This window comes from Sphaerospermopsis torques-reginae ITEP-024 (genome assembly GCF_019598945.1).
Lineage (GTDB): Bacteria > Cyanobacteriota > Cyanobacteriia > Cyanobacteriales > Nostocaceae > Sphaerospermopsis.
Genome location: NZ_CP080598.1, coordinates 1,672,078 through 1,729,748, shown reverse-complemented (window position 1 = coordinate 1,729,748; position 57,671 = coordinate 1,672,078). Strand labels below are relative to the sequence as shown.

62 protein-coding genes (2 of these 62 only partly in view) are annotated in these 57,671 nt (G+C 38.1%); 33 read left to right on the top strand and 29 right to left on the bottom strand.

The genetic code is table 11. From position 1 onward, the window contains the following. Both rfbA and rfbB read right to left on the bottom strand, forming a co-directional pair. Window positions 1-315: the beginning of a glucose-1-phosphate thymidylyltransferase RfbA gene (rfbA, locus tag K2F26_RS07960; protein ID WP_220611027.1), read on the bottom strand. 567 nt of this gene lie to the left of the window's left edge; only the first 315 of its 882 coding nucleotides appear in the window; it begins with the start codon at window positions 313-315; its stop codon lies beyond the left edge, outside the window. A gap of 101 nt (window positions 316-416) precedes the next feature. Then, window positions 417-1,505 (bottom strand): dTDP-glucose 4,6-dehydratase, encoded by a 1,089-nt coding sequence (rfbB, locus tag K2F26_RS07955; RefSeq protein WP_220611026.1) that lies wholly within the window; start codon window positions 1,503-1,505, stop codon window positions 417-419. Window positions 1,506-2,044: 539 nt separating this feature from the next. Here rfbB and K2F26_RS07950 point away from each other — a divergent pair. The 6 genes from K2F26_RS07950 (at window position 2,045) to K2F26_RS07925 (ending at window position 10,649) form a co-directional block, all read left to right on the top strand. Further along, a complete protein-coding gene (locus K2F26_RS07950; RefSeq protein WP_220611025.1) occupies window positions 2,045-3,475 on the top strand; it encodes a hypothetical protein in 1,431 nt (476 codons plus the stop codon). Between the two features lie 207 nt (window positions 3,476-3,682). Then, entirely contained in the window at window positions 3,683-4,144 is a 462-nt protein-coding gene (gene rimP / locus K2F26_RS07945; RefSeq protein ID WP_194051507.1) for a ribosome maturation factor RimP, read from the top strand. Between the two features lie 130 nt (window positions 4,145-4,274). After that, complete coding sequence (gene nusA, locus K2F26_RS07940; protein ID WP_220611024.1) at window positions 4,275-5,564, top strand: transcription termination factor NusA; 1,290 nt, start codon at window positions 4,275-4,277, stop codon at window positions 5,562-5,564. 145 nt (window positions 5,565-5,709) lie between these two features. Continuing rightward, a complete protein-coding gene (locus tag K2F26_RS07935) occupies window positions 5,710-5,979 on the top strand; it encodes a YlxR family protein (protein WP_220611023.1) in 270 nt (89 codons plus the stop codon). Window positions 5,980-6,815: 836 nt separating this feature from the next. Continuing rightward, window positions 6,816-9,941, top strand: a complete 3,126-nt coding sequence (infB, locus tag K2F26_RS07930) for a translation initiation factor IF-2 (protein WP_220611022.1) — start codon at window positions 6,816-6,818, stop codon at window positions 9,939-9,941. A 510-nt stretch (window positions 9,942-10,451) separates the two neighbouring features. Further along, window positions 10,452-10,649, top strand: a complete 198-nt coding sequence (locus K2F26_RS07925) for a hypothetical protein (RefSeq protein ID WP_220611021.1) — start codon at window positions 10,452-10,454, stop codon at window positions 10,647-10,649. A gap of 204 nt (window positions 10,650-10,853) precedes the next feature. Here K2F26_RS07925 and K2F26_RS07920 read toward each other — a convergent pair whose 3' ends face one another. The 4 genes from K2F26_RS07920 to cysS form a co-directional block, all read right to left on the bottom strand. Next, entirely contained in the window at window positions 10,854-12,200 is a 1,347-nt protein-coding gene (locus K2F26_RS07920; protein ID WP_220611020.1) for a TldD/PmbA family protein, read from the bottom strand. Between the two features lie 22 nt (window positions 12,201-12,222). Continuing rightward, a complete protein-coding gene (locus K2F26_RS07915) occupies window positions 12,223-12,966 on the bottom strand; it encodes a Uma2 family endonuclease (RefSeq protein WP_220611019.1) in 744 nt (247 codons plus the stop codon). Window positions 12,967-13,135: 169 nt separating this feature from the next. Next, window positions 13,136-14,572: a TldD/PmbA family protein gene (locus tag K2F26_RS07910; protein WP_220611018.1), complete on the bottom strand. Its 1,437-nt coding sequence runs from the start codon at window positions 14,570-14,572 to the stop codon at window positions 13,136-13,138. Between the two features lie 281 nt (window positions 14,573-14,853). Further along, entirely contained in the window at window positions 14,854-16,311 is a 1,458-nt protein-coding gene (cysS, locus tag K2F26_RS07905) for a cysteine--tRNA ligase (RefSeq protein ID WP_220611017.1), read from the bottom strand. A 424-nt stretch (window positions 16,312-16,735) separates the two neighbouring features. Here cysS and K2F26_RS07900 point away from each other — a divergent pair, with 424 nt between their 5' ends. From K2F26_RS07900 to K2F26_RS07875, 6 genes are all read left to right on the top strand, one after another. Then, window positions 16,736-16,885, top strand: a complete 150-nt coding sequence (locus tag K2F26_RS07900) for a hypothetical protein (protein ID WP_220611016.1) — start codon at window positions 16,736-16,738, stop codon at window positions 16,883-16,885. A 122-nt stretch (window positions 16,886-17,007) separates the two neighbouring features. Further along, a complete protein-coding gene (locus K2F26_RS07895; RefSeq protein WP_220611015.1) occupies window positions 17,008-18,123 on the top strand; it encodes a CobW family GTP-binding protein in 1,116 nt (371 codons plus the stop codon). A 141-nt stretch (window positions 18,124-18,264) separates the two neighbouring features. Further along, the gene (gene dtd, locus K2F26_RS07890; RefSeq protein ID WP_194051519.1) at window positions 18,265-18,717 is read left to right on the top strand and encodes a D-aminoacyl-tRNA deacylase; all 453 of its coding nucleotides are present in this window, start codon (window positions 18,265-18,267) and stop codon (window positions 18,715-18,717) included. A 603-nt stretch (window positions 18,718-19,320) separates the two neighbouring features. Further along, a complete protein-coding gene (gene psb28 / locus K2F26_RS07885; RefSeq protein WP_194051521.1) occupies window positions 19,321-19,656 on the top strand; it encodes a photosystem II reaction center protein Psb28 in 336 nt (111 codons plus the stop codon). A gap of 158 nt (window positions 19,657-19,814) precedes the next feature. Next, window positions 19,815-20,384, top strand: coding sequence for a Uma2 family endonuclease (locus K2F26_RS07880; protein ID WP_220611014.1), 570 nt, complete (start codon window positions 19,815-19,817; stop codon window positions 20,382-20,384). Between the two features lie 215 nt (window positions 20,385-20,599). Next, window positions 20,600-21,106 (top strand): MogA/MoaB family molybdenum cofactor biosynthesis protein, encoded by a 507-nt coding sequence (locus K2F26_RS07875; protein WP_220611820.1) that lies wholly within the window; start codon window positions 20,600-20,602, stop codon window positions 21,104-21,106. 71 nt (window positions 21,107-21,177) lie between these two features. Here the strand turns inward: K2F26_RS07875 and mraY are convergent, their stop codons facing one another. Together mraY and K2F26_RS07865 are read right to left on the bottom strand one after the other, a co-directional pair. Next, window positions 21,178-22,281 (bottom strand): phospho-N-acetylmuramoyl-pentapeptide-transferase, encoded by a 1,104-nt coding sequence (gene mraY, locus K2F26_RS07870; RefSeq protein ID WP_246605550.1) that lies wholly within the window; start codon window positions 22,279-22,281, stop codon window positions 21,178-21,180. 87 nt (window positions 22,282-22,368) lie between these two features. After that, window positions 22,369-22,608 carry a DUF3134 domain-containing protein gene (locus K2F26_RS07865; RefSeq protein ID WP_194051527.1) on the bottom strand — a complete coding sequence of 80 codons (240 nt, stop codon included), beginning with the start codon at window positions 22,606-22,608 and terminating at the stop codon, window positions 22,369-22,371. A 237-nt stretch (window positions 22,609-22,845) separates the two neighbouring features. Between K2F26_RS07865 and K2F26_RS07860 the strand changes: the two genes are divergently transcribed. From K2F26_RS07860 to K2F26_RS07845, 4 genes are all read left to right on the top strand, one after another. Beyond that, the gene (locus tag K2F26_RS07860) at window positions 22,846-23,430 is read left to right on the top strand and encodes a PAP/fibrillin family protein (protein ID WP_220611012.1); all 585 of its coding nucleotides are present in this window, start codon (window positions 22,846-22,848) and stop codon (window positions 23,428-23,430) included. Window positions 23,431-23,748: 318 nt separating this feature from the next. Continuing rightward, window positions 23,749-23,967 (top strand): photosystem I reaction center subunit IV, encoded by a 219-nt coding sequence (locus K2F26_RS07855; protein ID WP_220611011.1) that lies wholly within the window; start codon window positions 23,749-23,751, stop codon window positions 23,965-23,967. Between the two features lie 146 nt (window positions 23,968-24,113). Next, complete coding sequence (locus K2F26_RS07850; protein ID WP_220611819.1) at window positions 24,114-24,947, top strand: DNA-formamidopyrimidine glycosylase; 834 nt, start codon at window positions 24,114-24,116, stop codon at window positions 24,945-24,947. Between the two features lie 250 nt (window positions 24,948-25,197). After that, window positions 25,198-26,784: an NAD(P)H-quinone oxidoreductase subunit 4 gene (locus K2F26_RS07845; protein ID WP_220611010.1), complete on the top strand. Its 1,587-nt coding sequence runs from the start codon at window positions 25,198-25,200 to the stop codon at window positions 26,782-26,784. A 295-nt stretch (window positions 26,785-27,079) separates the two neighbouring features. Here the strand turns inward: K2F26_RS07845 and K2F26_RS07840 are convergent, their stop codons facing one another. From K2F26_RS07840 to K2F26_RS07830, 3 genes are all read right to left on the bottom strand, one after another. Then, window positions 27,080-27,685 (bottom strand): hypothetical protein, encoded by a 606-nt coding sequence (locus K2F26_RS07840; protein ID WP_220611009.1) that lies wholly within the window; start codon window positions 27,683-27,685, stop codon window positions 27,080-27,082. A 71-nt stretch (window positions 27,686-27,756) separates the two neighbouring features. Further along, window positions 27,757-28,308 (bottom strand): hypothetical protein, encoded by a 552-nt coding sequence (locus K2F26_RS07835; protein WP_220611008.1) that lies wholly within the window; start codon window positions 28,306-28,308, stop codon window positions 27,757-27,759. Continuing rightward, window positions 28,305-28,856, bottom strand: coding sequence for a restriction endonuclease (locus K2F26_RS07830; RefSeq protein ID WP_220611007.1), 552 nt, complete (start codon window positions 28,854-28,856; stop codon window positions 28,305-28,307). The genes K2F26_RS07835 and K2F26_RS07830 overlap by 4 nt, the downstream gene beginning before the upstream one ends. Window positions 28,857-29,230: 374 nt before the next feature. Between K2F26_RS07830 and K2F26_RS07825 the strand changes: the two genes are divergently transcribed. After that, window positions 29,231-29,554 carry a hypothetical protein gene (locus K2F26_RS07825; RefSeq protein WP_220611006.1) on the top strand — a complete coding sequence of 108 codons (324 nt, stop codon included), beginning with the start codon at window positions 29,231-29,233 and terminating at the stop codon, window positions 29,552-29,554. A gap of 6 nt (window positions 29,555-29,560) precedes the next feature. Here the strand turns inward: K2F26_RS07825 and K2F26_RS07820 are convergent, their stop codons facing one another. Beyond that, window positions 29,561-30,490, bottom strand: coding sequence for a protein rep (locus K2F26_RS07820; RefSeq protein WP_220611005.1), 930 nt, complete (start codon window positions 30,488-30,490; stop codon window positions 29,561-29,563). Window positions 30,491-30,623: 133 nt separating this feature from the next. On the opposite strand from K2F26_RS07820, the gene K2F26_RS07815 reads away from it, so the two are divergent. Further along, on the top strand, window positions 30,624-31,133 hold the full coding sequence (locus K2F26_RS07815; RefSeq protein ID WP_220611004.1) for a hypothetical protein: 510 nt from the start codon (window positions 30,624-30,626) through the stop codon (window positions 31,131-31,133). Window positions 31,134-31,150: 17 nt separating this feature from the next. On the opposite strand, the gene K2F26_RS07810 is transcribed toward K2F26_RS07815, so the two are convergent. The 5 genes from K2F26_RS07810 to ispG all read right to left on the bottom strand — a co-directional run bounded on the left by K2F26_RS07810 (window position 31,151) and on the right by ispG (window position 35,976). Further along, complete coding sequence (locus K2F26_RS07810; RefSeq protein ID WP_220611003.1) at window positions 31,151-31,495, bottom strand: hypothetical protein; 345 nt, start codon at window positions 31,493-31,495, stop codon at window positions 31,151-31,153. Window positions 31,496-31,554: 59 nt separating this feature from the next. Further along, window positions 31,555-32,475, bottom strand: coding sequence for a hypothetical protein (locus K2F26_RS07805; RefSeq protein WP_220611002.1), 921 nt, complete (start codon window positions 32,473-32,475; stop codon window positions 31,555-31,557). A 50-nt stretch (window positions 32,476-32,525) separates the two neighbouring features. Then, the gene (locus K2F26_RS25300; RefSeq protein ID WP_367890327.1) at window positions 32,526-32,618 is read right to left on the bottom strand and encodes a 4-Cys prefix domain-containing protein; all 93 of its coding nucleotides are present in this window, start codon (window positions 32,616-32,618) and stop codon (window positions 32,526-32,528) included. Window positions 32,619-33,219: 601 nt separating this feature from the next. Next, window positions 33,220-34,503, bottom strand: a complete 1,284-nt coding sequence (ctpC, locus tag K2F26_RS07800; protein WP_220611001.1) for a carboxyl-terminal processing protease CtpC — start codon at window positions 34,501-34,503, stop codon at window positions 33,220-33,222. 246 nt (window positions 34,504-34,749) lie between these two features. After that, on the bottom strand, window positions 34,750-35,976 hold the full coding sequence (gene ispG, locus K2F26_RS07795; protein ID WP_096570327.1) for a (E)-4-hydroxy-3-methylbut-2-enyl-diphosphate synthase: 1,227 nt from the start codon (window positions 35,974-35,976) through the stop codon (window positions 34,750-34,752). 551 nt (window positions 35,977-36,527) lie between these two features. Here ispG and K2F26_RS07790 point away from each other — a divergent pair. Together K2F26_RS07790 and K2F26_RS07785 are read left to right on the top strand one after the other, a co-directional pair. Beyond that, on the top strand, window positions 36,528-36,866 hold the full coding sequence (locus K2F26_RS07790; protein ID WP_246605549.1) for a cupin domain-containing protein: 339 nt from the start codon (window positions 36,528-36,530) through the stop codon (window positions 36,864-36,866). A gap of 30 nt (window positions 36,867-36,896) precedes the next feature. Beyond that, window positions 36,897-37,367 (top strand): hypothetical protein, encoded by a 471-nt coding sequence (locus K2F26_RS07785; protein WP_220611000.1) that lies wholly within the window; start codon window positions 36,897-36,899, stop codon window positions 37,365-37,367. A 263-nt stretch (window positions 37,368-37,630) separates the two neighbouring features. Here K2F26_RS07785 and K2F26_RS07780 read toward each other — a convergent pair whose 3' ends face one another. The 9 genes from K2F26_RS07780 to K2F26_RS07745 form a co-directional block, all read right to left on the bottom strand. Further along, the gene (locus tag K2F26_RS07780; RefSeq protein ID WP_220610999.1) at window positions 37,631-39,022 is read right to left on the bottom strand and encodes an amidase; all 1,392 of its coding nucleotides are present in this window, start codon (window positions 39,020-39,022) and stop codon (window positions 37,631-37,633) included. Window positions 39,023-39,181: 159 nt separating this feature from the next. Beyond that, window positions 39,182-40,045 (bottom strand): peptidase, encoded by an 864-nt coding sequence (locus tag K2F26_RS07775; protein ID WP_246605548.1) that lies wholly within the window; start codon window positions 40,043-40,045, stop codon window positions 39,182-39,184. 21 nt (window positions 40,046-40,066) lie between these two features. Beyond that, window positions 40,067-40,300, bottom strand: coding sequence for a preprotein translocase subunit SecG (gene secG, locus K2F26_RS07770; RefSeq protein WP_220610998.1), 234 nt, complete (start codon window positions 40,298-40,300; stop codon window positions 40,067-40,069). 224 nt (window positions 40,301-40,524) lie between these two features. Next, window positions 40,525-42,123 carry a 2,3-bisphosphoglycerate-independent phosphoglycerate mutase gene (gpmI, locus tag K2F26_RS07765; protein WP_220610997.1) on the bottom strand — a complete coding sequence of 533 codons (1,599 nt, stop codon included), beginning with the start codon at window positions 42,121-42,123 and terminating at the stop codon, window positions 40,525-40,527. 14 nt (window positions 42,124-42,137) lie between these two features. Further along, entirely contained in the window at window positions 42,138-42,269 is a 132-nt protein-coding gene (locus tag K2F26_RS25125; RefSeq protein ID WP_302850044.1) for a hypothetical protein, read from the bottom strand. Beyond that, window positions 42,256-43,008: a hypothetical protein gene (locus K2F26_RS07760; protein WP_220610996.1), complete on the bottom strand. Its 753-nt coding sequence runs from the start codon at window positions 43,006-43,008 to the stop codon at window positions 42,256-42,258. Before K2F26_RS07760 ends, K2F26_RS25125 begins: the two co-directional genes overlap by 14 nt. Then, window positions 43,005-44,114: an AAA family ATPase gene (locus K2F26_RS07755; RefSeq protein ID WP_220610995.1), complete on the bottom strand. Its 1,110-nt coding sequence runs from the start codon at window positions 44,112-44,114 to the stop codon at window positions 43,005-43,007. The genes K2F26_RS07760 and K2F26_RS07755 overlap by 4 nt, the downstream gene beginning before the upstream one ends. Before the next feature lie 37 nt (window positions 44,115-44,151). Further along, window positions 44,152-44,439: a PIN domain-containing protein gene (locus K2F26_RS07750; protein WP_246605599.1), complete on the bottom strand. Its 288-nt coding sequence runs from the start codon at window positions 44,437-44,439 to the stop codon at window positions 44,152-44,154. A 148-nt stretch (window positions 44,440-44,587) separates the two neighbouring features. Then, window positions 44,588-44,884, bottom strand: coding sequence for a hypothetical protein (locus K2F26_RS07745; RefSeq protein WP_246605547.1), 297 nt, complete (start codon window positions 44,882-44,884; stop codon window positions 44,588-44,590). A 305-nt stretch (window positions 44,885-45,189) separates the two neighbouring features. Here K2F26_RS07745 and K2F26_RS07740 point away from each other — a divergent pair, with 305 nt between their 5' ends. From K2F26_RS07740 to K2F26_RS24655, 3 genes are read left to right on the top strand one after another with little or no spacing between them, the layout of a single operon-like run. Continuing rightward, a complete protein-coding gene (locus K2F26_RS07740) occupies window positions 45,190-45,480 on the top strand; it encodes a nucleotidyltransferase family protein (RefSeq protein WP_220610994.1) in 291 nt (96 codons plus the stop codon). Continuing rightward, window positions 45,470-45,631, top strand: a complete 162-nt coding sequence (locus K2F26_RS24660) for a HepT-like ribonuclease domain-containing protein (RefSeq protein WP_246605546.1) — start codon at window positions 45,470-45,472, stop codon at window positions 45,629-45,631. Before K2F26_RS07740 ends, K2F26_RS24660 begins: the two co-directional genes overlap by 11 nt. Further along, window positions 45,632-45,811, top strand: a complete 180-nt coding sequence (locus K2F26_RS24655) for a HepT-like ribonuclease domain-containing protein (RefSeq protein ID WP_367890336.1) — start codon at window positions 45,632-45,634, stop codon at window positions 45,809-45,811. 327 nt (window positions 45,812-46,138) lie between these two features. On the opposite strand, the gene K2F26_RS07730 is transcribed toward K2F26_RS24655, so the two are convergent. Continuing rightward, window positions 46,139-47,833 (bottom strand): ABC-F family ATP-binding cassette domain-containing protein, encoded by a 1,695-nt coding sequence (locus K2F26_RS07730; RefSeq protein ID WP_220610993.1) that lies wholly within the window; start codon window positions 47,831-47,833, stop codon window positions 46,139-46,141. Window positions 47,834-48,426: 593 nt separating this feature from the next. Here K2F26_RS07730 and K2F26_RS07725 point away from each other — a divergent pair. After that, window positions 48,427-50,646: a cation:proton antiporter gene (locus tag K2F26_RS07725; RefSeq protein ID WP_220610992.1), complete on the top strand. Its 2,220-nt coding sequence runs from the start codon at window positions 48,427-48,429 to the stop codon at window positions 50,644-50,646. Window positions 50,647-50,687: 41 nt separating this feature from the next. Then, window positions 50,688-51,452, top strand: a complete 765-nt coding sequence (locus K2F26_RS07720; RefSeq protein WP_220610991.1) for an AMIN domain-containing protein — start codon at window positions 50,688-50,690, stop codon at window positions 51,450-51,452. A 114-nt stretch (window positions 51,453-51,566) separates the two neighbouring features. Here K2F26_RS07720 and K2F26_RS07715 read toward each other — a convergent pair whose 3' ends face one another. Further along, on the bottom strand, window positions 51,567-52,106 hold the full coding sequence (locus K2F26_RS07715; protein ID WP_194051568.1) for a DUF3172 domain-containing protein: 540 nt from the start codon (window positions 52,104-52,106) through the stop codon (window positions 51,567-51,569). 408 nt (window positions 52,107-52,514) lie between these two features. On the opposite strand from K2F26_RS07715, the gene K2F26_RS07710 reads away from it, so the two are divergent. Continuing rightward, window positions 52,515-52,718, top strand: a complete 204-nt coding sequence (locus tag K2F26_RS07710; protein WP_194051570.1) for a type II toxin-antitoxin system HicB family antitoxin — start codon at window positions 52,515-52,517, stop codon at window positions 52,716-52,718. Further along, window positions 52,715-52,936 (top strand): type II toxin-antitoxin system HicA family toxin, encoded by a 222-nt coding sequence (locus tag K2F26_RS07705; protein ID WP_220610990.1) that lies wholly within the window; start codon window positions 52,715-52,717, stop codon window positions 52,934-52,936. The genes K2F26_RS07710 and K2F26_RS07705 overlap by 4 nt, the downstream gene beginning before the upstream one ends. 115 nt (window positions 52,937-53,051) lie before the next feature. Here the strand turns inward: K2F26_RS07705 and K2F26_RS07700 are convergent, their stop codons facing one another. Continuing rightward, window positions 53,052-53,528: an NAD(P)H-quinone oxidoreductase subunit N gene (locus tag K2F26_RS07700; RefSeq protein ID WP_220610989.1), complete on the bottom strand. Its 477-nt coding sequence runs from the start codon at window positions 53,526-53,528 to the stop codon at window positions 53,052-53,054. Between the two features lie 820 nt (window positions 53,529-54,348). Between K2F26_RS07700 and rplC the strand changes: the two genes are divergently transcribed. From rplC to rplV, 6 genes are all read left to right on the top strand, one after another. Next, on the top strand, window positions 54,349-54,987 hold the full coding sequence (gene rplC, locus K2F26_RS07695) for a 50S ribosomal protein L3 (protein WP_194051576.1): 639 nt from the start codon (window positions 54,349-54,351) through the stop codon (window positions 54,985-54,987). 59 nt (window positions 54,988-55,046) lie between these two features. Continuing rightward, window positions 55,047-55,679, top strand: coding sequence for a 50S ribosomal protein L4 (gene rplD / locus K2F26_RS07690; RefSeq protein ID WP_220610988.1), 633 nt, complete (start codon window positions 55,047-55,049; stop codon window positions 55,677-55,679). Continuing rightward, window positions 55,672-55,986: a 50S ribosomal protein L23 gene (locus K2F26_RS07685; RefSeq protein ID WP_096570355.1), complete on the top strand. Its 315-nt coding sequence runs from the start codon at window positions 55,672-55,674 to the stop codon at window positions 55,984-55,986. The genes rplD and K2F26_RS07685 overlap by 8 nt, the downstream gene beginning before the upstream one ends. Before the next feature lie 128 nt (window positions 55,987-56,114). Then, complete coding sequence (gene rplB / locus K2F26_RS07680) at window positions 56,115-56,978, top strand: 50S ribosomal protein L2 (RefSeq protein WP_220610987.1); 864 nt, start codon at window positions 56,115-56,117, stop codon at window positions 56,976-56,978. A 154-nt stretch (window positions 56,979-57,132) separates the two neighbouring features. Beyond that, window positions 57,133-57,411, top strand: a complete 279-nt coding sequence (rpsS, locus tag K2F26_RS07675) for a 30S ribosomal protein S19 (RefSeq protein ID WP_096570360.1) — start codon at window positions 57,133-57,135, stop codon at window positions 57,409-57,411. 88 nt (window positions 57,412-57,499) lie between these two features. Continuing rightward, window positions 57,500-57,671, top strand: partial view of a 50S ribosomal protein L22 gene (rplV, locus tag K2F26_RS07670; RefSeq protein WP_096570361.1) — the beginning only. 191 nt of this gene lie beyond the right edge of the window; only the first 172 of its 363 coding nucleotides appear in the window; its start codon is at window positions 57,500-57,502; the stop codon falls past the right edge of the window.

Sequence of the window (57,671 nt, the reverse complement as noted above, 5' to 3'; positions counted from 1 at the left end):
AATTAAACACACTGAATCATTTTTGATAAAATCTTTCCCCAAAATAAAAGCTTGTGCTAAACCTTCTGGTTTTGGTTGTTCCACATAACTAAACTTTAAACCCCATTGACTACCATCTTTTAGTAATCTTTGAAAAAGAGGTAAATCTGTGGGTGTGGAAATAATTAAAATTTCTCTAATTCCAGCTAACATTAACACCGATAACGGATAATAAATCATCGGTTTGTCATAAACCGACATTAATTGTTTACTGACAACTTGAGTTAAGGGATAAAGTCTTGTACCAGAACCACCTGCGAGAATAATACCCTTCATTTTATCTTCCTTATACAGCGAATTAATTATTACTAAATAAATCCAGGACTTACGCAAAATAAAACGGAAGTAGGGGTAATTCATGAATTACCCCTACTCCTTTAACGACTTTCGTAATTTTTCTGAATCCAGTTTTGATATTCTCCTGTAAAAATAGATTCTACCCAAGCTGAATTGTCAAGATACCATTGCACAGTTTTTAACAAACCACTATCAAAATTTTCCTTGGGTTGCCATCCTAATTCTTTTGTGATTTTACTACAATCAATTGCATAACGGCGATCATGTCCAAGACGATCTTTAATAAAGGTAATTAACGAAGAATATTGAAAATTATCTTTCGGCGCTAACTTCTCTAAAATCTCACAAATTTTATTCACAACTACTAAGTTAGTTTGTTCATTTAATCCACCCACGTTATAACTTTCGCCGATTTTACCTTCTTTTAAAACCAAATAAATAGCATCACAGTGATCACCTACATATAACCAATCTCTCACATTTTGACCATCACCATAAATAGGTAAAGGTTTCTTATTTAAAGCATTAAGTATCATCAAAGGAATCAGTTTTTCAGGAAACTGTAACGGTCCATAATTATTAGAACAATTAGTAGTTAAAGTAGGTAAATTATAGGTGTGATAGTAGGATCTAACTAAATGATCTGCACTAGCTTTAGAAGCTGCATAAGGACTATTTGGTGCATAAGGTGTATCTTCTCGAAAAGCTGGATCATCTGTATTTAAAGAACCATAAACTTCATCGGTAGATATATGCAAAAATCGGAATTTTTCTTGTTTTTCTGATTTTAAGTTTTGCCAATAAACTTTACTTGCTTCTAATAAATGGAATGTTCCCATTACGTTAGTTTGAATAAAATTAATGGGAGTGATAATTGAACGATCTACATGAGTTTCCGCAGCAAAGTTGATTACTGCATCTGGTTGATATTTTTCTAACAAATAACTGACTAATTCAAAGTTACCAATATCTCCTTGAATAAAAGCATAATTGGGATCATCTTGTAATTCAGCTAAATTTTGTAGATTACTAGCATAAGTCAGTTTATCTAAATTAATGATATTAGCCCATTGATTTTTTCTAGCTTGGAGAACAAAGTTAGCTCCTATAAATCCTGCGCCACCTGTAACTAATAAAGTTGGCAGATCATTTTTTTGGAAGTTTGACATATAAACAGATTTTTCCTATTTGTTATTGTTTGATTTTTAGTGGAAATGTGGTAATTTCCACTGTTGTAATGTTACGGCTAATCATCGTATTACAGCTATTTTCAGGTAAATAAACCACATTTTGATTTAGGTTTCGCGTCAACAATGTAGGGGCGAAGCATTCGGACAATTAATTATCGGTTTTTACCTAAGACTATCATCCGAATGCTTCGCCTTTACTGTGGTCTAAAGACATGAAAACTGCTGTAAAAACCAAAAATATGAGCTAGATAAAAACCTAAAACCTTACACCCATTTGCAAAAGATACTTTTTGAAGTAAGTCGTGTATTTGGTATCTACCTCAATATTTATTACAATAAAAATGTTCATATATTTATCAGATAACACATATTTGTAAAAATATATAATATTTTTTTACATGACCCCTTGATTAAGTACAGACATTATACAGAAATTGTAATCAAGAAGGGGATAATTAAGCAATATATTAAACTAAAGAAGAGAAAGACTTAATATTGAGTATAAAAATTAACTAATAATGAATAAATTAAAACCTCGAAAACAAGCTAATCTATGGTTGGAAAAGTTAATGGCGATCGCAGCCAGTGTTAACTTAGGGTTAGTGTTATTTGATTTGAGTTACGTACCTTGGCGGGATTTCTATTTTCGCCAACTTCCCCAAATCACCCAGATTTATGACCCGATTAAAGGTATTGAACCCCATCGAGACACGAAAAATTATCTAGAAACAGTAGCTGCTTTAGAAGCACAAGTTAGCCAAACCGGATTAAACTCCCTTCAAGTAAAAACCAAGTTAGCAGAAATCAGCCGTTTGAGCAACGAGATGATTGATAGTAATCCCTTTGCAAGTGCGGGTAAAAGTGGAACTCTGGAAAAAATTAAAAACCGGATGCGGGAACACATCGGCCAAGAATCAGCAAAACGCGCCTTGGATACTTTTTGGAGTGCGGAATATTTATCTAAACGGGGTTGGATACAAGAAATTAATTTTTTCAACCAGCAAATTCGTCCTGGGATTGCTGCGAACTATTACCGCAAAATAGGCGAAAATGGCGAATTTATAGATGATTTTTGGTTAATTGATTTACCGTTTGTGGTGATATTTGGCTTAGAATTGCTATTACGTACTTTTTATATAAAACGTCAAAATCGCCATTTAAGCTGGTTAGAAGCAATTTTATGGCGTTGGTATGACCTCTTTTTAGTAATTCCCTTTTGGCGTTGGTTGCGAGTTTTACCAGTATTAGTTCGTCTAGATCAAGCCGGGTTAATTGATCTACATTTAGTGAGAAGGCAAATTCACCAAGGTATAGTAGCCAATTTTGCCGAAGAAATCACAGAAATTGTAGTAGTGCGGGTAATTAACCAAATGCAGGTTTCAATACAGCGCGGTGATATTACCAGGTGGTTATTACAACCGGAAAAAGAGCGTGCCTACATTGATATTAATAATATTAACGAAGTAGAAGCACTTTCAGGACTGTTAATACAAACCATCGTTAATCAAGTCTTACCAAAAATCCAACCAGAAATGAATGCCATTTTGCGGCACAATATCGAACTTGCTTTTGGGCAAGTACCTGTTTATCGTAACCTGCTCATGCTGCCAGGAGTAGGACAGGCACAAAATCAGCTAAGTGAAAAATTGGCCAATCAAATCACCACAAACCTATATCTTGCCTTGGTTAGCGCCTTTAAAGATCCAGTTGCAGCCCAACTTTCTAGTCAGTTAGTGGAAAAATTTACTACGGTTTTAGGGGGAGAAATTCAGGAAAAGCACGTAATTTTAGAGATTCAAAGTTTACTCAATGACTTTTTAGAAGAAGTGAAAATTAATTATGTTCAACGTCTATCCCAAGAAGATATTGAGCAAATTATCGAGCAAACAAGAAGGATGCGATCGCAAGCGCCTGTTACCAAAGTTATTGATAAAAGCTTTAGAGTGTAGGAGTGTATGGGTGTATGGGTGTATAGGTAAAATAATAACCCAATCACCAATCACCAGTCACCAATCACCAATCACTAATGACTAACGAAAAAAATACGCTACACTCATGTTAGGGGCGAACCAACACAGGTTCGTCACAAGACTTCTTGGAAGATATCCCTATCGCCGGAAGTGGGTAGAAGCCCACTTTTTTTATTGAATTTTCCCATGACTCATCCTTTAGTTCCACAAATTATTGAATTGGCGAAACCAGTAGCAGAAGAACTGGGTTTGGAAGTAGTTGGCATAGTTTTTCATACCAACCAACGTCCACCAGTTTTGCGGGTAGATATCCGTAACCCTCAACAGGACACTGGTTTAGACGATTGCGAACGAATGAGCCGTGCCTTAGAAGCCTCCTTAGACGCGACAGAGATGATTCCAGATGCTTACGTATTGGAAGTCTCCAGTCCTGGAATTTCCCGACAATTGAACACAGACAGGGAGTTTATTTCCTTTAAAGGATTTCCCGTGGTGATCTCCACTTCTGAACCCTACGAAGGAAAACAAGAGTGGATTGGTAACTTGATGCGCCGGGATGAAACAAAAATTTACTTAAACCAAAAAGGTCGTGTAGTACAGATACCCCGTTCCCTCGTTACCAGCGTGCAACTCGATGAGGGCAGTTAACTAAAATTGAGATTTTAGATACAGGGTTTTAGATTCAGGGTTTTAGATAAAAATCTAAAATCCCAGATTTAAAATACAAAAAATTGCTGGTTGCTGACATAAAAATTTAAAAATTAAGGAGATGTTGCTTATGTCAATGGTTACTTTACCTGGATTAAAAGATTTAATTGAAAGCATTAGCCGCGAGCGAAATTTACCACGTTTAGCAGTGCAATCATCTATTAGAGAAGCATTACTTAAAGGTTACGAACGTTATCGTCGCGCCCAAAATTTAGAGCGCCGACAATTTGATGAAAATTATTTTGATAATTTTGAAGTAGAACTTGATATTGAAGGAGAAGGATTTCGAGTTCTTTCTACCAAAACAATAGTCGAACAAGTGAGTAACTCCGACCATCAAATTTCTCTAGAAGAAGTACAACAAGTCGCTCCTGAAGCTCAATCAGGTGATTCTGTGGTCTTAGATGTCACCCCAGATCAAGGAGAATTTGGACGCATGGCTGCCATGCAAACTAAACAAGTGCTGGCACAGAAATTGCGGGATCAACAACGTCAAATGGTGCAAGAAGAATTTCAAGATTTAGAAAGTACCGTTTTACAAGCGAGAGTTTTAAGATTTGAAAGACAATCAGTAATTTTGGCAGTTAGCAGCGGTTTTGGTCAGCCAGAAGTAGAAGCAGAATTACCAAAAAGGGAACAACTACCCAATGATACATACCGTTCCAATACCACCTTTAAGGTATATCTCAAAAAAGTTTCCCAAGGACAACAAAGGGGTCCACAGTTATTAGTATCTCGTGCTGATGCTGGGTTAGTAGTTTATTTATTTGCCAACGAAGTCCCAGAAATTGAAGACGAAGTAGTGCGAATAGTCGCAGTAGCTAGAGAAGCAAATCCTCCTTCCCGTTATGTCGGTCCGCGGACTAAAATAGCAGTAGATACCCTGGATCGAGATGTAGATCCAGTTGGAGCTTGTATTGGCGCGAGGGGATCACGCATTCAAGTAGTAGTCAATGAATTGCGGGGTGAAAAAATAGATGTAATTCGCTGGTCTCCAGATCCAGCAACTTATATCGCTAACGCCTTGAGTCCTGCCAGAGTCGATGAAGTGCGCTTAATGGACCCCGAAAGTCGGCAAACCCACGTTTTAGTAGCAGAAGATCAACTGAGTTTAGCTATTGGCAAAGAAGGACAAAACGTGAGATTAGCAGCCAGATTGACAGGCTGGAAAATTGACATTAAAGATAAAGCCAAATATGACTATGCTGCTGAGGATGCTAAATTTGCAGCTGTCCGCGCACAATATCAATCAGAGGATGATGAAAATGACCAGGAGGAACTACTAGAAGCAGAGGAACAAGAAGAATTAGCATTAGAAAATGATAATTTTGACAAATTTGACACCAGTGAGGAAGATTAATTTTCAACTAATTTGAGGTATCGTCCCTTAACTGTGAAATTTTGACGGTAAACTAGAAGAAATTTAGTAAGTGCCAAAATTAGCAAGAACTAATTTGAGGGCTAGTAACAGCACTAGAAATCCCTGAACTGACTGAAAAAACCCGATGAAACCAAACTATCGCCGTTGTATTAGTTGTCGCCGGGTAAGACCAAAAGAAGAGTTTTGGCGGATTGTCCGCATCTTTCCATCTGGGAAGGTACAATTAGATCAGGGCATGGGGCGTTCAGCCTATATTTGCCCTGAAACTGACTGCCTGCAAGCGGCTCAGAAAAAAAATAGATTAGGGCGATCGCTACATGGAACAGTGCCAGAAACACTGTATCAGACATTGTGGCAGCGACTTAGTGAACGCAATCCCCAAAATCAAATTTAACTAAACTAAATATTTTGGGTTGCCCAAGGTAGACTACTGCCTGGGTTTTGACCATACCGCTGTTTCCCATACCAGAGAGGCTGTGTCAGACAAAGGTTAATAGCTAGTTAGTGTTTTCCTAACCAAACCTAACAGATGCTCACGTTGGCTCAAGATTTATATCTACTCATTGACAGAAAAACCTGAGAGCCGGCAGACAGTCTTGAGACTATAAGTCCTTAAAGAGCCAGTCGTCTAAGATTCGGCTGACAGGGCAGACAGAAAAATGCTATTATTGATAGGTATTTTGGGTGATAACCAAGCCTAAATACTTAATGGTACGGTTAGATACACCCAAACAAGAAAGCCTGTGGACTAGATCGTGCCGACACGAATAGGGTGAAGCAGGAAGAAAAAGCAGCAAGGGCTGTTAGCATGAGTTAGCTTTTTTGTATCGGATTAGTGCCAAAATAGTAAATGGGTGTAGAAGGCAAGTGGCTCTCTAAAAATGGAGAGAGACGAAGCAATACTCCCAACAAGTTTTACTCGATTGTGTTGTGGAAGACTCAGAATCAGCAAAACAAAAACCTAAAAAATGGCAACCTGGTAGCGTTAAAGCGCAGTTCGGCATCAAGGATGCCCAAAAAAATTTTTTATTGAGAAAAATTTTATGGGGTCCAGTCAACCATCATTCCCGGTGGGGATGCCAGTATTAAACCGAAACATCTCTCTTTCCTAAATATTGGAGGCACCGGCAACATCACCAAGGGCAACCTAAAAAACAGTGATCAAAGGATGGAGATGTCGAAAACCAGGCAACCATCCGTTAAAACTGTAAATTAAAGGGGAAAGAGTGGATGAACAACGGCAAAGTTAGAATCTACGAATTATCAAAGGAATTGAATTTGGATAACAAAGAGCTACTAGCAATTTGCGACCAGCTCAACATCGCGGTCAAAAGCCATAGCAGCACGATTTCAGAAACTGAGGCAGAACAAATTCGACAAGCTGCGGAAAAACTCCCAGCCACGAGTGTCACGCCCAAAAAGGAATTAGGTACAAACAGCCATAAACCAAATTCACAAAAAACTGGCTCCCGAAACCGACCTGCTGCACCCCATAAACAACAAATTTTGGAAATTCGCAAACCCAAAATCTTGAGAAACACTACCTCCAACGCCTCAGAAGCGTCAGTTGCTACCAATAGCCAAATTGCTTCGTCTGATAGTGTAAATGGCGAAGTTACAGCTAATTCTCCATCACCTCCACGGCCTTTCGCTACACCAGTCTCACCCATGAAACCGACGGCACCAACTCGACCTGTACCCCGGAATCAATCTGAGACCCCACAAAAACCTGTGGCAGAAACAGATCATAAGCCTAGTATCCAACCAGCGCCAGAGAAAATAAAACCGGAAAAACCGGAAAAACCGGCTGGTCATCGACCCAAACCGGAAAAACCGCAAAAACCGCAACTGGTTGGTCCACCAGCAAGACCTCTGGAAGAAAAAGCCTCTGCCACAGAACAGCTATCTCCTACAGAAAAACCAATTCTTAAACGCGACCGTCAGCAACGGCGTGAAGAGGAAAGGGAACATTCAAAACCCAGGGGCAATAAAGGAACATCAGAGCAAACACCACAAAAACAAGGTCGCTCAACTCCATCACCTGTGAAACCAGAACACAGGGGAAGTAAATCTGCACCCACACCATCAACTGATGTGCAACGACCCAGCAGGCCAACACGTCCTGCTGAACCTGTAGCCGCCATGCCTGTAGCCACTCCACCTAAACCCATGTCTGGAGGAGCTAAAAAAGAGGTATTGGTAGATGAGCCGATCGCACCAGCTTTGCTGGATTTGAAACGTCCTACACCACCCCGTCCAGCTAAAGGCGGGAAAAAATGGCAGGACGAAGAAATAATTGACGAAATCAAAGAAAAAGCCAAGGTAGGACTAAAGGGTAAACGAGCCAAACCCATCATTGATGATGATTTTGAAGAAGATGATTTACTGGATGAAGAGGGTCTGGAAATTCCAGCTACTATCCAAGTGAGCTTGTCTATAGCTCGTCCACCTAAACCCAAGGCTGCTCGACCTGCACAACAACCAACGTTGGCGGTGTCTGCACCCACCAAAAATAAAAAGTCTGGTTCCCAACGGGATCAAAACCGCCGTCAACAAGAAGTAGAAGTCAAGCGCGATCGCCCAGAAAAACTGGTTGTCACAGGACCAATGACAGTACAAGAGTTGGCGGATGCTTTGGTGATTGCCGATACAGAAATTGTCAAAATCCTGTTTATGAAAGGCATGGCGGTAAGTATCACCCAAAATCTGGATATTCCCACCATTACCCTAGTAGCTAAAGAACTAGAGGTAGAAGTGGAAACGGCTGAACCAGAAGCAGAAGCCCGCAAAGTCACAGAAATGATTGACATTGAGGATCTGGATCATCTGATTCGTCGTCCTCCTGTGGTGACAATTATGGGTCACGTAGACCACGGTAAAACTACTCTACTTGACTCCATCCGCAAAACTAAAGTCGCTGCGGGTGAAGCAGGTGGTATTACCCAGCATATCGGCGCATACCACGTTGATGTGGAACATGATGGTAAGCAACAACAGATTGTCTTCCTGGATACTCCTGGTCACGAAGCTTTCACAGCTATGCGGGCTAGAGGTGCGCGGGTGACTGATATTGCGATTTTGGTGGTTGCCGCCGATGACGGTGTGCGTCCGCAAACAGTAGAAGCGATCAGCCATGCTCAAGCCGCAGGTGTACCCATTGTTGTCGCTATCAACAAGATTGACAAAGAAGGGGCGCAACCAGAGCGGGTTAAACAAGAACTGACCAATTATGGTTTAACCGCAGAAGATTGGGGCGGTGAGACGATCATGGTTCCTGTGAGTGCCATCAGGGGCGAAAACCTGGATATACTGCTAGAAATGGTGCTGCTGGTGGCAGAAGTCGCTGAACTTTCCGCTAACCCAGATCGGGTGGCTAAGGGAACAGTGATTGAAGCCCATCTGGATAAAGCTAAGGGCGCTGTTGCTACTTTGTTGATTCAAAACGGTACTCTCCGGGTGGGAGATATGCTCGTGGCAGGATCAGCATTTGGTAAAGTCCGGGCAATGGTAGATGATCGAGGCAAGCGTGTAGAAGTTGCTACTCCCTCCTGTGCAGTTGAGGTACTGGGTTTAAGTGATGTACCCGCTGCTGGGGATGAGTTTGAAGTGTTTGAGAACGAAAAAGAAGCACGAGCGATCGCTGCTGACCGTGCCGACAAACAACGTCAATCCCGTTTGTTACAAGGACGAGTTACCCTCACAACCCTATCGGCTCAAGCTCAAGAAGGCGAGTTGAAAGAACTCAACTTGATCCTCAAAGGCGATGTCCAAGGTTCTGTAGAAGCTATTATTGGCTCTCTCAAGCAAATACCTCAAAACGAAGTACAAATTCGGATGTTGTTGGCTACTGCTGGAGAAATTACAGAAACAGATATCGACTTAGCTGCTGCTAGTAACGCCGTGATCATTGGTTTCAACACTACCTACGCTAGTGGTGCTAGACAAGCTGCCGATGAAGCAGGTGTGGATGTGCGGGAATACAACATCATCTACAAACTGCTAGAAGATATCCAAGGAGCTTTGGAAGGTCTACTAGAACCAGAGTTAGTAGAAGAACCTTTAGGACAAACAGAAGTCCGTGCTGTCTTCCCAGTCGGTCGTGGCGCAGTTGCTGGTTGTTATGTACAATCTGGAAAACTGGTTCGTAACTGTAAAGTGCGAGTTCGTCGCGGCAGTAAGGTGATCTACGAAGGCATTCTTGATTCCCTCAAACGGATGAAAGAAGATGTGCGCGAGGTCAACTCTGGTTATGAATGTGGTATTGGTATTGATAAGTTCCATGACTGGGCTGAAAATGACATCATCGAAGCTTACCAAATGGTAACTAAACGCCGTACCCTGACCTTAACTAAGTAGTCTTGAGTACCGACTGTTGAGTGCTGAGTTAATTGATGAGTGTTGAATGGATATAGTGTTTAGTTCAACATTCACATACATAAATCTCAGCACTCATATAGCAGGTGACAGGGGATAGGTGACAGGTGAGAGCGAAGAGATAAAAGAAAAAAATAATTATCTATCTATCACACAGATAAAACAGCATAAAACCCGTAGTTTAAAATCCTTTGGTTAATTTAAAAAGCTTATTTGCCAGAATTTTACCGAAAATATCCTTAGTTTTAGTGATCTATCACACAGAATTTACTGCTGTATAACCGTTATCTTGAGAAAAGATTAAATAAGATTGCAAAATAAGATTGCAAAATTTTCGGGGTAGGTATGGATCACATCTTGCCCCATTTAAAAAATGTTAGATTTAGCTTGTTTGGTTTCTTTGTTGTCGTTTTAGGCAAGACAGTCATCCGTTTCAAGTCTAAAATCTAAAATTGTTTGACTCTAAAATTGAAAAACGAGGAATGAGGAACTATGGCTCAAATTTCAGCTTCTAGCACCGGCCAGCTTTCTCGTGATGCTCACATTTGGCAAAACCTGAAGTATGCCATTTCTGCTAGTTCCGGTTTCCAACGCTGGCAACTAGAAAGTAATGCTCAGTTAAAGGGTTTGCGCCTAGAACAGCAAGTACAACGGTATTTACGAGAAACTTTAGAAACTTTAGCTTATTAAGAAAACAACATTTTTCACAATAACCAGGTATAAAAGGAGTCAGGAGTCAGGAGTGATTGATTTTGGATTTTGGATTTTGGATTTTGGATTTTGGATTGTTTTTGTCAACTTTCATCTAAAATCTAAAATCTAAAATCTAAAATTTTCCTCCCTATTCCCTCTTACATTGTCACCTGTCACCTGTCACCTGTCACCTGCTATAAACTACAAAGTGTAGGTGAAATCTTCCACCAGCATTCCTGGAACTAAACTACCACCTAATTGACGACTTTCATAAGTTCCCACTTCGGGAATCAATTCTTGAAATTTGGTTAAAGCAACTAAATTTTCTGATCCCCAACAACGGTAGAGACTTTCATCAAAACGGAGGTTTTCTATGGGGGCGACTATTTCTCCTTTTTCTACCCAAAAACAGGCATAACGAGTCATACCTGTAATTCTAGCAGTTTGGCGATCGCTCCAATTTAAATAATGCAAATTAGAAACATACAACCCAGTATCTAAACTGCGTAAAATATCAGCAAAAGCTAAATTACCTGTTTTGATTTCTGGAGAACGTAAAGTTTCTGAACTATTAGCACCATTGGCAGGTTTATTATATTCCTTAGCTGTGCGAGAATTAACTAAACTACTTACCAAAACACCATTTTCTATTAAAGTTAATTCCTCTGGTGATATTTCTCCTAAATCATTAAATCTGGGAACTAAACCAGATGTGAAATTTTCTTTTAAAACGAATTTAGATGAAAGTTGTTTTTCTTGACGTGATAAAGCAGATAAAGCACTATTTCCCTGTTGGATAGAAGCTTCACTAATAGCACCCCAAGAAAGCATTCCCAATAATTCCGCTACAGCAGCAGGAGCAAAATAGGTTTTATAATTTCCTCTGGGTAATTCTTTGGGTTCAAGAGACAATAAAGCTAATTGTTTTTTACCATCATTTATCTTATCTACATAAGCAGATTCATCCCATTCACTACCAGCAAAAGTACCTTTTACCGCTTTTCCTGATTCGATAATTAAAGAATAATCTAAATTAAAAGAATCAGTTGCAAACCAGTGTTTTTGTCCGCTAGAATCACTATAACCTCTAATAATTATTCCGCCAGCATACATACCAGTAAAATCTAAATCAGCAACCGATTCTAAAATAGAATTAACCACATTTTCCGGTGCTAATAAACCTGTATGTACTTCTCTACTAACATTATTTCCTGTAGGTAAAACCAAATAAGGATCGACTGGTAATAGATGTAATTCTTCTCGTAAATCTTGTAAAGCTTGGTATGCAGTTTGCCAATCTATATCCCAGTTTCCAGTAAAAGGAAATTTACAGAAACTACTGCGCTGATTTTCCATTAAAGTTAGGGTAATTGAACCATCAGCAACCAGTCCTGTTTGTCTAACTTTAGCACGATTAAAGCGGGTAAATTGACTTCTTTCGCTGTTAAGTCTGACGGTAAAATGTTCACTATCTGCTTTTTTTGCAAGCAGCATTTCTATCAGTTGATTAAAGTTATTTTCTAAGATTGATAATTCTTCAATTTGCATTTTCATTTTTTTAATAGTCGGTTTAAATGTTCTCAGGATCAATATTTAATTCTCGCAATTTTGCCGCTAAACGTTCTGCTCTTGCGTCTGCTTGTGCTGCTCGTTTAGCTTCTTGGTTTGCTCTTTTCTCTGATTTTACTGCTTTCTTAGTTTCCTCTTCTGCGGTTTCTTCTGGTGTTGGTACTAACTCACCTTCAGGGGTAAAATACCTTAATAAACCCTCATGCACTCCTAAATATAAACCTAATTGTTCACTCCATAAATATCCGTTTTCATTGGGTTCTAAAGGTTGATATTGACCATTTGTTAAATAGAAACCGGAAAACTCTAATGTATAAGGATCAAACCAAAAATAATCAGGTGTTCTAAAGGTATTTTGATAAAGTTCTTTTTTAGTTACTTTATCACTGTTAGCTGTACTGGGTGAAAGAATTTCGATAATTACATTGGGATATTTCCCATCTTCATCCCACACTACCCAACTTTTCCGGGTTTTGCGTTCTGTTCCTAAAACCACAAAAAAATCAGGACCTCTGAGATTTTCATTTTTTTTCTGGTGAGGACTATAATAAATAGTTAAATTTCCTGCAGTATAGAAATCTGTTCTATCTTTCCATAACCATTCTAAGCATTGCAAAAGTAAAATAATTTGTCGTAGATGCAGTTCGGTTTCCACGGGTGGTTCATCACTATATAAATCACTGGGGGGAAAGATGACATCTGGGGAGATGTCTTTTGTTTGTTCTAGGTCTTGTGCAATGATCATATTGATATAGCATCAAGTAGTTGTTTGTTGATTGTAGCATTAATATCAAAATTAAGGAGTCAGGAGTCAGAATTTTTGATAAGTAACTCAAACCAAAAAAACTTAATATTTAGATCCCCTAATTCTTTCAGAAGTTGGGGATCTATTCATTTTCTATTTTATATTGAATTTACCCACCACCAAAAACTTCTACATTTGCAAATACACAAACCGGAGAACCATGTCCTACCCAAATAGTTTGATTAGGTTCTCCCTTTCCACAAAATGGAGTACCGTACATTTGCCAATTTGCATCATTACCAACCTTAACTAAACTGTGCCAAAATTCTGGTGTGGTAGCTCTATAATTAGGATTACGCAGGGTTTTTGTGAGTTTACCGTTTTCAATTAACTTCGCATATTCACAACCAAATTGAAATTTATGTCTTCTATCATCAATTGACCAAGAACGGTTAGACTCCATGTACACACCATGTTCTATATCCGCTATCATTTCTGGAAAATTGGTGTTTCCTGGTTCTAAATTTAGGTTAGCCATTCTATCAATTGGTGGACGATTCCAAGAAGTAGCACGCGCACAAGCTACCCCTGGTAAACCAGAACGATTTTGACTTTCTAAACTGCCTAAACCTCTTTGTAAAATGCCATATTTGATGATATATTCTCGGTTGGCTTTTGCACCTGTATCATCAAAATGATAACTGGCAAATTCACCTTCAACTGTAGGATCAAAGGTGATATTCATTAAAGGTGAACCATATTCTAATTTACCAAAATCTTCGGGTTTCACAAAACTACCACCTGCATAGTTTCTTTCATCTCCTAAAATGCGGTCAATTTCTAAAGGATGTCCTACACTTTCATGAATTTGTAGCATCATTTGATCTGGTGCTAAAACTAAATTAGTGCGAGTATTGGGACATTCTTGGGCTGTTAATAATTCTAATCCTTGTTCGGCAATTTGTTGAACTCGATGCCATAAATTATCTTGTTTTAATACTTCCCATCCACCTTGATAACAATTAGCGTGCATTCCGTTATTACTACGTTCTTGCACAACATTACCATCTTGGGCAATGACACCAAAATGATTGCCTAAAGAAATGATTTTTTGATAAACTTCTGAACCGTTACTGCTAACAAACCAAGTCTCTTTTTCAGATGTGTTGATATTGGCTACGGTTTGAACTATTTTATCACTAATTTTTAAACTGTGACAAATTCTCATTAATAAATCATTTATTTCCCCTGGACTGATAGCGTTTAATGGTTCAAAGAAAGGTGAGTTATATTCACCGACGACTTTAGGACGGGTATTTTCAGTAAAGGGATAAATCCAAAATTCACTTGCTGCAACTGCTTGTTTATATGCTATTTCTGCCGCATTTTGTAATGATGATAATGTTAAGGAGTTGGTAGCAGCATAACCCAAAATACCATTAACCATCACTTCTATCATTGCTCCCATTGTTAATGATTTACCGTTGCTTTGGGGTAAACCATCTCTGACAAAATGGGTTCTGGTTGTTTCTTTGACTGCGCGGATACCGATCCAATCAGCAGGAATGTTAAAATGTGATATGGCGGTTGTTAGTTCTGACCACATAGGATTAATTAAAGGTTAAAAAATTATTTTTTTATGTCACGCAGAGGCGCAGAGGGAAAGAGTTTTTGAGATATTGGTTAGTTGTGAAGGATTTTTAAAGAGAATGAACCACGAAGAACACGAAGGACACGAAGGAAGAAGAAAAGAATGGGGGTAATATTAGAATGAGAAAGGAGTAAGATTCAATCATCTTTTTTGTCTTTACCTCTGTGTCATCTGCGTCTCTGCGGTTCGTTTAAAAAATCATGTTCACAACTCAGATGACGATGCTTTGTTAATTTTTAATTTTTTCTTTGCCAGCGTGTACCTTCTTTGCTATCAATTAATTCAATACCTTGGGCTTTGAGTTCGTCTCTAATTCTATCAGATTCAGCAAAGTTTTTAGCTTTTCTCGCTTCTTGTCTGTTCTGAATTAATTCCTCAATTTCTGCATCACTTAAACCATCATTTTTTGTTGTTTCTGCTTCTGGTTCGGCGGTTAAACCTAAAACTTCTGCTAATGTTAATAAGGTTTGCCATTGTTTTAATAATTCATTGGCGGGAGTTTCTGTTTTTCCTTGATGAACAATGATATTTCCTTCTTTTCTGAGTTCTTTAGCTAATTCAAAAATAACCGCTAACCCACCAGGAAAGTTAAAATCATCATCAACTGCGTTGGTAAATTTCTCAACTTCATATTTATCAATGTTAGCTTTATTTAATTCCAGATTTTCCCAACCTAGTTGTTTACCATGTTGATAACCAAAAAGTAAACCTTCTTTAATAGTATGCCAGCCATTTGTTGCTGCTAAAATTGCTTCATCTGTGAAATCAATGGGTTTACGATATTGTGCCATTAACACAAATAATCTTAATGCCATTGGGTCAAATCCACGATCTAATAAATCGCGGATTGTGGTAAAATTGCCTAAAGATTTAGACATTTTTTCACCGTCTACTTTCACCATGCCATTGTGTAACCAATAGTTAGCTAAAGGTTTACCGGTGACTGCTTCAGATTGGGCAATTTCGTTTTCATGGTGTGGGAAAATTAAGTCAGCACCACCAGCATGAATATCTATCGTATCACCCAGGCGATCGCGCACCATTGCAGAACATTCTATGTGCCATCCAGGACGACCTTTACCCCAAGGTGACTCCCACGCAGGTTCGCTAGGTTTTGCAGCTTTCCACAAGGCAAAATCAAAGGGATCTTTCTTTTTCTGATATTCTGGATCTTCTACATTTACCCTTTCGCTTGCACCTGCTTGTAAATCTGCTAATTTCCGTCCTGAAAGTTTACCGTATTGATCAAACTTTCGCACCGCGTAATAAACGTCACCATCAGCAGGATAAGCAAAACCCTTTGTTTCTAAATCATGAATTAATTTTTGGATACCATTCATGGTATGAGTAGCACGGGGGTATTCATCCGCTTCTTTTATCCCTAAACGCCCCATATCTTCAAAATATGCCTGGATAAAGCGTTCTGATACCGCTTCCATTGTGGATTTTTCTTCTCTAGCGCGGTTAAGAATTTTATCATCAATATCCGTGAAATTCTGGATATAACGCACATCGTAACCAATAAACTGTAAATAGCGACGCACTACATCCCAAACAATACAAGCTCTAGCATGACCCAAATGGCAATAATCATAAACTGTCACACCGCAATAATACATTTTTACCTTACCAGGTTCGACGGTTTTAAATTCTTCTTGACGACGGGTGAGAGTATTGTAAATAGATAGGGTCATAATATAAGGGATAAGGCAATCTAACGATTAGCAATGATAGCGTATGTAGTGAGTAACCGGATAGGTGAGACAGATTAAGTTACAGATACAGTAAAAAGCGATCGCTCTTAGAGGATGTTTTAAAAGTCGCTGATGGTGTATCAAATATTTATAGATCCCCCTAAATCCCCCTTGAAAAGGGGGACTTTGACTCTAGTTCCCCCCTTTTTAAGGGGGGTTAGGGGGGAATGGCTACGCCACGCTTCGCTATCATGAAGTGCCTAAAATCACGATCCAAAACTTTTCAAATACCCTCTTATCATCTATGATATCTAAGATATCTAAATATAGTTCTCTAAATAATTGGCAGTAATATCATGTAATATAGTTGTCAGAGTTAGGTAACTTATGATTCTAGCTTTACCCAGAACTAAACAAGTAAATTTTGCAGATTTGGCGTAATTTAACCCAAGATCAAAATGATTTAACTTTATATTTAGGTTTAGGTATAATTTCTGATATTGCAAATCTTCAAACAACAACTATTGCTATTGAGAATTGCATCAATGAAAAAATCACTTTAAGCAATTTATAAATGATTCAAAAAATGATAAAATAACTAGCTAACAAACACTTCCTAAGTGACAATTAACAGCTACTCGGATTTTTGCAAATCACGCTAAAATTCAAAATAGACTCAAATCCTACTTCATAACTATGACATCAGCAGTTACTTCAGAATCTCCCGCAATGGAAGCAACCAAACAAGGATTACCTGTTACCATTATCACTGGTTTTCTTGGCAGTGGTAAAACAACTTTACTAAATCATATTCTTACTAATCAGCAAGGTGTAAAAACTGCTGTTTTAGTCAACGAATTTGGCGAAATTGGTATTGATAACGAATTAATTGTTTCCACCGATGATAATATGGTGGAACTTAGCAATGGCTGTATTTGTTGCACCATTAATAATGACTTAATTGATGCTGTTTACCAAGTTTTACAAAGAGAAGAAAAGCTAGATTATCTAGTAGTTGAAACCACAGGATTAGCAGATCCTTTACCTGTAGCAATGACATTTTTAGGTTCTGAATTGCGAGATTTAACCCGATTAGATTCAATTGTCACTGTAGTAGATGCGGCAAATTATAGCTTGGATTTATTCAACTCTCAAGCTGCATTTAGTCAAATTACTTATGGTGATGTAATTCTGCTCAATAAAACCGATTTAGTTGATGAAGCTGCTTTAAATTCATTAGAGAAAAAGATTAATGATATTAAGGAAGGTGCGAAAATTATCAGAACTAAAAATTCTCAAGTTCCACTTCCTTTAATTCTCAGTGTTGGGTTATTTGAATCTGATAAATATTTTGATTCAGAAACCGATGAACATGATCATCATCATCACGATCATGATCATTCTACCTGCGAACATGAACATCACGACCATGATCATTCTACCTGTGGACATGACCATCACGACCATGATCATCACCACTCTGATCACTTAGAAAATGATGGTTTTACATCCATATCTTTTCAAAGTGATAAACCTTTCTCGATTAGAAAATTTCAATATTTCTTAGATAACCAACTACCCACAAATGTCTTCCGCGCTAAGGGTATTATGTGGTTTGAAGAAAGTCCTCAACGTCATATTTTCCACCTGTGCGGTAAACGCTTCACTATTGATGATGATCAGTGGAAAGGTGAAAAGAAAAATCAACTGGTTTTAATTGGTCAAAATTTAGATCAAGAGACTTTACTTCAGCAACTAGAAAATTGTCTTTGTCTTCCCTCTGTTAGTAAAGGGAAAGGTTTCGGTAAATAGAAAATTGGTGATTGGGAAATCAGGAAACAGATAACAGTTAAAGAATTTTTACCCCATTCCCCCATCACCCCACTTCGTGACTTCTGTAAGGGTTTAGCACTGCTAAACCCCTACCTTTCTCATTATTCAAAAATCTGAAATATGCGCGTTATTGTTCAAAGAGTTAAATCATCCCAAGTCACTGTAAATGGGGAAATTATCGGTAAAATTGGTAGAGGTTTAAATTTACTTGTGGGTATTTCTCATACTGATACTGATGCGGAAATTGATTGGATGGTGCGTAAATGTTTAGAATTACGTTTATTTCCCGATGATGAAGGTAGTGATAAATGGCAAAAATCTGTACAAGAAATAAATGGGGAATTATTAGTAATTAGTCAGTTTACCCTTTATGGAGATTGTCGTAAAGGTCGTCGTCCTTCCTTTGATCGTTCTGCTACACCTACATTAGCAGTAGATTTATATAATTTCTTTGTATCAAAATTACAGAAAAGTGGTTTAAGGGTAGAAACTGGTAAATTTGGCGCGATGATGCAAGTTGCAATTGAAAATGATGGACCAGTTACTTTAATTTTGGAAAAAGAAGCTATTTAGCGACACCCACCCAAAATGAAAAACAGATTTAATCAAGATAGCCAAATCGCTGCTATATGATGAGCTAGTCCTAAGCTGGAGATTTTCTAGACAAAGCTATAGTTATGTAGACAAAAATCAATTGCTCTTGAGTTAAAAAATCAACTATCTTGATATATAATCCTGGGATATCCAGTATTGAATTAAGACTATTGCCGACGCGAAAACCAAGCAATGATAGTGGTAGTCTTTTTGAAAATCTTAACTGCCCTTCGGGCGAGGCAAAAGGCAGGGGGCAGGAGGATGGAGAATTTTGAATTAAGAATAAAGCCTTTTAGACTCGCCCATTTGGGTTTAAGTCCCCCGCCATAATCTGGTGATTTGGCGGTCTATGATTGGAGGTGGGTTGAAAATCCCCTATAATCGGCCTCCAGCAAAACTGCCTTTCAACTCCTGCCTCCTTTCACACCAGAAAGATCGCGTTGGGCTACAGCGTGCAAGTCTACGGAGGGATAACCGCTCCCATGCTCCCGTTGAAGTAGAAAGTAAAGTCTAGCTTTGTCTAGGTTTTATATAGCAGAGAATATTAACCTAAAGATCATAAAAATTAAACAAACATTCATCATGGCAAAAATCCAATTTTCTAGAGGCATTGACGAACCAGTAGTTCCAGAAGTAAAGTTAACAAGATCACGTACTGGTGATAGTGGAACAGCAACATTTACTTTTGAAAATCCCCAAGCCTTCAGTGAAAATAGTACAGAAGAAATTACAGGGATGTATATGATTGACGAAGAGGGGGAAATTATCACCCGTGAAGTCAAGGGTAAATTTGTTAATGGTAGACCAGAAGCAGTAGAAGCTGTTTACCTGATGAAAAGTGTAGAAGAATGGGATCGTTTTATGCGGTTTATGAATCGGTACGCTGAAGAGAATGATTTAGGATTAAGTAAATCTTAAATTACTTAGTGGTGATTGGTGATTGGTAATTGGTGATTAGTGATTGGGTTATCAACACTCCACACTTCGCACTCCGCATCCTGCAACCCATCACCCGATTTAATTATATTGTTAAAATAGTAAATATAAGCAGTCAGCAGTTTATAGGAGTAATAATCATGACAGTTGCAACTGCTAAAAAAATGACTTTTGAAGAGTTTCTAGAATTTGATGGCGGTACAGATAATTTCTATGAATTGGAAAATGGGGAATTAATTGTTATGCCTTATGAAAGTGAGATAAATCGGCGAATAGCAATGTTTTTACTTGCTTATTTTCTCAAATTAGGTATTCCCTATTACCGCTTGAGTATGAAAACAGAAATAGCTGTAAATAGTCGGATGGTAGGGGTGCGAGTTCCTGATTTAGTGATATTTTCAGAAGAATTAGCAGAAGAAATGAAAGCAGCTAAACGTTCCCTAGTTTTAATGGACATGACACCCCCATTATTAGTAGTTGAAATAGTCAGTCCTAACCAAGAAAATCGGGATTATCGTTACAAGCGTTCAGAGTATGCAGCGCGGGGTATTGCTGAATATTGGATAGTTGATTCCATGCAAAAAAAGGTAACAGTTTTAGAGTGGGTAGAAGGTTTTTATGATGAGCAGGTTTTTACTGATGATATGGTAATTTCTTCACCTTTATTTTCTGATATTAAGTTAACTGTGGGTGAGGTTTTACAGGGATAAAAATTGAAAATAAAATAAGTAATTAAAAAATTTTTTAATTTTTTTGACTATTTATTACATACTACTCCCTTCACGGTGTAAGATTACCTATTTTCTTCCTTTCCTCTTCCTTCGTGTGCTTCGTGCCTTCGTGGTTTATTAAATAGGTATTATTCCGGTAGGAAGGGAGTAAACTATAGCAAAATTAATAATAGTAATTGCATTGTCTATATATGATCAAATCACATCCACATCCAGATACAGAAAATATCATAGTAAAATGTGCAGTTGTTACCGTCAGCGATACCCGCAACCCTGAAACAGATAAAAGTGGAAAATTAATACAGGATTTATTATTATCTGCTCATCATTTAATTGCAGATTATCAAATAATCAAAGATGAACCAAACCAAATCCAAGCATATATAGAAAGTATCAGTAACAATCAGAATGTAGATGTAATTATTTTTAATGGTGGTACAGGAATAGCACCCAGAGATACTACCTATGATGCGATCGCCAACTTACTAGAAAAGACATTACCAGGATTTGGCGAAATATTCCGTTTTCTCAGTTATCAAGAAATCGGTTCTAGAGCGATCGCTTCTCGCGCTGTAGCTGGTATTTATAGAAATAAACTTATTTTTTCCCTACCTGGTTCTAGTAACGCTGTCCATTTGGGAATTGAAAAGCTGATATTACCAGAAATTGTCCATCTTGTCAAGCAAATGCAAAATCAATAAAAAACAAGATCCCCGACTGCTCAAAAAAAGTCGGGGATCTAGGCTGAATTATGGATAATTTGTTAAAAATCTCAAAATTTGATGCTTGTCAAGCAGAAAGTAGCCAAAATCGCAGCAATGATATAAAACGCACCAACTACTTGCAATTCTGACCAACCGGATAATTCTAAATGGTGGTGTAAAGGGGCCATTTTAAATAACCGTTTACCTTTCCCATCTGGTCCTTTGGTAGCTTTGTAATAACTGACTTGTGCCATTACAGACAGAGTTTCCACAAAGAAAATACCGCTGAGAATGAACAAGGCTACTAAACTATTAGTAAGCAGTGCTACAGCAGCCAACGCACCACCCAAAGCCAGAGAACCAGTATCACCCATAAAAACACGGGCTGGGTTGCGGTTATGGGCTAAAAAGCCTACACAACTACCACTCATAGCCGCACAGAATATCATCAAATCAGGCGAAGTGGGTGAAATCAAAGCGCCTAAAGCAAAAATGGCGATCGCCACCGTTCCCCCAGCTAACCCATCAATACCATCAGTTAAATTCGTAGCATTGCTTTCTGCAACCAGCGCAAAACCAGCCACAGGCCAGAAAAGTAAACCCAGAGGCAAAGATAAACCAACCCAAGGCAAGGTAATATTTGTTATACTAAAATCTCTGTTAAACATCATCCAGACACAGAAACCAGTTGCAAAAACAATCTGCAAAGCCAATTTCATCTTTGGAGATATACCTTTATTTGATTTTCGATGCAAAATTTGCCAATCGTCTATCCAGCCTATTAAGCCATAGCTGAGTGTTAACACAGAAACAGCAAGTACATCCTGAGCAAAATTAGACAAAATACAAGCAACTGTTACAGCTACCGGTATGAAAAAAATCCCCCCCATAGTTGGAGTACCAGCTTTTTTCAGATGCGCTTGCGGTCCATCTTCCCGAATTATTTGTCCTGTTTTCAAAGCTTGTAGCAACGGCACAACCCAAAAACCAGCAGCACCAGCGCCTACAGCACATAAAAAAAACGGCATAGTCAGCGAATTAGCTTGCCAGAATACTCTATGTCCTAACCCATCTAAAATCAATGCAGTTGTAGTCAGCGAGAGGGCTAACAGAGAGGCCAGCCCAATTCCAGAAATGTTTAATCCTTGGTTTGGAGATAATTTAGCGTCCACAAAAAATTTCCCTTCACTCCACACTTAAAAAACCGAAAACCGAAAACCGAAACTATTGATCAAACCCAGTCCCCACAGTCCTCAAGGCTAATCCTCATCTATGCTGATATCGGCATCATCATCATAGTCAAGGTCGCCAATTCCATCTTCTCCTGCCAAAAAATCAGATATTTCTTCTTCTGGCTCCGAAAAAGTCGATTCGTTAAAGTCACGAGCGATGAGACGACCGCTAGACTGCAACCAGTCCAACATCGAAGACTTTTGCTTCAAGGGAATTACAGTAGCTCTTTGGTTCCGGGGTTGCTCATTTAGGGGAGAATTTAACATATCAACGAAGACAGAAAAAGGTACAAGTTCTGGACATTAAGAGTCTATCATTTGATACGGGATAATTTAGTTAATGATTCAACTCTTTGATTGATCTATCCGAATTAAACACAAAAATTTATTTAATAGCCCTATGCCAAACAGCAAGCTATTCTTCGACGATTACACCAGCCTATACATATAACATTTAACCCTTGTTAATCCTGATTTCATAGCTATATTTTGAGGTCAACATTTATGGTAATAAAAGATACGCTTTTAGATGCAATTGTTGGTACAAACCGGGGTTTACTGGCAACTGAAACCCAAAAACAGGCTATCTTAGCGGCGATCGCTAGTCTAGAAGACTTTAACCCCACACCCCGCCCAATGCAAGCCAGTCATTTACTAGAAGGTGATTGGCGATTACTATACACCACTAGCAAGGCTTTGTTAAACCTGGATCGTTTCCCTCTTTGTAAACTTGGTCAAATTTACCAATGTATTCGAGTCGAAACTAACAGTGTTTATAACATTGCTGAAATTTATGGACTACCTTCTTTGGAAGGATTAGTTAGCGTAGCTGCTAAATTTGAACCTGTTTCCGAACGTCGAATTCAAGTTAAATTTCAACGTTCTATTCTTGGCTTGCAAAGGTTAATTGCCTACAAATCACCTGCAACGTTTATCCAACAAATTGAATCAGGGAAAAAATTTACTGCTTTTGATTTTCCCATCAACAGCGACCAACAACAAGGATGGTTGGACATCACTTATCTAGACAATGATCTGCGTATTGGCAGAGGTAACGAGGGGAGCGTCTTTGTTTTAAGCAAGGCATAAAAGGCATAGGCAATTTATTCGCAAAAAGTGTTTGCGAACGACATTATTCTATTATAGGTACTTTGTCAAGTAGGGTTTGATACTTTTTCGGGTAATTGGTAATTGGTAATTGGTAATTGGTGATTAGGTTATTGATATCTTCCTCATCCCCAGTCACCAGTCACCAGTCACCAGTGACCAGTCCCCAGTCCCCAGTCCCCAGTCCCCTAACTTATGACAAATAACTTAACAAATACGCTAGTAAAGACCTTCTAGTTGTAGAGTGAAATCAAATAGCCCTAATTTATCCTCAATTGAACATTCAAAGGGAAGATAATCATGGTTCAACGTGGTTCCAAAGTACGTATTCTCCGCCCCGAGTCCTACTGGTTTCAAGAAGTAGGTACTGTTGCTACTGTAGATCAAAGCGGAATTAAGTACCCTGTAATCGTCCGTTTCCCCAGTGTTAATTACGCTGGTGTTAACACCAACAACTTTGCTTTAGATGAATTAGTAGAAGTGGAAGCACCCAAAGCTAAAGCTGCTGCTAAAAAGTAAGCAATACAACAGTCATGAGTCCTGAGTGCTGAGAATTGAGTATAAAAACATGGAAAAGCAGTAAACTAAATATGCTGATTCTATGCCCTTCATCTAATGTTGAGGTATTACTCAAAACTAAACACCCAGCACTCATTACTCTAAAAATGCCTGAACTGCCTGAAGTTGAAACAGTACGACGGGGTTTAAATCAATTAACCCTAAATCAAGAAATTACGGGGGGAGATGTGTTGCTACCACGCACCATCGCCCACCCTTTTTTTGTTGAAGAATTTATAGAAAAAATTAAAACCAGTGCCATTAAATCTTGGCATCGTCGCGGTAAATATCTTTTGGCTGAACTCTCCTCTTCTTCTTGGTTGGGCGTTCATCTGCGAATGACAGGGCAATTATTATGGTTAAATCGAAACGAACCCTTACACAAACACACAAGGGTAAGATTATTTTTTGGGGATAATCAAGAATTACGCTTTGTAGATCAGCGCACCTTCGGGCAAATGTGGTATGTTCCTGGTAATTTACCTGTAGAAAGTATTATTACAGGTTTAGCCAAACTAGCAGTAGACCCATTTTCCCCAGAGTTTACAGTTGAGTATTTAGCAAATAAACTGCAAAAAGTTCGTCGTCCGATTAAAACAGCCTTATTAGATCAATCAATAGTTGCGGGATTAGGTAACATTTATGCTGATGAGGCTTTATTTAAAAGTGGAATATTACCAACTACCATCTGTACAGACTTAGATAAAAAACAAATAGCACCTTTAAGAACAGCGATAATTGATGTTTTAGCTGCCAGTATTGCTGCTGGGGGAACGACTTTTAGTAATTTCCTTAATGTTAAAGGTGTTAACGGCAATTATGGCGGTGAAGCATGGGTTTACAACCGTGCTGGAGAACCTTGTAAAGTTTGTGGCAATATCATCCAGCGTATTAAATTAGGTGGGCGTTCTAGTCATTTTTGTTCTCAGTGTCAAAGTTAGTGCTGAGTCTATATGCCTGTTAAAATTTTATGAGGGAAAAGATTATATCTGAAAATGGCGGCCAATTTAGCCGCTTTTTTGTTGACGTTACAAAAATTTATGATTAAAATAGCGGCTAGGCAGTTTTAGTAAGTATTTATTACTATTTATTGCCTAAACTCAAATTATGTTAAGAAATGTGTTTACAAAAGTAACGATTCCTTAATATAATCTAATTAAAAGAAAAATTCAAAATTGATTGTAAACAGTGATGAATCCGATACAAATTCCTTGGCTATCAGCCATAATTGTTTTGCCGTTAGTGGCATCCTTAGTCATTCCCCTCATTCCTGACAAAGACGGTAAAACCGTTCGCTGGTATGCTTTAGGAGTAGCTTTTGCAGACTTAGCATTAATGATTTATGCGGTTTGGCAAGGTTACGATTTCCAAAGTTCCGCTTTACAACTCACAGAAACTTATAGTTGGATACCTCAAATTGGTTTAAATTGGGCATTAGCGATTGATGGTTTATCAATGCCCTTGGTGCTACTAACAGGTTTAATTAACACATTAGCTATATTCGCGGCTTGGAAAGTAACCAATAAGCCGCGTTTATTTTATGCGTTGATGCTGGTGATGTACAGCGCCCAATTAGGTGTATTCCTCGCCCAAGACTTGTTATTATTTTTCTTAATGTGGGAAATTGAATTAGTACCTGTTTATTTATTGATTTCTATTTGGGGAGGCAAAAACCGCCGTTACGCAGCTACTAAATTTATTCTCTACACAGCCGCCGCATCTATATTTATTCTCGTAGCTGGTTTAACAATGGCGTTTTATGGTGATAACTTCACCTTTAATATGACAGAGTTGGGACTCAAAGAATATCCCCAACTGTTAGAATTAGCTCTCTATGCAGGTTTCTTAATTGCTTACGGTGTAAAATTACCTATTTTCCCTTTTCATACCTGGTTGCCTGATGCCCACGGTGAAGCATCTGCACCTGGTTCTATGATTTTAGCTGGTGTGTTATTAAAAATGGGTGGTTATGCCCTAATTCGCTTCAACATGGAAATGTTAGGTGATGCCCACGCTATTTTTGCTCCAGTTTTAGCAATTTTAGGTGTAGTTAATATTGTTTACGGTGCTTGTTGTGCCTTCGCTCAAACCAACCTCAAACGCCGTTTAGCTTACTCTTCTATTGCCCACATGGGTTTTGTATTAATAGGCATTGCATCTTATACCGAAATTGGTATTAGTGGTGCGGTGTTACAAATGGTTTCTCATGGTTTAATTGCTGCTAGTTTATTCTTCTTATCTGGTGTCACTTATGAACGCACCCATACTTTAATGATGAACCAAATGGGTGGTATGGCTAAGGTAATGCCCAGAACTTTCGCTTTGTTTACTGCTGGTGCAATGGCTTCTTTAGCTTTACCCGGTATGAGTGGTTTTGTGGGTGAGTTGATGGTATTCCTGGGTATTGGCACTAGCGATGTTTATAGTTCTAGTTTCAAGGTTGTAGTTATTTTCTTATCTGCTGTGGGTGTGATTTTAACACCTATTTATTTACTCTCCATGTTGCGTCAAGTGTTCTACGGTAAGCAAAGTGAAGAGTTACATTTAGATACTGTAGTTGCTGATGTTAAACCCCGTGAGTTGTTCATCACTGCTTGTTTATTACTGCCTATCATCGGGATTGGTTTCTATCCTAAGTTAGTTACAGAAACCTATGATGTGAAAACTGTGGAAGTTGCGGCTCATGCTCGTCAAGTGTTGCCTGTGGTGGCGCGTCAACAACCTACAAGTTTATATTCTCAAGTTTTTGCTGCTCCCACTTTGGCTAGTGCTGAGTAGTTGTTAAGTTATAAGTTAAGTTACAAGTTTTTTTGGGGGGGTGGTTGTGAAAGCTGCCCCTATTTTATTTTTTTTCTCACGTAGAGACGCAGAGAAGAATATAGAATTATTTTGAATTGCTTATGCACAGAAGATAGTTCTTCCTTGTCAAAATTAGCATAACAGGTTTTTCGGGTGGTGTCAAGGGGTTTGACTCTTTCTATTGGGGAAATTTTAATTTTAAATTTTGATTTTTGAAATCAATGTTGAGTTTCTTTGCGTCAACCTAACCTACTACTAAAATATTGTAATCATACTATTCTAAAATTCCTAACAATATTCTCATTAAATATTCTAAATCATCAGGAATACGATATAGTGAAATATCCTGATAAATTTGCTGATTTGTTTTATCTAACCTACCAAAACGCCAAGCATCCCCAATAGTTACACATCCATAAAAAATATCACCTTCTTCAACTTCAGAAATAGCAATTAATTCTACAGCTAACTGAGTAAAACCCCGTGTTAAATCATCATTTTTTGCCTCAACTACTAATAAACCGGGATTTCGTTTCAGGAAATAATCTAAATTACCTTTTAACCAATTATTCACAGATAATGGATACTCGATTCTGATTTGACATTGACAATAACGAGCAACTTCTAATAATGTAGGTGCTACTAAAGTTTCTCGTCTCGCTGTTTCGCTGCTTAAACTGACTAGAGTTAAAGATTCTTCAATTCTTTGTTTTAATTCTGCTAATCTTTCTAAAGGATGACTACTTTTAGGTAAATCAATATGTTTTCTGATTAAATAGTAACCTAATTCTGCTAATATTTCATCAGCTTGATATGGCATTTCAAAGTAAGATTGGAATGTGTAGGATTGATTTTCTGATAATATTTTTCTACGAGTCATAATTTGTCTGAATCAGGATGTCCAGGATTTTAGGATTTACAGGATAGTTATTGTATCATAGATGAAAATGGTTAGTTAATTGCTATGGAAGATGCAATAAGTGATGATAAGAAAGTGATTATCTCTTGAATTAATGGATGTTGTTGTAATATTTTAATTTCTTCATCGTTGATATTGCTAAATATTTTTTTGTTGATTGATGTTTCTTTACCTAATACTGTTTCTAAAAATTCTTTAGGTTTACTTTGGGCTAGTTGCCATTCTAAGTCAGAAAATTGACGTTGGGCGATTTTTTCAATCAATGGTTTATTTTGGAGGAATATAATTTCTATTTCGGGAATAGCTAAAGATACTTGAAAAGGGGTTTTAGCCGCAGCACGACGTAATAAATAATTAACTAAATCCCTTTTTTCAAATATTTGAGATTCGTTATCTGTATTTGCATCTAAAAGTAAGATTACGGGAATATGTCTAGTAGCGATGAGGGAACTTGCTAATGTTCTTACTTCATACTGACTTTCACCTACTACTATTTTCACATCTTGAATTAAATTTTTAGGTAGTAATTTTTCTATAATTTCTTTGTTTTTATTACCTTCTAATACTATATAAGATAAAGTCATGATATAACCTCAGTTTTAATGTTGTAATTAGCTAGTCCTTGTTCAACACAAAAGCGATATTTTTTGATTAATGCTTGACGTATAAATTTATTTTCTAAGCAATATTCAATTTCTGCTCCTCCCCATAATAGAATAGTTTGTGGTGCAATAAATCCAGCTAAAGTTTCTGAAGCCTCAGTAAAGCCGCTAACACTAAATATACTACCAATAGTTGCTGCTGGTCTGCGTAAAAGTTGATTTCTCAGTTTAGCGATAGGTTCAACTTTTACTGGTTTGATGGTATCTTTACATTCTATTATACAGGATAATCCTTCTGCATAAACTACGCCGTCTATTTGTTCTATTTCTTCTCCATCTATGTACACACTATAAGGCCAAGCTACTTCTGCACCATCAAGTTGAAATGCACGTAATACTAAATATTCTAATGCTTTACCTGCATCCCAAAAGTTTGAGGTCTTTTTTGCTTTAATTTGTGACCATAATTTGATTAAATCATCCCAGTTATAGGTGGTAATTCTTGCTTGATATTCTGTATCTGTAGTCATGATTCTATGTGATGTGTCCTATGTTGTAACTATGATCGTTAATTCTACATTATAAGCATTTCCATTTTCCCAAATCATACAGATCCGCCATTGTTTTGGTGAGATCATTTTTATTTGATTAAATTCTTTAGAAGATATTTATTACTTTCAAGTGAAGGCTATTTTAAACTCCCATTTACTACAACACTATGTAATTGGGAGTTTTTACTTTTTCATTAATCTCACCCTGAAAGACAAATATGTTTTTATGTGCGCTACGCGCAAATTTGTTTCTTGGATATTCTTTGTTTTCCCATTAATCTACACAGGCTAACGCCTGATTAGTGATGAAGGATTCTAGTTTCAAAATCATCTATTTCATTTGAGGTGTTTAAATGATTGTTGAGTTTTCTATTTTCACCCGTTATTCCCAATTTGATGGTATTCCTGTTGGCAGACTTTATGTTTCTCATGCCTTTCTTACACATCCTCTTTTTCTTTCTTGGCTTCCTTCACTTCATGTCATTGATGAACATATCTATAGGGATGGTTCTAAACGTATCTGGTTTATTGCACCTGTTTCTTTCTATTCTTATCTTGCTTCTCAATATCCTAATCCCCGTTTTGCTGCTTATAATCTCTATCTTCTGAGAAAATCAGCTACCTTTTTCAGAGGGCTGAAACCCCCGCATTTACCTGATAGTCACTATATTGACTAATCTTAGTTATTCCTCTATTATGTACTTATGTAATCTTCTATTCCATCCGAAATATAAACTATTATCTGTACCCTCATTTATCTCTTCACTTTCACCAATGAGGTCTTGATTTTTCTCCTCTAATTCTCGCATATAATGTCTGAGAACTCCCCCAACTGCGATCGCTCTCGTTTTGTGTAGTTGACGGGTTAACTCTAGAAACCATTCCCTATCATCCAATAAATCAGACTCTTTTACCTGATATTTGAGAATTTCAGGAATTAGCACTTTTGGATCATGGTGTTTTGCGATCGCTCTCACATCAACTACCGGCTGATAATTAACCCTTAAACACTGCTGCCATAATGATACCCATTTAACTTGAGAAAGATAGCCATGACTGAAATATGAAGGTTGAACCATTGCTAAAAGGTGTATATGTGGGTGTGCTGATATTCCATCTTTACCTTTGGTGACTTCTACAGACTTTACCCAACCTTTAGCTGGCCATGCTTTCAACTCTGATAAACGTTTAAAAGCTTTGTTTATTTCATCCAAGGTTTCCCTGAGTTCTTCAATTTCGCAATTTCTGACTGTGAGAGTGATAAACAACCAACGGTATTTAGGATAATCTGTAACAACTTGGGGGAGAATTTGATAAGCTTTGGCTTTCCACATCATAGAACGTCGCCACTGACAAACCGGACAGTGACGCACTCGACAAAATCGCGCATTAGTTAATTTTAATTTGAGAGTGTTTGCTGTTTCTTCTGATACTAAGCGAAACTCTAGCCACTCAGAACAGCTTTTCACCCGATAAGCATAATCATTCAAAGTTTCATTATCTGCTTTGGCGTAATATTCAGCAACTTTATCAGCATTAATTCGGTGTTTTTCCCAAATTTTACCTGTAGGATCAACTTCAGAAAGACTATCTAAATTGATTATTTTCTCCATAAATACCCGTAGCACTAATTCATATATTTATACTTACAAATCAGTATAAAAAGTAAATTTATTTTGCTAAATTAACCATCAGTAATTATAATTAAATTTATTGTGTTTTATTAAAAATAAGTAATTAACCAGGATGAAAAAGTTGTTTTGTTCGATTCTCATTGTAGTGCTACTATGTAGCTGCAAAGGATCTGGTAAACTTGCAGGTCAGGTAACAAAAGTTGTAATGGCAGGTGTAGCTAGTGCTGTAGGTGAATCTTTGGTAAAAACTGGTAGTGAAGCTATTGCTGATTCATTTAGTAACCAAAACAAACTATCAAAGCAACAGGCTTTATGGAAAACAGCTAATGAGATAAATAAGTCTACGCCTATACAAATAGATCAAGAAACCATACTGAATAACGTTGGTGTAGAGGGTCATAGATTAGTTTATAACTATGAATTGATCAACTATTCATCTTTTGAAATAGATGCACAAAAGTTTGCTTATGCTATACTGCCAGTAATAGAAAATTCTATCTGTAGCATTCCAGAGACAAAACTTGCTTTGCAAAAAGGCGTATCATTTGCCTTTTGTTATTTCGGTAATGATAGTAGATTTATAACCAAATTCATTATAAATCCAGCAGACTGTGGTTATTAAATTAGTATGTCTACAAACTAGATACAGCCTTCTGAATGAAGTAGCTTGTATTCTTCGGGATATAGCGACCAATATTCTTCAATAGAAATTTCTCTATAATCTTTTGGATTATTATGTCTGAAAAATAAATCTAAGGCTTTTTCAGTAATTTTTCCTGTTTCTTCTGGTTTTACTAATACCTTATCTCGATAATAGCCAGTTATCATAACATGAAAAAGCAGGTTTTGAAATATGGTGTCTCTTAACCTAAATTTTTGACCAGACTCAATCATATCAGGCATTGTACCAAGTCTAAATAAAACGTGGGGATCTTGGTTTTTATCTACTGGGGTTAATGGTAGTGGTAAATATACATCTATCATGTTTTTATTCCTATGAACTCTGTATATTTACATATTAACAACTATTTATTAATTTTGGGTTAAAATATTCCGCGTTCTTCCTTACGATGCAAAAATGCTGCAATTTGTGCAAGTGATTTTAACTTCACTGTTTGCTGACATTGAAAATGTGGACATCTTAGATGAAACATATCTAAAACTACATTTGAGTGGTTAGATTTATCTTTTTCTCTCAACATCATAGGTACATGGTGTATTGGACAAAGTATATCTCTATCTTCTTCTCCCAAATGTTGTCTAAGCCTAACAACTGTCTTTTGAATTAGTGGACGAGTAAAACTTTGACCAAGTTCGGTATTTGATAGCTGAAGTTCAAGTATATTGGCTTTGTGGAGTAGAGCGATATCTTGAGTTTGAAATCTTTGTGTACCTCTACATTGATTACTATAATAACCAACACAAGACCAAAAAAAATCATTCAATAAAAATATACTACCATCTTTACGATCTCTATGCTGTAACATCATTGGTTTACCACATACACATCGCTTTTCTAAGACAACTTGCCCCATCTGAAACTGAAGTATGTGAACATTATCATTATTCAAAAATGATGTTTCATAGGAATCAGGATTTTTTGCCTGTTCAGTGATAACTTCCTGAGTTTTGGCTTTTTGCCACTGCTCAAACTTATCTTCACGTTGCTTTTGGAGTTCTTCTAATTTCTCTATATCACTTAAATTGAGAGAACCATCACGCGCCCGCTTTTTCTCAATCTCTGTTTGCTCAAGGTCAATATTTTTGATCTCATTTTGAACATTATAAACAACATGGACATTAACGGAAGTTGGATTTGATGAAGGCTGGTTTTCTACAACTCTCTCTTTTAAAGCCTCATCAACAAGTCTAGAAACATAATTTTTTGCTAGTTGATGAACGGTGTTGATTCCCTTGATAACAAAAGATCCAAACCCTCCAAAAATTGCTTCGATAAATCCCATAGTCCTAATTTTTGAATAGATTTTTTATTCCAAGTTTATATTTTAATGTCTCAAAACAAAACAGCAAATTTACTTAAAAAGCGGTTATTTACATTTGCAGGGTCAGCAGGTTTTGGACAGTGAGGATTGATACAATAGGACATCACGCAAAAATCCGCCCCATCAATAAATGACTGTTATTCATCACCAGTACGAAAATTAAGAATATAAAGTAATAATAATATGTTTAAATCTACTCTAAGTAGAGTAACATAGATTCCGTATTTTTGGCAACTGGTTATACTATATAAATAACAAAATAAGTAGGGGATGCAGTATCGCTAAAGCGAAAGCTTCACTAACGCGCAGCGTGCCATTAAGCATATAAATACAAAACTGAATCAAGGGATTCAGGGATAAAAAGGTAAGAAAATCCCAGGAATAGACATTAAAACCATCAAAAACTGCTCACTTTTCCCCCTGACTCCTGTACGGGTTTAGCACTGCTCATTGGTGTCAACTTAGGCTACTAATAGCTTTTTTGTTTAGCTTCCAAACCCGCCCGGAACTTAAGTTCCGGTCTAATAGCCAAAGTAAACTGAAGTTTACTAAACAATTTAAAAATTTTTATGGTTATTTAGTCATCTTCAGATGACTTTTGCTATTAGACTGGGAATTCATTCCCAGTTGGGCTATGGGTTTTACGTTAAGTTGACACTAATAAGCAATGCGCTTTACCCCTACTGACTCCTGACTCCTGACAATTTAATTCTTATTATTTGTTGTAGTATTTTGAGCAGCTTGTTTACCTAAAACCTCAATAGCTTTAGCAAATTGCGGATCTTCTAAAGTACCTAATTTCTCACGTTCCCTTAACCACAAATCTTGTCTTTGGGCATCAGTTAAATCTACTTTGATATCAGGGTCAATACCATGCTTGTTAATATCTTTACCGCTGGGTGTATGATATTTAGCAATAGTCACCGCTAACCCAGAACCATCGTCCAAAGGACGCACAGATTGTACCAAACCCTTACCAAAAGTTTGTGTACCCACTATCGTCGCCCGTTTATTATCCTGCAAAGCACCGGAGAGAATTTCACTAGCACTAGCAGAACCCTTATCCACCAAAACCACCAAAGGTTTAGTCGTTAAAGCACGTCCTCTGGCTATTTCCCGTTCTTGCTCACCTTGACGGTTAATAGTGGACACAATCGTACCTTTATCCAACCACATCCGGGCAATCTCTACACTGGAAAATAATAAACCACCAGGATTACCACGCAGATCCAAAACGTAACCAGTGACGTTTTTAGCTTCTAACTTATTAATCGCATCTCTCATTTCCTTACCAGCATTAGCACTGAATTGATTCAGTCGAATGTAGCCAATATTACCCGCTGGACTTGGTTTTTCAGCAAACTTAACCGGATGAATTTCAATCCGCGCCCTGGTGATGTCAAATATTTTTTGCTGACCATTTCGCAGAATTTTTAGCTTGACCTTAGTTCCCGCTTCACCCCGAATTAAAGATACAGCTTGGGTAGTATCCATGCCTTTAGTGCTTTTGCCATCAATTTCTAAGATGACATCTTTAGCCAAAATTCCCACTTTAAAGGCTGGTGTATCTTCAATAGGGGAAATTACAACTAATTCCTTTGTTTTTTCATCCTGACTGATAGTGATACCAATACCTGTTAATTCTCCAGAGGTATCAACCTGCATACTCTTAAATTCCTCTGGGTCCATAAACCGGGTATAAGGGTCTTCTAGCTTTTTCAGCATTTCCCGGATGGAATCATAAGCTTCCTGCTGATTACTGTAGGACTTGCTTAAATATTCTTTACGAACAGCTTGCCAATCTACCTGATTAAAAGTCCCGTCCACATATTGACGGTAAACAATTTGCCAAACCTCGTCTATCAATTCTTTGGGACTTGCTTTAAATAAAGCTTGACCACGAGAGTTAATGCCAAGACTCGTAACCGCAATTGTAGAAAGCGTCACTGCTGTAGCACCTAAAACAAGTCTACTTTTTGTAATCACCATAATGACAGCTGTGTCAGAGGGAAAATCTATTGTCAGTATGCCCAATCTAACACAGGATTTGGGGATTGGGGATTGGGGATTGGGGATTGGTGATTGGTGATTGGTGATTGGTGATTGGTGATTGGTAATTGGTGATTGGTGACTGGGCATTTAGCATTAGGGATTGGTACAAATATTCTCCCCCTGCCTCCCCTGCTTCCCCTGCTTCTTCGCTGTCACCTGTCACCTGTCACCTGTCACCTAATTTTAAGGATCTACCCAACGTCCATCAGCTTTAATTAAATTAATCAACTCCTCTACACCTTGATCTTCTGGAACTTTTTTAATTTCTTCCCTGCCACGGTATAAAGAAATAAAACCAGGATTTTTACCTACATAACCATAGTCAGCATCGGCCATTTCTCCGGGTCCGTTGACAATACAACCCATGACGGCAATATCTAAACCTGTCAGGTGTTTGGTTGCTTCCCGGACTTTGTGTAACACTTCTTCTAAATTAAACAAAGTTCTTCCACAAGAAGGACAAGCGACATACTCAACCATTGTTTTCCGCAAACCTAAAGCTTGCAGAATGCTGTAACAAACGGGAATTTCTTTTTCTGGTGCTTCTGTCAAAGATGCGCGAATTGTATCACCAATACCATCGGCTAATAATGTAGCTATTCCCGCAGTAGATTTAATTCTGCCATATTCCCCATCTCCGGCTTCGGTTACTCCTAGATGTAAAGGATAATCCATGCCTAAATCATCCATGCGTTTGGCCATTAACCTATAGGCGGCTACCATGACGGGAACTCGTGAAGCTTTCATGGAAATCACGATGTTGCGAAAATCCAAAGATTCACAAATGCGGATAAATTCTAAGGCAGATTCTACCATTCCTTCGGGAGTGTCACCGTAGGTAAATAGCATTCTTTCGGCTAAAGAACCATGATTGACTCCTATCCGCAAAGCTTTACCTTGATCCCGCAGGGAAACTACCAAGGGTTCTAAGGTTTCACGGATTTTTTCGCCAATTTCGTCAAATTCAGCTTTTGTGTATTCTGTGCGGTTGGTGTTAGGTTTTTCAAATACATACAAACCTGGATTGATACGCACTTTTTCGATATGTTTAGCAACTTCCAGGGCAATTTTCATACCATTGTGATGTACGTCGGCGACAATGGGAACATCACGGTAAGTTTGCTTTAATTTCTGTTTAATTTCCGCTAAGGCTTTGGCATGAGCCATACTAGGAACTGTAACGCGGACAATTTCGCAGCCAATTTCATGAAGACGACGAATAGCGGCTACAGAACCATCAATATCGAGGGTATCTTCGTTAATCATTGATTGTACCACCACGGGGTAGCCTCCGCCAATGGTGACATCTCCCACTTTCACAGGACGAGTTTTGCGGCGTTTGATGGTGGTGTCAAAGACGGGTTGACTGGATGTAATGTTGTTAGTTTCAAGGGGTGGTAGGGTTTGCATAGCCTCAACAGGTAGATTCTCTGTAGCTAAAATATCAGATTGCCAGGGGTTATGTTTATCAGATTGCCATAGTTGAGGCATTTTTGGGTGATGATGTGGGAAATTTACAGCTTCATTTTTTTAGCATTTCTTCAATGGTATTCATAGTATCAACGCTGACTGTGCCAACTCGTTATGAATACCGCATCTGTACCACAATTGGTAAACTTTCTTTACCCCTGTACCGTGCTATCTTGATGATGGCTATTTAACCAAGATTATCTGAATTTTTCCCCACACTCAGTATTCAGATAATTTTTTTCATTTTCCCTAATTTCTCTGCTTTGACCTACCTCAAAAACAGCATGATCAAATTATAAAATTTGGGAAAATTAGGGATAGAATCGCCTAAAAAATATCTGCTTTTCGGTAGACTAATAGCTACACAAAAATTATGTCAATGGGCGAATTTTCTACCAGTTGATAGATTTTAGAATTAGCTTCTACCTTTGGTTATAGTGATATTTCTCTAGTGCAAAGCTACCATGTAAAGGTAGTAGGAAGAGAGAAACATGAAAATTGATATGAATCCTACTGTAACTCGATTACAAGAACAGATTGAATATCCCCGTGAGGGACTTTTCAGCAAGGTACTGGCAAAAGATACAGTTTGTCAATATACTCTCTTTTGTTTAGCTGCTAACACGGAAATTTCTGAACATACCTCTACGCGCAATGCTACTGTCAATGTTGTGGAAGGTAGAGGTTTATTAACTTTATCAGGGGAAGAAATTATACTCGAACCCGGTGTTTTTGTTTTTATGCCTGCTAATACCTCTCATGCTTTACAAGCTGAATCTAATTTATCATTTCTGCTCACCCTTTCTGAAAAGTCAGCAGATATTAATTAATCTTTTTTAATCATTTTGGGAGATGAGTAAATGTCATCTGCAATTTCTACTTTTACTGAACATTTAGATTTTTCTCAATCGGAAATAGAAGCAATCCTTTCGACACCTTTAAATGAGGTGCTTAACTCACAGGAATTAAAACAAGAATTAGACAGTTTAGATATTCAACTATTGCGCGAGACTTTACCCACAGCAGGACAAGTTTTAGCTGAAAATTTACCGCCTTTTTATCATTGGTTAAAAAACGAATTAGGGGTTAAGCGTGTTCCTGATAGTCCAGATCATACAACAAAATGGGTAATTAATTTTCTCCATCATCAAGAAAGTTTAAATCATTTGGTTGAGTTACATCGTCAAGTTTCACCAGCAGCTTTGGAAGAAGCTGTTCCTCGTTTGGTAAGTTTATTTGATGGTGTGGAAGATGTCAAAGTTCGTCAGGAATGGGAAAAAGCTGTTGCTGCACTTTGTTTAGTTTTAGTTGTTGATAAAAGACAGTCTTAAAATTAAAAATTAACAGGATTTAAAGAAAAACATGATAGTTTTTATTAAACATCCTGTAAATCTTCAGATCCTGGATATCCTGATTCAGAAAACATTACAATCCTGTAAATCTTCAAATCCTGGATATCCTGATTCAGAAAACATTACAATCCTGTAAATCCTCAAATCCTGGATATCCTGATTCTGACAAATTTACAATCCTGTAAATCCTCAAATCCTGGATATCCTGATTCTGACAACATGACAATCTTATTAAGAGTAAATCAGAGATTTGGACGATGTTGAATCCAAGGATTAGCACTTTCTAATTGTGCTGCTAAACTAATAATAGTAGACTCGGCAGCAGGTTTACCAATTAATTGCACACTCATGGGTAAACCATGATTATCAAAACCTACAGGAATTGCGATCGCAGGTAATCCTGTTGCGTTTGCTATGGGACAAGGTGCAACCCATTTGATAATATTTTGAAATGTCTCTTCTGGGGTTAAATTTTGCCATTCACCAATTTTAATGGGTGAGTGCAAATAAACCGGTAATACTAACACATCAATATTATCAAAAAAGGCGACTATTTGCCGGGAAACTATCTGCATTTGTGCTAATGCTTGCAAATATTCACCCGCAGAACCTGTTCTCGATAATAAAAATTGATTCAATGGTTGCAGTGCTTCTGGGGGTATTCCTGCTGCTGCTACTCCAGATTGCCACACTATTTGAAATGGTTCTACTAAACCACTCATATCAGGACATTTTTCTGCTATTTCATGTCCCATTTCTGCTAATAATTTAACTGTTTTTAATACTCCTTGTTTACAGTTTGCGTCAGCATCTCCCAAGGGAGCAATACTGGTACTAAACGCTATTTTTAAACTCTGGGTTTTTACTTTGGTTGCTGCTAAAAATGAAGGTTCTGGATTTGGCAACCAGTAAGGATCTCCGGTAATATATCCAGAAATCACATCTAACATGGCTGCTGCATCTGCTACAGTTCTGGCTATGGGACCATTAACAGCTATTCCTCCCATGCGATCGCCTACTGGTGCTTGTGTGACTCTTCCCCGTGCTGGTTTAATTCCCACTAGACCACAACAGGCCGCAGGTCCTCTAATTGAACCACCACCATCTGAACCTTGAGCGATCGCACATAATCCTGCTGTCACAGAGGCCGCAGCACCTCCGCTAGAACCACCAGGAGTATATTCTAAATTCCAAGGGTTTCTAGCTGGGGGAAAACCCGCAGGTTCACTGTAAGGATAAGAACCTAATTCAGAAGTCGCAGTTTTTCCCAAAATCGTGAAACCGGCTTGTTTAATCTTGCTCACTACACCATCATCATAGTTAGCAATATTTTTAACTAAAGCTGGATTTCCGTAAGTGCAGGTAACACCAGCTACGGCGTTTAAATCTTTAATAGAAATGGGAACACCAAAAAAAGGCGGTAATTCTGAAGCGGTTGTAATTAAGTCTGTTTTTGTTTTAGCGTCAGCAATAGCTAAGTCTGCTGTGACAGTAAAATAACTACCTAATTGGGGATTGAAGCGAGAAATTCTATCTAAATATAATTCTGTCAATTCCAGAGGTGAGACTTCCCGACGACGGATTAATTTTGCTAACTCTAAAGCTGGGGTAAAAGCTAAATCAGTTTCATTCATTGTTGTAATTTGCAACTTTAAATTTTATACATCTATCAGAAGTTATAGATTTTCCGTATTTAACAAATATTAACTTATAACCCAAGATAGGGTAGTTCAGACATCAATTTATCATGAAAGTCTTACTAAAATAGGCTTATACTCCTGACTCCTACTATATTAGTTTTTCACACTTGACCACCCCAAACTTGTAGACTGTTGATAAATCTTCTTTAAAGTATTCACATCTCTGCTAGAAATAGATGCAGGTTTGCGAACTTGAGAAAAATAAAGTGCGTCGGTTTTTAGGGGACTATGACCCCAAATTCCTAAAGCGTGTCCCATTTCATGACGTGCTGCTGCTTGCAAATGTTCCCCTGTTTGACTGGGACTTAATAAAATAGTAAAACGGTGTAATAAAAAATTATTTTGATTGTATAACTCGTAGGTTGTTAGAGCAGAACGCGCACGGGGAGTTTTACTAATTGGATCTATTTGTAAAGGTGGACGTTGACGCAAGATTTTAATATCAGGTTGAATATCAGCTTTAATATCAGCAATTTCTGAATTTTCTACTAACTCTAAAGGTAAAAAATTATTCCACTCTTTAATAGCTTGTGAAACTTGATTTACCCATGTTTGCGCTTGTTGTTGATTGATATTTGTAGGAGTTTCAATATTTACTTTAATCGGGAAATGTGACCAAATTAAATAACCAACTTGAGTAGGTTGGATATGATCAAAATAATCACCACTATTATTTTGATCTTGCCATTTTTCTAAACTTAGTGGTAAAGGATGGGGTTTTTGTCTAGACCTCTCCCCTAACCCCTCTCCTACAAGGATAGGGGAAATTTTAGCCCCCTTCCCTAGTAGGGAAGGGGGTTGGGGGTTAGGTTCTTTGGCGTAAGTATGAAAATTAGTCAAAATAACTAACAGTCCTGAAATTATGAATAAAGTCAGAACTGTTAATAATTTCCACCCAAAAAATTGATGATTTCTATTTTGGGTTTTGCATATTGATTTTTGGGATATTTTTCCCATTTTTACTTATCTCGGTTTTACTTATTTAGGTAGCCAGTTAGCACTTAAAACCACTGTTAAACCGAGAAAAATTACTACTAACGCCCAGGTGACACGATTTAATGTATCTTCTGCGCTTTTGGTGCTGCTAAATAGTTGAGCTTGGCCACCAATAGCACCGATACCATCACCTTTAGGGCTATGTAGTAAAACCAGGACAATTAAACCTAAAGCAGAAAACGCCCAAATTCCTTGCACAATGTTAGTAATCGACATACGTAATTAAAAATTCCCAAAGATGATCTTAGAATATTATTTAACCTAACACGCTTGATTAAAAATTTGGTGATTGGGGATTGGTGATTGGGGATTGGTGATTGGTGACTGGTGAATGGGAACAATAAAAGTGATTACCCATTACCTATTACCCATTACCCATTACCTATTCCTTCTAAAAAACAGTTAACTAAAAAAGTTAACTGTCAAAGAAGAGAAATAGATTACAACCCTACTTGTACAGGAGTACGAGAAAGCTGTAAATCATATTCTGCGGCTCTTAGTAGAGATTTACCAGTCATTTCTTCTGGTTGAGGAATTTGTAAAATATCCAAAATAGTGGGTGCAATATCAGCTAACTTACCATCATGTCGCAAGTCCACATTTGCACCATATCCGGGTATTTTCACCTTTTCCCCTTCTACCAAAATAAAAGGAACGGGGTTAGTTGTATGTGCCGTCCAAGGATTACCATCCTCATCTGCCATATACTCAGCGTTACCGTGATCGGCTGTAATCAGCATTGTACCGCCAACTTTGCCGACACTTTCTATAAGTCGGCCTAAACATCGGTCAACGGTTTCAATCGCTGTGACGGTGGCTTCTATTTTTCCTGTGTGGCCTACCATGTCAGGGTTAGCGTAGTTCATGACTACTAAAGAGTAAATACCCTTTTCAATAGCGGCGATCGCCACCTTTGTCACCGCCTCGGCGGACATTGCAGGTTCTTTATCGTAAGTGGCCACCATTGGACTGCTGACCAGTTCCCGATCTTCTCCCTCATAAGGGTCCTCTAGTCCCCCATTAAAGAAATAGGTGACATGAGCGTATTTTTCCGTTTCCGCCGTGCGGAACTGTTTTAGACCATGATTTGCAATCACTTCTCCCAGAATATTGGTCAAGTTCTGGGGAGTAAAGGCCACAGAGACTGGTAACTCTGGGTCATATTGGGTAAATGTCACAAAAGACAGGGGTGTAACTTGCTGTCTTTCAAAACCCTGAAAATCAACACTAACAAAAGCTTGAGTTAATTCTCTGGCGCGGTCGGGACGGAAATTGAAAAATATCACCCCATCGCCAGGTGCAACTGCGCCAGGAGTAATTCTGACGGGAACAATAAACTCGTCGGTTACGCCTTCAGTGTATGAGGCTTGCAAGACTTCTAACGCTGTTTTTCCGTTGCCAGCGCCTTCTTGCGTCATTACATCATAAGCACGTTGGACTCGATCCCAACGGCGATCGCGGTCCATCGCATAATAACGACCGCTAATAGTGGCTATCTGCCCTATTTCCACCCGGTCTATATAGTCTTGCAGTTGTTGGATGGCTTTTATTCCATCTGAGGGAGGTGTATCACGCCCGTCCATGATAGCGTGAATACATACATCAGCAATTTGCTGTGATTTGGCTAAGTCCAGTAACCCAAAGAGATGGGTGATGTGGGAATGTACCCCACCGTCAGAACAAAGGCCAACCAAGTGTAACTTGCCATTTCGAGATTTAACTTCCTGGCAAATGTTTACAAGTGCTGGGTTAGCGGCCAGAGAACCGTCTTCAACCGCATCAGAGATGCGTACCAGTTCTTGGGGAACGACACGCCCAGCGCCAATATTCAAATGACCAACTTCCGAGTTGCCCATTTGACCTTCTGGCAACCCTACGGCTTTTCCTGAAGTGCGAATAAGGGTGTGAGGGTAGGCCGCCCATAAACTGTCCATGATTGGAGTTTTGGCAGCAGCGATCGCGTTTCCTCGCTTGTCCTCACAGTAGCCCCATCCATCTAAAATGACTAGCACCACAGGAGCAACAGGTGCTTTGGTCATAGTAAAATTGCCCTTTACTTTTTGTAATAACCGAATGATACCACTACTAACCGCCAATGATAAGTTAATTCTGCTGATTGGTCTGTTAAGTAGGTTTTTATTACTATCGCCGCGATCGCCAATATCTCTACTTCAATCCATTTCAATAATTGGTATCACGGCTTTTGTCGCTGTCAGCAAGGATTCTGCAAAAGCAGCATATCCCACAGGACAAGCACTTTTTATGTTCTCTAAATCCACCTGAAAAGCCAAATTCCAGCGAATTTGTAGCGGACGTTGATTATCAAGATTTTCTGTAAGATAGGTTGATTGAGCGATCGCCTTCTCTAAAATATCTTTTGTATTGTTTAAATCTTCTAAATTTTCCAAATTTGGCAATTCTACACCCAAAACAGTCGCCACAGTTTGAGTATCAGCCAATAACCAAGTTTCAAAATTCCTAATTGCTAAACCTCCAGCAGAGCGATCATTAATCGGTTGTTCATTAACATCTAAATGGTTATCCCGAATTTTATTTACAGACCTGTCTAAATCAATTTTTCTTTGATTATTTATGTTATCATCTGCATCAACCACAATCAGAATCATATCTACTTCTTCAGGTTTCCATAAAATTACAATTTGGGCTAAATATTTTGGATCTAAAATAGAATGTCCAGTTCTTAAAGTTCGTTTTTGACTTTCTCTAATTGATGGATGTCTTTGGATGAAATCACAATCTGGAAAACCAGCATTTTGTATTTCTCTCCTAATTAAAGTATGCAATGCACCCTCATTTTCTCTGGGAATTACTTTTCCCCCTGCTTCTGGTTTAATATAAGGAATACTTGCACCTAATTCTGCTTCCCCTTCTGCTATCAAACCTATACGAATCCTCCGACTCATGTTGGATTACCTCCAAACACATTTGTAAACCAAAGTTCACCTAAAGCACCATCATAAGCTTCTAAAGCTTTTTGAAATCTCACAGACTCAACAGGTAATTTATGAACTTGGGTTTTACCTTCTTTATCTAACTCAACAGCACGCACTTGATGAGGTTCGACGTAATTTAATAACACAGGAGAATGTGTTGTAATTAAAACTTGTACTGGGTTTCCAGTTATTCCTTCAGTAGAAACAATTTTTAGCAACTCCATCATTTTATGCAATAACCAAGGATGCACACCATTTTCTATTTCTTCAAAGCAAATAATACTGGGAGTATTTTCTTGATAAAGTGCAGTTAAAAAAGCCAAGAGTCTTAATGTCCCATCTGAAATATCAGCAGCAGGAATATGATGATCTGAATATTTATCAACCAATTCTAGGGAAAATGTGTTATTTTCACCACGAGGTAAGGCGATTTTCTTAATATTAGGAACAAGCAGTGTTAATCTTTCCTGTAACTCATCAAATCCTTCACGATTAGCTAATAAAATATCTAGCAAAGCATAAGCTATTCCTTCTCCAGTTCTCTCCATCGTTGCATTTGTTGACGTTTGTCTAGAAATATCAACTGGAGAAAAATCATAGATACTAACTTTTTTTAATGCTTTCGCAATTGGAGAATCTGAGTATTTGTTCTCTACTAGCAAACTTCTGAGTCCATTTGTGAATGGTTGTGTATTATATTTTAAGTCATTGTTTCCTATCCTAACTTTTCTTTGAGGATAATCAAGATGAACTGATATCCTTGACCAAGGATGAGTATTTTCAGTCAGTGCGCTAACCTCTAATAAAATAAAATCTGTATTTCCGTGCCAAAATTTAGATTCAAGATTTTGCTGATTTTTGCTAACAGTTTTTAATGATTCTGAAAAAAAAGACATGATTTCTTGAGTCATTATATTCTCCATCAGTCTTTTCATAAAATCAGACAATACTGACAAAGCTTCACAAATATTAGATTTACCAGAACCATTAGGACCAATAAATACAGTCAATGGTTCTAAATCTATTTCCGTATCAAACAGACTCTTATAGTGTTGGACTCTGAGTTTCGATAACATTTATTAAACCTCTAAAATTCTCAATCTACTAATTTTATCACTCCAACCAATTTTCTAAACTTAAACCCTCAACTCTGGTTAAATCACTATCATTAGAAACCACAGTTAAACCTTTAATCATTGCTGTAGCAGCAATTAAAACATCTTCACTTTGAATCGGTAAACCTTTTAATCTTAAATTTGCATGAATTTCCGCAGCTTTTTCTAAAATCGCTAAATCATCGAGAAAAATTATCGGATATTTTTGACAAAGTTGGTTAAATCTTTCTCTTTGTTTAGGAGCATCAAACGCTAAAAAACCTCTTCTAACTTCAAAATAGGTAATACAGCTAATGTAAATATCTATCCCCTCAAATTTGCTTATTTGTAGCCTTTGCTTGATGCGAAAATCATTTTTAATCGCTAAAGAAACAATATTAAAGAAACAATATTAGTATCTAACAAATAACCCATGTATTTATTTATGAATTTCCTTACTTACGTTTAATTGCTTCATCAAAAATGGCCATTTGTTCAGGTGTCAAATCTTCCCCTATTTTGGATAATACTTCTGTTGACATTACAAAATCACAATTTTCCTTTAACTTTTCATCAGACATATTATTAAATCTTTCAGGTGTTAAATTTTCCTGAACAATTTTTAATATATGTTTGACTATTGCAGCATAATCAAGATCCTCTTTAAATATGGGATTCTCTTCCATTAAAATATATACTACTTTCTCAACTCTCTTAATCACGGATTCTTGCTCAATTTGGGTTGATAACATAATATCTGCCTCCTGCTTTCACAATGATATATAGATGTTTTCAATTAATATTTTATCATTTTTAATACTAAGAGTCAATTAATCAATTACTATCCTGTAAACCTTGATTACGATCCATACAAATTAAGATACATTAACTTACTATACCATCATTATACCATGTTCAATAAAAATTTACATAAGTTATTTTATTTCTGCTTTACAGTATTACTTAATTAGAGGTATTATATTTTTTACATTATGATTTATTTTGTCAGCATCACGATAACCAGGATTAAAGGATTTTGAGGATGAGAGGATTAATCATGAATAGAGAAGCTTTAATTAATTTCCTCAGAGAAAATTTAACCAAAATAAAAAGTTATGGTGTCACTTCCTTAGCTTTATTTGGTTCTTATGCAAGAGATGAAGCAAAAACTACCAGTGATCTTGATTTACTGGTAGAATTTCAAGGAAAATTTACCTTTGATCAATATATGGATTTAAAATTTTTCCTAGAAGATAATTTAGGTTTATCCGTTGATTTAGTCACTAAAAAAATGTTAAAACCTCAAGTGATAAGTTCAGTAGAAAAGGATGTTATTTATGTCGCGTAGTTTAAAACTGTATTGCGATGATATTGTCGTCAGTTGTGATAAAATTATCCGCTATACCAAAGGATTAGATTATGATACCTTTTTTGCTGATGAATTAAGATTTGATGCTGTAATTAGAAATTTACAAGTTATTGGGGAATCAGTTAAATAAATTACCCCAGAAATCAGAGAAAAATATACACAAATTGAATGGCGTAAAATTGCCGGATTGAGAGATATTTTAGTTCATGCGTATTTTTCCTTAGCAGATGAGATTATTTGGGATATTATTCAAACTAAAATTATTCCTTTAAAAGCAACAATATTAATTATTCTTGAACAGGAATTTTAAGGAAAAAATGCGTTGGAATATTATATTTTCAGAATCAGGATATCCAGGATTAAAGGATTTACAGGATGTAATTTTTAAATTTCTGGTTTTCCTTTGCGTCTTTGCGTCTTGGCGTGAGATTTTCTCTTATCTTTAAATCCTGATAACAACAGAAAATTAAACAATAACAATCCTGTTAATCCTCAAATCCTGGACATTCTGATTCAGACAAATAAAAACAATCTGCGTTTATCCGCGTTCATCTGCGTTCAATAATAAAAAAATCCCCAACTTATTGATAGTTGAGGATTACTAAATATTAGTTTTTACTTGTTTTTAAAAACAAACCTACTTCTTCTTCGCTGCTGCTTTTGCTGCTTTCGCTGCTTTCTTCGCTGCTTTTTCCGCTTCTATTGCAGCTAACTTTGCTTGTTCCTTCTCTTCCTCAATCTTCCGCAAATAATAATGATAATCTCCCAAATAAACCCGAAATTCTCCATCTCGAATCTCAACAATTTTATTTGCAACTTGGGAGATAAAATAACGGTCGTGAGATACTACAATTACAGTACCATCATAGTTTTGTAACGCCTCTTCCATCATTTCCTTAGCTGGAATATCTAAGTGGTTAGTAGGCTCATCTAAAATGATTAAATTCACTGGTTCTAGCAACATTTTCGCTAGTGCTAATCGTGCTTTTTCTCCTCCACTTAAAGCACCTACTTTTTTAAATACTGTATCACCAGCAAATAGAAATCTACCTAACAGTGTACGCACTTCTTCGTTTGTCCAGTCGGGAACTTCATCATGTATTGTTTGCATGACTGTTTTATTCAAATCTAATGCTTCCGCTTGGTTTTGTTCAAAATAACCAGGGATAACATTATGATCTCCCAGTTTCACAGTTCCCTCTGTGGGAGGTTCTACACCCATAATCATTTTTAACAGTGTAGATTTTCCTGCACCATTGGGACCTAAAAAGGCGATTCTATCACCTCTTTCAATCAATAAATTAGCACCTAAAAACAGAATTTTATCACCATAAGTATGGGTTAAATCCTTAATTTCTACTACTTCTCTACCGCTACGGGGTGCAGGGGGAAAGCGAAAATGTAAAGTTCTAACTCCTGCGGTTGGTGCTTCAATTCTTTCAACTTTTTCTAATTGCTTTTCTCGGCTTTTTGCTTGGGTGCTGCGAGTTGCACTAGCGCGGAATCTATCTACAAATGCTTGCTGTTTTTCTAATTCTTTTTGTTGACGTTCAAAGGCACTCATTTGTGCAGATTCATTTTCTGCTTTTTGTTGCAGATATGCTGAATAATTACCCAGGTAAGTGCTAGAAACTCCTCTTTCAGTTTCGACAATTTGTGTACAAAGACGATCCAAAAATTCCCGATCATGGGAAACTATCACCATTGGAGTGAGTAATTTTCTCAGGTAATTTTCTAACCATTCAATGGTTTCTAAATCTAAATGGTTTGTCGGTTCGTCTAGTAGTAATAAATCTGGTTCTTGCAGGAGAATTTTACCTAAACTCATCCGCATTTGCCAACCGCCAGAAAAAGCACTCACTAGGCGATCGCCATCTTCCACTTGAAAGCCCATTTCCGGTAAAATCTTACCAATGCGAGCATCTAAACCATAACCATCCAACGCTTCAAACTGACGCTGTAATTTATCTAACTTATGAATCAGTTTATCTAATTCCTCTAGGGTGGCAGTTTCCATTTCTCGCTGTACTTCGTGCAAAGCTAACTGAACCGCGTTAGCTTCCTTAAAAACTGTCCAAAATTCTTCATTAACTGTCCGCGTCGGATCTACCTCAAATTCTTGGTTGAGGTAAGCTATGTGTAAACTAGCAGGGCGGATAATTTCCCCAGCAGTGGGTTCAATTTCCCCAGAGATAATTTTCAGTTGGGTAGACTTTCCCGCACCGTTAACACCAACCAAACCAATGCGATCGCCTGGTTTAACTTCCCAGTTGATATCCTTTAAAACTTCGCCTGTAGGGTAAATTTTACTAATGTGTTCCAGTCGCAACATGAAATATCTCTCAGATAGGGGATATAAGGGGTAAAGCTAACGCCATACTCAATCTTAACAAAATTTAACGACATATTTACAAGAATTTAGGAGTTCAGGAGTCAGGAGTCAGGAGTCAGGAGTCAGGAGTCGGGAGTCAGGAGAAAGAATTGATGTTTTGTCAGCATTTAGCCGTCGGTTTCCTTCAGTACCTGAAATATTGAAATACAAAGAACGAAAATAAACAGAAACAGATAAACTTCACGAAATTAAAACTTCACGAAATTAAAACTTCACGAAATTAAAACTTCACGAAATTAAAACTTCACGGAATTAAAACTTCACGAAATTAAAACTTCACGAAATTAAAACTTCACGAAATTAAAACTTCACGGAATTAAAACTTCACGGAATTAAAACTTCACGGAATTAAAACTTCTCAATCCTTGTTCATGCTGCTATTAGCTGATTACTGATTACTGAAAGCTTTTTGCTACTTAACAATAATTTACATCAAAATCAATAGAATACACCTGTATTGTGTCTAACAAGGTTGACATTTTGCCATCCTTTAAAGAATCATCTTAGGGAACCCGAAGAGTCAAGAGGAAACTATGCACACAGTTATTCTCGTTCTGGTTGAGGTGTTAATTGTAATTGGAATGTCAAGGTTAGTAGGATTGGCATTTAAATCAATTAAACAACCTTTAGTCATCGGTGAAATTGTCGCTGGTATCATGTTGGGACCATCATTATTTGGTTTCATTGCTCCCCATGCAGCAGCTACACTGTTTCCTCCAGAAACCGTACCTTTCCTGAATGTTTTATCTCAGGTAGGACTAATATTTTTCATGTTTTTGATAGGTTTAGAGCTAAATCCTAAATATCTGAGCGGTAATTTAAAATCAGCGATTATTATTTCCAATATCAGCATAATTGTGCCGTTTTCTCTAGCTGCGATTTTATCTTTGCTGCTGTATCCACTCATTGCTAATCCCAGTGTATCTTTTAACGCCTTCGCTTTATTTTTAGGTGCAGCAATGTCAATCACAGCTTTTCCTGTATTGGCAAGAATTATCACCGAAAATAATTTACAAGGCACAAGATTAGGAACATTAGCTTTAACTTGCGCCGCAGTTGATGATGTAACAGCGTGGTGTATTTTAGCAATAGCGATCGCCGTTGCTCGAAATGGTAGCATTGATCAAAAAGCTATCCTCACCATTTTTGAAAGCATCATTTATATAGGCTTTATGTTCACCGTGGGGCGGTGGTTTCTCAAACGTCTTCTTACCCATTATCGCCGCACAAGAAAGTTAAGCCAATTTCTTCTAGCGTTAATTTATATGGGAGTAGTTGCATCTGCTCTCATTACTGAATTTATCGGTATTCATCTGATTTTCGGCGCATTTTTATTAGGTGCAGTCATGCCCAAAAATGCCGAATTAGTCAGAGAATTAGCCATAAAAACTGAAGATTTTGTCTTAATTTTTCTCCTCCCTGTGTTTTTTGCCTATAGTGGTTTAAGAACACAAATCGGTTTACTCAACAGTCCGCAATTATGGTTACTATGTGCATTAGTTTTAGGAGTAGCCATAGCAGGTAAATATTTTGGTGCTTACTTCGCCGCCCGTGTCAGTGGGATTAATAAAAGAGAAGCATCAGCCCTGGGTTGGTTAATGAATACTCGCGGTTTAACAGAATTAATTGTTTTAAATATTGGTTTGGAATTAGGAGTAATTTCACCTTTACTATTTACCATGTTGGTAGTGATGGCTTTGGTAACAACATTTATGACATCACCATTATTAGAATGGACTTATCCCAAACGGTTAATTAAATTAGATGTTGTTGAACCAGAACCAAAACAAGAGACAAATACAAACACAGAAATAATAGAAACAATAGAAACAATAGAAACAATAGAATCTTTTGTTAACCCATATCGGATTTTAGTACCTGTAGCTAACCCCAGCACCCAAAAAGGATTAGTGCAATTAGCAGTAGCGATCGCCCTCAACTATCGACAACCTGCGGTGATCAATCCTCTCAGCTTAATAGAATTAGAAGAAGATTATGGTTTTGAAAATACCCCCACAGAAGCTAACCGTTTAATAGTTGAACGTCGTCAACAACTAGAAGAATTAATTGACACCTTAGAACCACTAACCACAGGTTCTTACATCCATCCTATCGTTCGTATCTCTAGCAATGTCGCCAGAGAAACAGCCCAAATAGCCCAAATAGAACAACCTGATTTAATACTTGTAGGATGGCATCGTCCAGCCTTTAGTAATAATCGCTTAGGTGGTAGAGTTGGGCAAATTCTCAGCACCGCACCAGTAGATGTAGCAGTATTCGTAGATAGAGGAGGCGATCGCCTGGAAAACTTGCTAGTTCCCTACTCTGCAAATATCCATGATGACTTAGCCCTGATCCTTGCCCTACGACTACTCATCAACCGTGACACTTGTATGTTGCATATTTTACAAGTCTTAACAGCAAATCAAACCCAAGATGAATTAAGTTATGAATTAAACGGAATGATTTCCCAACTACCAGCCAATGTACGCGATCGCATAGAAATCAAAACCATCAGCGATCCAGAACCCATGCCAGCCGTACTTGCAGCCTCAGAAAGTGTTGACTTAACCATTGCCGGAACTAGCCGTGCTTGGGGTATCGAAAGACAAACTCTAGGAAGATACACAGATGAACTTGCTATTCAATGTCGTTCTTCCCTACTTATCACCCGTCGTTACAGTCAAGTTACCTCTCATCTGAGTTCTTTGTTACCAGAAGTTAACAACCAAGAAATAATTCATAATTCGTAATTCGTAATTCGTAATCACCAATCATCAACAACATCTAAAATATGAAAAGTCTACTCAAAACCAGGCAAGTTTTACCATCCAATCTTTTGAAGATAAGCTTATTGTTATTATCTACAACAATAACCCTAAATACTTGCATTAATCTGGCAATTGCCAATTTACCAAAACCAAAAGCAACACTCAACAAATGGCAACTTAACCCCAAATCCCAACAGCTAGAAATTACCCTTTCCGCAAACACAAAACCAGAGTATTTCTACCTGGAACAACCCCCCCGTCTAGTTGTAGATTTGCCTAACACCCAACTAGGCAATGTAGACACCCAAAAAAACTATTCTGGAACAATCCAGAAAATTCGCGTTTCCCAATATAGCCCACACATCACCCGCCTAGTCATCGACTTAAAACCAGGAACTTTTGTCGATGTCAACAAAGTAAAACTGCAACCCGCTTCCCCAAAAAACCCCACGCGCTGGGTATTACGCCCCATATTCTCCCATCATAACACCACTACCAACAATCAGCCATCTCCATCATCTTTAATGACTCTACCACCACCAACCAGCAACTTACCCACCAACCAACTACCTTTAGTAACAGCACCACCCCTAAATTCTCAAAACCCCTCTCCATTATCCAACTTAACCATCATCCCCCCCAATTCTGCCAATTCTTCAGATAATGCCAACATGATTACAATTCCTAATTCTTCTGCAAATATTCCTAATTCACAGAATTATTCAAATCCAAATTTTAGCGTTCCTATCATTGAATTTGGGCAACCCATACCCACAACTAACTGGTGACTGGTGACTGAGAATACAATTTTGGATTTTGGATTTTGGATTTTGGATTGTTTTTGTCAACTTCAATCTAAAATCTAAAATCTAAAATTATTCTGACTCCTTGAACTCCTTCTCCTAGAACCTTTCCGTCTCTTGAGTCGGTGCTACTGCACCTGGTTGAGACAAGAAGAAATTTTGAGCAGATTCATTTTGATATATACACCTAATATCTGGCTTTTCACTGTCCAAATCACCAGTAAAGCCAAAAGTATTCAAGCGATTTTTACACTCTCTCACCTGATCAGAAGTAACCAATCTCTTATTTTCCAAAATAGCCCAGTTATTTTGCCGCAATACACATCCAGGACGAATACTAGGCTGGGCAACATAGACATTAAAAGGGTTCAGAGTGACAAATAATCTTGCATCCATCACCATCGCACTAGCCCCATACTGCACACAAATTTCCGGGTTTGGTGCTTTAGTATCAATAAATTCACGGGAAGCCACATTGGATGGACTTAAAGTAGTTGTAGAACTAAAAGCAATACCAATCCCAATACCTAAAATCAACACCCCTCCCAAAACGGCAATAGTGGTGAAATTAAAGAGAGGAGATTGGAAAACAGAGGTTTTAGAAGCAGTAGCTGATCTACCAGTTGATTTACGTCTCATTTTTGCTTGATCACCTTCACGCCAATTTTGAGGAGGGAGTGGTTGCTTCTCTCCTTACTTCAGTATGACGACTCTTGAGGAAAATTGTCCCATATTTTCCATGTAATTCTGCTAATTCTTGTGGGGTGGGCATCTTAGCTGCTTAAATCATGTAATAATAAGTAAGTATATTATTATATTTTATATACAGCACTTTGCGTAACGATTAGGTACAAAAATTTAGGGCATATCATTACATCAAATTGAAAATGAGATATAACCTGTACCAGATAGACGCGCAAAATGCTGTATGTGTATTAGTAGGACTATCTTGGTAGCTGGTGGTGTACCTCAACAACATAATAAAAGATGCTGTCTTTTTGCATAAGTCTTAATTGTAAACTGTCCATCAGAGAGGAAAGATAGAATATGAGGCAGGTAATAGCTTATAAGGATGGTGATTATTGGGTCGTAGAATGTCCCAGCCTCAAAGGATGTGTGAGTCAGGGTAAAACGAAAGCAGAAGCACTACTCAATATTAAAGAGGCAATTACAGGTTATATAGCTGCTTTAGAAGAAGATGGTTTACCTGTTCCCGAAGAAAATTTTGAAGCGTTCCTGGTGGTTGTGTGAGCAAGTTACCAAAAATTTCGGGAAGGGAATGTGTGAAAGCTCTTGAGAAGATAGGTTTTTATCAAAAACGTCGAGAGAGTAGTCATATTATTATGCGCCGAAATGCTCCCTTTGTACAAGTTGTAGTTCCAGACCATCAGGAATTAGCAACGGGAACTCTCAGAGCAATTATTAGAGATAGTGGTTTAACCGTTGAAGAATTTGTATCTTTGTTGTAAGAAAACGCTGCATCAACTATCTACACTGTTCTGATTACCAGCCATCATTTGCAGCACAAATGCAATGATTTAGAGTCAGCAGTCAGCCAAAAAGCAACTGACCACTGACCATTAACTAACTAGCTAACAGAGTTTTTTCCAGTGAAGTCCAACGGAAATAGCGATCGCCACCCCGTTCAATCACCACTTTCACCCGTGGTTCTAACTTCGGCAAGTTCGCTAAATATTCCACTTCCTGATCAGAAAGAATATTGCCCTCAATAATCCACAGCAATAAACCCTTAGACTTAGGAGGTAGTTGTTCCAAATGAGAACCAATCAAAGGTGGTAGATAATACACATCACCCACCGCCGCACCGCTACCAGTGCTTTTTTTACCCAAATGCGGAGGTCTCACACCATGAATTCCCATCAAATAGGCCGCCACATCTCCCAAACCTCTAGCTGTAATATGGAGGTTAACATAGCCCGCAGCCCGTAAACGACGGCGATACCGACCTTCGTGGCCTCCCTCCAAAGGAACATATACACCCAGAGCGCCAAATTTCTCCAAATCTCGGATGAAACCGCTACCAGTGGTAATTAGTGCCATAGATTTTCGTCTTATTTCACTTAGATATTTCTATTATTTACCTTTGGATGGTAGATTAAGTTAAGTTAAGTTATAGAATTTTATCAAGTCTCACCATCAACCCCTCTCAAAAAAAATCTTCCCCATCAACCACTGGACAAACACAACTTAATATATTATATTGTTAGATTGTGACCAAACTGTTAAATCAGGTAACTTTCTAAATTAGCAACCTCAAGCCAAAACAGCATCAGTGATTGATGACTGAAAAACAATCTTCCAGCAATATCTGGTAGAAAAGAGCAAGAGACTGGTAAGCTAGAAAAGCATTTAGGTCAAAACAAGAAGCTAAAGGCTCATAACCCACAGCCAAAACCAAGCTTCAGTCCGAATTCACTCCCGCAGCCCCTAAAACAAGGCAAATCCTCAAACAATAGTTTAAGGTATTAAAAGCAGTAGAGCCTGAACAGCAGTTTTCAGGAAATGGATACTGAATGGAAACATCCATTTAAGTCCTACTACCAACGGAGAGTGCCAGAGCAATGGCTTAGACGAAAGCATTGCTGCACAAAAACGTAAAGCAATAGCGTCTTGCATTGATACCAGAAATAATACCTTCCCATAAAAAAGGTAATTATCACTGTTCTGGTGGACAAGAAAGTGAAACAATAGACGGATTCACCAAACAGTAGACAAACAGTTTGTTGCGTCATCAAGAATTTGCACTGTCAAACGCCAGTCCAAATTTGCGGGGATAGAATCTTCACAATGACGTTAAAAAAACTTGTCTCTTAGAAATCCGATTTCCAGGTCAGCAACTAGATAAGGAGAACCAGTTACTGTGTCTGTAGGTATTCTCGGCACCAAGCTGGGCATGACCCAAATCTTTGATGAAGCAGGAGTAGCCATTCCTGTCACCGTAATCAAAGCAGGTCCATGCACTGTCACACAAGTTAAAACAAAACAGACCGACGGTTACTCCGCCATTCAAGTTGGCTATGGCGAAGTTAAACCCAAGGCATTGAATCAACCGAAACTAGGACACTTGGCAAAATCATCTGCCCCAGCATTGCGGCATTTGAACGAGTATCGTACTGATGCAGCCAGTGAATATGCTTTAGGACAAGAAATTAAAGCAGATATTTTTAGTGAAGGTCAAATTGTAGACGTAATCGGTACAAGTATCGGTCGTGGTTTTGCCGGCAACCAGAAGCGTAACAACTTCGGACGCGGACCCATGTCACACGGTTCTAAAAACCATAGAGCGCCCGGTTCTATCGGTGCAGGTACAACCCCTGGTCGTGTTTATCCTGGCAAACGGATGGCAGGAAGACTAGGCGGAACTCGCGTTACAATTCGCAAACTGACCGTAGTCAAAGTAGATGCAGAACGCAACCTGATACTGATTAAAGGCGCGATTCCTGGCAAACCAGGCGGCTTAGTGAACGTAGTACCCACAAACAAAGTTGGTAATAAATAGTTTTAGTTGATTAGCTGTCAGCATTAACTGACAACTGACCACTAACAAAGGACACAAACATGGTTGAGAGTGTAGTTAAAAATTGGCAAGGCGAAGAAGTTGGACAAACCAGCTTCGAGTTGCGAGTTGCCAAAGAAGAAACAGCGGCGCACATAGTACACCGCGCCCTCGTCAGACAAATGACTAATTCTCGCCAAGGTACAGCCAGCACCAAAACCCGTTCAGAAGTACGAGGTGGCGGACGCAAACCTTGGAGACAAAAAGGCACAGGTCGCGCCCGTGCAGGTTCTATTCGTTCACCATTATGGCGTGGTGGTGGTGTGATCTTTGGACCAAAACCCAGAGATTTCAACCTGAAGCTAAACCGCAAAGAAAGACGTTTAGCACTGCGGACAGCCTTTGTTAGTCGTGCAGAAGACTTAATTGTTGTAGAAGAATTTAGCAACGAACTACAACGCCCCAAAACCAAAGAATTGGTAGCAGCATTAGCTCGTTGGGGAGCAGCACCAGAGCAAAAAACCTTGTTAATTTTGTCTGATATCGCAGAAAACGTGAATTTATCAGCCCGCAATGTAGAAAATTTAAAAGTAATTGCAGCTGATCAGTTAAATGTATTTGATTTACTGCACGCCGACAAAATTGTAGTTACATCCTCAGCTTTAACAAAAATTCAGGAGGTCTACAGTGCCTAACTTTGACCCCCGCAACCTACCCGACTTGGTGCGTCGTCCTATTCTCACCGAGAAAGCGACCATCCTCATGGAGCAAAACAAATACACATTTGAAGTAACTCCTAAATCCACCAAGACACAGATTAAAGCGGCAATTGAAGACTTATTTGCAGTCAAGGTTGTAAAAGTTAACACTACTTTACCACCGCGTAAAAAACGCCGTGTAGGTAAATTTATCGGCTTCAAGCCTCAGTACAAAAAAGCGATCGTTACCGTCGCCGCTGGGGATGAAGACAAAATCAGACAAGTTCTCTTCCCAGATGTTTAGAATTTCAGATTTTAGATTTTAGATTTTAGATTGGGTGAGCAAATCATCATCAACAAGCAATTAGAAATCAAAATCAAAATCGAAAACTTCTAACTCCAAAATCGAAAATCCAAAATTCAAAATCGTTTATGGGTACTCGTTCTTATCGCCCTTATACCCCCAGTACTCGCCAAGTTACAATCTCCGACTTTGCGGAAATCACCAAAACTGAGCCAGAAAAATCACTAACTGAATCAGTTCACCGTGCCAAAGGCCGGAATAATCAAGGGCGGATAACCAGCCGTCGTCGGGGAGGCGGACACAAAAAACTATACCGGATTATCGACTTTAAGAGAGATAAACGGGATATAGCAGCTACAGTTACAGCAATTGAATACGATCCTAACCGGAATGCGCGAATCGCCTTAGTTCAGTACGAAGATGGCGAAAAGCGGTATATATTACATCCCAATGGCTTGAAAGTAGGCGCGAAAATTATTGCTGGACCAGAAGCACCTTTTGAAGATGGTAATGCCTTACCTTTGTCTAACATTCCCTTGGGTACTAACGTTCACAACGTAGAACTGACAGCAGGTAAAGGCGGTCAAATCGTTCGTGCTGCTGGTGCAACAGCCCAAGTAGTGGCTAAAGAAGGTAACTATGTGACATTGAAATTACCTTCTGGTGAAGTTCGCATGATACGTAAAGAATGTTACGCCACCATCGGACAAGTAGGCAACACCGACGCGAGAAACCTGAGTGCTGGTAAAGCCGGACGGAATCGCTGGAAAGGTCGCCGTCCGAAGGTTAGAGGTAGCGTTATGAACCCTGTAGATCACCCACATGGTGGTGGTGAAGGTAGAGCGCCCATCGGTAGATCGGGACCTGTGACACCTTGGGGTAAACCAGCTTTAGGTGCTAAGACCCGCAAGCGCAAAAAAGCCAGCACTAAATTAATTGTCCGTCGTCGCCGTAAGTCCTCTAAACGGGGTCGTGGCGGTCGTCAGTCCTAGAATTTTAGATTTTAAATTTTGGATTTTAGATTCGGTTAACTTGTGAGCATCTGCAAAATTATGAAAATAATAGCAGTCTTGACAAGTAGCTTGAATCATCCAAAATCCGAAATTATCAATCCAAAATCAAAAATCAAAAATCCAAAATTGAACTATGGGTCGTTCTTTAAAAAAAGGTCCTTTCGTTGCTGATCACTTACTCAGCAAAATCGAAAAGCTGAACGAGAAAAACGAAAAGCAAGTCATCAAAACTTGGTCGAGAGCTTCAACAATCATACCCGTCATGGTGGGTCATACCATCGCTGTACACAACGGTAAACAGCACGTTCCCGTATTTGTGAACGAACAAATGGTAGGACATAAGTTGGGAGAATTTGCCCCAACCCGCACCTACAGAGGTCATGGTAAAAGTGACAAAAAATCGGGGAGATAGTCAATTAAAAATTAAAAATTAAAAATCAATAAATTGTAATTTTTTAGTTTTTGATTTTTGATTTTTAGTTGCACAAATGGAGAAAATTATGGCAACTGATACTACAGAAGTTAAAGCGATCGCTCGTTATATCCGCATCTCTCCCTATAAAGTGCGTCGTGTACTGGATCAAATCCGGGGGCGGTCCTATCGGGAAGCACTGATCATCCTGGAATTCATGCCTTACCGCGCCTGTGAACCAGTATTAAAGGTGTTAAGAA

Bases quoted from the DNA above. Each gene is read 5' to 3' on its own strand.
- rfbB (WP_220611026.1), bottom strand. From the start codon at position 1,505: ATGTCAAACTTCCAAAAAAATGATCTGCCAACTTTATTAGTTACAGGT.
- K2F26_RS07950 (WP_220611025.1), top strand. From the start codon at position 2,045: ATGAATAAATTAAAACCTCGAAAACAAGCTAATCTATGGTTGGAAAAG.
- rimP (WP_194051507.1), top strand. From the start codon at position 3,683: ATGACTCATCCTTTAGTTCCACAAATTATTGAATTGGCGAAACCAGTA.
- nusA (WP_220611024.1), top strand. From the start codon at position 4,275: ATGTCAATGGTTACTTTACCTGGATTAAAAGATTTAATTGAAAGCATT.
- K2F26_RS07935 (WP_220611023.1), top strand. From the start codon at position 5,710: ATGAAACCAAACTATCGCCGTTGTATTAGTTGTCGCCGGGTAAGACCA.
- infB (WP_220611022.1), top strand. From the start codon at position 6,816: ATGAACAACGGCAAAGTTAGAATCTACGAATTATCAAAGGAATTGAAT.
- K2F26_RS07925 (WP_220611021.1), top strand. From the start codon at position 10,452: ATGGCTCAAATTTCAGCTTCTAGCACCGGCCAGCTTTCTCGTGATGCT.
- K2F26_RS07920 (WP_220611020.1), bottom strand. From the start codon at position 12,200: ATGCAAATTGAAGAATTATCAATCTTAGAAAATAACTTTAATCAACTG.
- K2F26_RS07915 (WP_220611019.1), bottom strand. From the start codon at position 12,966: ATGATCATTGCACAAGACCTAGAACAAACAAAAGACATCTCCCCAGAT.
- K2F26_RS07910 (WP_220611018.1), bottom strand. From the start codon at position 14,572: ATGTGGTCAGAACTAACAACCGCCATATCACATTTTAACATTCCTGCT.
- cysS (WP_220611017.1), bottom strand. From the start codon at position 16,311: ATGACCCTATCTATTTACAATACTCTCACCCGTCGTCAAGAAGAATTT.
- K2F26_RS07895 (WP_220611015.1), top strand. From the start codon at position 17,008: ATGACATCAGCAGTTACTTCAGAATCTCCCGCAATGGAAGCAACCAAA.
- dtd (WP_194051519.1), top strand. From the start codon at position 18,265: ATGCGCGTTATTGTTCAAAGAGTTAAATCATCCCAAGTCACTGTAAAT.
- psb28 (WP_194051521.1), top strand. From the start codon at position 19,321: ATGGCAAAAATCCAATTTTCTAGAGGCATTGACGAACCAGTAGTTCCA.
- K2F26_RS07880 (WP_220611014.1), top strand. From the start codon at position 19,815: ATGACAGTTGCAACTGCTAAAAAAATGACTTTTGAAGAGTTTCTAGAA.
- K2F26_RS07865 (WP_194051527.1), bottom strand. From the start codon at position 22,608: ATGTTAAATTCTCCCCTAAATGAGCAACCCCGGAACCAAAGAGCTACT.
- K2F26_RS07860 (WP_220611012.1), top strand. From the start codon at position 22,846: ATGGTAATAAAAGATACGCTTTTAGATGCAATTGTTGGTACAAACCGG.
- K2F26_RS07855 (WP_220611011.1), top strand. From the start codon at position 23,749: ATGGTTCAACGTGGTTCCAAAGTACGTATTCTCCGCCCCGAGTCCTAC.
- K2F26_RS07850 (WP_220611819.1), top strand. From the start codon at position 24,114: ATGCCTGAACTGCCTGAAGTTGAAACAGTACGACGGGGTTTAAATCAA.
- K2F26_RS07845 (WP_220611010.1), top strand. From the start codon at position 25,198: ATGAATCCGATACAAATTCCTTGGCTATCAGCCATAATTGTTTTGCCG.
- K2F26_RS07840 (WP_220611009.1), bottom strand. From the start codon at position 27,685: ATGACTCGTAGAAAAATATTATCAGAAAATCAATCCTACACATTCCAA.
- K2F26_RS07835 (WP_220611008.1), bottom strand. From the start codon at position 28,308: ATGACTTTATCTTATATAGTATTAGAAGGTAATAAAAACAAAGAAATT.
- K2F26_RS07830 (WP_220611007.1), bottom strand. From the start codon at position 28,856: ATGACTACAGATACAGAATATCAAGCAAGAATTACCACCTATAACTGG.
- K2F26_RS07825 (WP_220611006.1), top strand. From the start codon at position 29,231: ATGATTGTTGAGTTTTCTATTTTCACCCGTTATTCCCAATTTGATGGT.
- K2F26_RS07820 (WP_220611005.1), bottom strand. From the start codon at position 30,490: ATGGAGAAAATAATCAATTTAGATAGTCTTTCTGAAGTTGATCCTACA.
- K2F26_RS07815 (WP_220611004.1), top strand. From the start codon at position 30,624: ATGAAAAAGTTGTTTTGTTCGATTCTCATTGTAGTGCTACTATGTAGC.
- K2F26_RS07810 (WP_220611003.1), bottom strand. From the start codon at position 31,495: ATGATAGATGTATATTTACCACTACCATTAACCCCAGTAGATAAAAAC.
- K2F26_RS07805 (WP_220611002.1), bottom strand. From the start codon at position 32,475: ATGGGATTTATCGAAGCAATTTTTGGAGGGTTTGGATCTTTTGTTATC.
- K2F26_RS25300 (WP_367890327.1), bottom strand. From the start codon at position 32,618: ATGTCCTATTGTATCAATCCTCACTGTCCAAAACCTGCTGACCCTGCA.
- ctpC (WP_220611001.1), bottom strand. From the start codon at position 34,503: ATGGTGATTACAAAAAGTAGACTTGTTTTAGGTGCTACAGCAGTGACG.
- ispG (WP_096570327.1), bottom strand. From the start codon at position 35,976: ATGCAAACCCTACCACCCCTTGAAACTAACAACATTACATCCAGTCAA.
- K2F26_RS07790 (WP_246605549.1), top strand. From the start codon at position 36,528: ATGAAAATTGATATGAATCCTACTGTAACTCGATTACAAGAACAGATT.
- K2F26_RS07785 (WP_220611000.1), top strand. From the start codon at position 36,897: ATGTCATCTGCAATTTCTACTTTTACTGAACATTTAGATTTTTCTCAA.
- K2F26_RS07780 (WP_220610999.1), bottom strand. From the start codon at position 39,022: ATGAATGAAACTGATTTAGCTTTTACCCCAGCTTTAGAGTTAGCAAAA.
- K2F26_RS07775 (WP_246605548.1), bottom strand. From the start codon at position 40,045: ATGGGAAAAATATCCCAAAAATCAATATGCAAAACCCAAAATAGAAAT.
- secG (WP_220610998.1), bottom strand. From the start codon at position 40,300: ATGTCGATTACTAACATTGTGCAAGGAATTTGGGCGTTTTCTGCTTTA.
- gpmI (WP_220610997.1), bottom strand. From the start codon at position 42,123: ATGACCAAAGCACCTGTTGCTCCTGTGGTGCTAGTCATTTTAGATGGA.
- K2F26_RS07760 (WP_220610996.1), bottom strand. From the start codon at position 43,008: ATGAGTCGGAGGATTCGTATAGGTTTGATAGCAGAAGGGGAAGCAGAA.
- K2F26_RS07755 (WP_220610995.1), bottom strand. From the start codon at position 44,114: ATGTTATCGAAACTCAGAGTCCAACACTATAAGAGTCTGTTTGATACG.
- K2F26_RS07745 (WP_246605547.1), bottom strand. From the start codon at position 44,884: ATGTTATCAACCCAAATTGAGCAAGAATCCGTGATTAAGAGAGTTGAG.
- K2F26_RS07740 (WP_220610994.1), top strand. From the start codon at position 45,190: ATGAATAGAGAAGCTTTAATTAATTTCCTCAGAGAAAATTTAACCAAA.
- K2F26_RS24660 (WP_246605546.1), top strand. From the start codon at position 45,470: ATGTCGCGTAGTTTAAAACTGTATTGCGATGATATTGTCGTCAGTTGT.
- K2F26_RS07730 (WP_220610993.1), bottom strand. From the start codon at position 47,833: ATGTTGCGACTGGAACACATTAGTAAAATTTACCCTACAGGCGAAGTT.
- K2F26_RS07725 (WP_220610992.1), top strand. From the start codon at position 48,427: ATGCACACAGTTATTCTCGTTCTGGTTGAGGTGTTAATTGTAATTGGA.
- K2F26_RS07720 (WP_220610991.1), top strand. From the start codon at position 50,688: ATGAAAAGTCTACTCAAAACCAGGCAAGTTTTACCATCCAATCTTTTG.
- K2F26_RS07715 (WP_194051568.1), bottom strand. From the start codon at position 52,106: ATGAGACGTAAATCAACTGGTAGATCAGCTACTGCTTCTAAAACCTCT.
- K2F26_RS07710 (WP_194051570.1), top strand. From the start codon at position 52,515: ATGAGGCAGGTAATAGCTTATAAGGATGGTGATTATTGGGTCGTAGAA.
- K2F26_RS07700 (WP_220610989.1), bottom strand. From the start codon at position 53,528: ATGGCACTAATTACCACTGGTAGCGGTTTCATCCGAGATTTGGAGAAA.
- rplD (WP_220610988.1), top strand. From the start codon at position 55,047: ATGGTTGAGAGTGTAGTTAAAAATTGGCAAGGCGAAGAAGTTGGACAA.
- rplB (WP_220610987.1), top strand. From the start codon at position 56,115: ATGGGTACTCGTTCTTATCGCCCTTATACCCCCAGTACTCGCCAAGTT.
- rpsS (WP_096570360.1), top strand. From the start codon at position 57,133: ATGGGTCGTTCTTTAAAAAAAGGTCCTTTCGTTGCTGATCACTTACTC.